We start from the raw sequence: 45,527 nt of genomic DNA on the forward strand, positions 1-45,527 counted from the left end.
CGCGGCGCCGGCTTCGAGTTCGTCGACGAAGTCAAGGGCGGCACCATCCCCGGCCAGTTCCTGCCGGCGGTGGAGAAAGGCGTGCGCCAGGTGCTGCACCAGGGCGCGCTGGCCGGCTATCCGATGCAGGACGTGCGCGTGATCGTCTACGACGGCAAGCACCACCCGGTCGACAGCAAGGAGGTCGCGTTCGTGGCCGCCGGCAAGAAGGCCTTCCTGGATGCGATCGGCAAGGCCCGGCCGCAGGTGCTGGAACCGATCGTCGACCTGGAGGTCAACGCGCCCGAACAGCACATGGGCGACATCAGCGGCGGCCTGGCCAGCAAGCGCGCGCGCATCAACGGCACCGACGCCGCGCGCGGCCACGAGATCGTGGTCAAGGCGCAGGTGCCCTTGTCGGAGCTGGAAGGCTATGCGGCCGAGCTGAAATCGGTGACCGCCGGGCGCGGGCGCTATTCCCTGGATTTCAGTCACTACGAACCGGTGCCGGCCAACGTGCAGCAGAAGCTGGTCGAGGCCTTCAAGCCCAGGGCCGAGGAGGACTGAGCGCGCGTTCGCGAGCGCTCCCGCGCGCTGGCGCGGGAGCCTGGCGATGCCCACAATCGCGGCAGGTTCCGCGGCTGCGTCGTCGGCGCCTTTCCAATTCCCTGCGAGCCCGTGCATGAAGCCAGACAACGCCGTTCCGGCCGTCGATCCGCAATTCGAAAAGACCCTGGACACGGCCACGTCGCTTAGCGCGCACCCGCTCGAGGCCCTGGTCACGCTGGGGCTGGTGCTGGCCGCGCTGGGCCTGGCCCACTACCTGAAGCGACGACTGCGCCCGCGTCTGAGCACAAGGCCGCGCCTGCGCATCGTGTTCGACTATCTGTTCGCGCCGACGCTGGCGCTGTTGTTGCTGCTCCTGCCCGGCCCCTTGGGCATCGTCAACGAGTTCGGCCGGGCGGCGCTGTCGGTGGTGCTGCTGGCTCTGGCCCTGTTCGTGCTGCTGCGCATTCCCGGCGCCCTGGTCGAGCTGCTGTTCCGGCCGACGCCCCTGCTCAAGGTGATGATGCGGCTGGCGACCGTGCTGGCCTGGGCCATGACCGTGCTGGCGGTGTTCGGCCAACGCTACCCGCTGATCGGCAAGCTGTTCGCGGCCAAGCTCTCCATCGGCAACATCACCCTCAGCACCGAGGACACGGTCGGCGGCCTGGTGATCGGCGTGGTGATCGTGATCGTTTCCTACTGGGCCACGCGCGCGCTGGACAAGGCGATCCAGCGCAGCCCGCACCTGGCGCCGAACCACATCCTGGCGCTGTCGCGCATCGCCGGCGTGCTGGTGTGGCTGCTCGCGCTGATCCTGATCTTCAGCGTCAGCGGCATCAACCTGGCCGCGCTGGCCGCGTTCGGCGGCGCGCTCGGCATCGGCCTGGGCCTGGGCTTGCAAAGGCTGGCGGCCAGCTACGTCAGCGGCCTGATCGTGCTGTTCGAACAATCGGTGCGGGTCGGCGACAACGTCTCGGTGGGCGGCGTGCTGGGCAAGGTCACGCGCATGACGGTGCGCTACACCGTGATCCGCACCCGCGAGGGCCTGGAGGCGATCGTCCCCAACGACACCCTGACCAGCAACACCATCCTCAACCAGTCCTGGTCGGACCGTAACGTGCGCCTGACCTCCAGCTTGATCGTCAAGGGCAACACCGACACCGTGGCCGCGCGCACCATCTTCCTGCGCGCGGTCAATGCCCAGCCGCGCGTGCTGCGCACGCCCGAGTCGGGCGTCTACGTCAGCACCATCACCGACAAGGGCATCGTGCTGGAGGCGCAGCTGTGGATCGCCGACGCCGAGAACGGCCAACACGCCCTGCTGTCGGACATCTACGACGCCACCCTGGCCGAGTTCCGCGTCCAGGGCATCGAACTGGCCGTGCCCTAGCCGCTGGCGCGCGGGCCCGGTCCGCGGAGTAGGATGGCCGCGTGAGCGACACCGCCATCCCGCGCTTCTTCTGGACCTTCCCGATGCGGTTGGTGCGTGAAGCGCGGCTGGACGAGGTCCTGGCCGAAGACGGCCGCCTGCGGATCCTGTTCCTGTGGGGCAAGGACTGCCCGAACTGCGACGTCGCCAAGGGCCAGATCCTGCTCGCCCCGGAACGCTTCCGCTGGCCCGAAGTCGAGTGGCTGCACGACAACGTCTACGAAGACCCGCAGATGGGCACCCGCTTCGGCCTGCACGGCATTCCGGCCTTCCTGGTGTTCCGCGGCGCGCGCAAGCTCGGCCGTATCAGCCAATGGCCGGGCAGCGACGCCTTCGTCGAGGCGATCGAAAAGCAGCGCGCGGCGATAGCCGACGCCGCCGGCGACACGGCGGGCGCAACGCTGAATCCCGCGTCCTAGCGCCGCGCGCACTTGGCGCGCGCGGGCGCGCGGCGCAGACTGCGGTTCCGCCCCCCGCGCCTGCGCCGCCATGTTCGATACCGCCACCCTCGCCGCCTTCCTGGTCGCCGCCGCCGTGCTGGTGCTGATTCCGGGCCCGGGCACGGCCTGGATCGTGACCCAGGCGGCGACCGGCGGCACCGCGCGCGGGATACGCGCCGCGTTCGGCCTGGAAACCGCGACCCTGATCCACGCCCTGGCGGCGGGCCTGGGCTTGTCGGCGCTGCTGGCGACCTCGGCGACGGCCTTCGAGGTGCTCAAGTACGTCGGCGCCGCCTATCTGATCTGGCTGGGCATCAAGACCTGGCGCAGCGAGGACGAGCCCGCGCCGGCCGACGGCGCGGCCGCCCCGTCCGCCGCCGCGCCCAATATCTACCTGCGCTCGGTGGTCACCGGCGTGCTCAATCCCAAGGTGGCGCTGTTCTTCCTGGCCTTTCTGCCGCAATTCGTGCACCCCGAGCGCGGCTATGTCTGGCTGCAGTTCCTGGTGCTGGGCGCGCTGCTGTCGCTGATCGGTTTCAGTTACAGCCTGGCGTTGAGCTTCGCGGTGGGCCGCTTCGGCCGGCGCGTCTCGCTGGGCGCCGGGCGCTGGAAGCAGCGCGTGACCGGCGGCGTGTTCATCGCCCTGGGCCTGCGCCTGGCGGTGCAGCAGCGCGGCTGAGGTGAACCGCACTGCGCCGGCCGCCGCCGGCGCGCTTGAAGCCCGTCCCCCGCGCCCTCAGGTCGTGGATTCACGACCTCATCCACGGAGTTGCGCGCATGAAGACCCAGGGCTTACTCGATCAGTTGCTGAAGACCGCCCAGAGCAGCCTCGGCGGCGGCGGACTCGAGAGCCTGCTGGGCGGCGGCAACACGCCTGCGCGCTACGAAGGCAAGAAAGAGGAAAAGCGCGGGCTGTTGAACGCCGACTTCGGCAAGGGCGCCCTGGCCGGCGGCGCGCTCGGCCTGCTGCTGGGCAACAAGAAGATGCGCAAGATGGGCGGCAAGCTCGCCCTGTACGGCGGCGTGGCCGCGGTCGGCGTGCTGGCCTACAAGGCCTACGGCGAGTATCGCAAGCAGCAGGACGGCAACGCCGCCGAACCGCAGACGGTCGACCGCCTGCCGCCGCCGCAGGCCGAACTGCACAGCCAGGCCATCCTCAAGGCCCTGGTCGCGGCGGCCAAGGCCGACGGCCACATCGACGCGCGCGAGCGCGAAGTGATCGAAGGCGAGTTCACCCGCATCGACAACGACCCCGGCCTGCGCCAGTGGCTGCACGCCGAACTCGAGAAGCCGTTGGACCCGGCCGAGGTCGCGCGCGCCGCCAGCACCCCGGAGATGGCATCGGAGATGTACCTGGCCAGCCTGCTCGCGGCCGACGAACAGAGCTTCATGGAACGCGCTTATCTGGACGAGCTGGCGCGCCAGCTCAAGATCGACGACGCCCTCAAGGCGCGCCTGGAGGCGCAACTGCGCGAGGCCGGCGAGGGCTGAGCCCTGCGCACCCGCTTCGGGGTAGGAGCGGCGTAAGCCGCGACCACGAACCCGCGCCGCCAGCGCAAGCCTGGCGGCCTGGGCGGCTGACGGTCGCGGCTTACGCCGCTCCTACCCCACAGCCAAGCTCGTGCCTGTGTCGCCGTTCACGCGGTCCGGGTATCGTGCGCGAATCGCCCACGGAACCCGCCGATGTCCGCCCGACCGCGCCTACGCTCCACCCTGCTGCGCTCCCTGCTGCTGGCCGCCGCCCTGCTGACGCTGGCTGCCTGCTCCACGCTCAATGCGGTCAGCGCCTACCTCGGCAATGAAGTCGCGTTTACCGCGCCGCAGTTGCAGCAGTCGCTGAACCGCAACTTCCCCAAGCGCTACGAAAAGCTCGGCGGGCTGGTGGCGGTGACCCTGATGAACCCGCGCCTGTCGATTCCCGACGACGGCGACCGCCTGCGCCTGGATTTCGACATCGGCCTGGCCGCGCTCGGCAGCGGTTCCTCGCAGCGCCCGTCCGGACGCTTCACCCTGACCAGCGCACTGCGCTACGACGCCGCCACCCAGGGCCTGCACCTGCGCGATCCGCGCATCGACTACGTCGACGTGCCGCAGCTCGGCGGCGTGATGACCGGCGCCTCGCGCGAACTGCTCAACGCCTGGCTCGGCGATTACGCGCGCCAGGAACCCGTCTACCGCTTCGACAACAGCCTGCTCGACAAACTGGGTTCACGCCGCATCGGCAGCACCCAGATCGAACACGGCCGGGTCGTCGTCCACCTCGACCGCTGACATGCGCGCATTCCGCTTCCGTCGCCCGCTCGCCGCCTGCCTGCTCGCGCTGGCGCTGGCGGCCTGCGGCAAGAACGAAGATCCGCAGGCCGGCACCGCCAACGGCGAAGCCGGCGAACTGCTGCCGGCGCCGCAGGGCGCCAGCGGCGGCGTCACCGGCATGCCCTCGGCGCCGGGCCCGGGCCAGGTCGGCCCGCCCAGCACCGGCATCGTGCAGGAACCGGTGCTGGACGAGAACGGCAACCCGATCCTGCCGGCCACGCCGGAGGACGGCACCTGGCCGATCGCCGACGACGGCACCCCGCTCGTCGAGGACGGCACCGCCGTGCCCGGCGACGAGCCCACCCCGCAAGACGCGGTCGCCGTGGTGCGCGACTACTACGCCGCGATCAACGCGCGCAGCTACGCCCGCGCGTACGCGCTGTGGTCCGACGGCGGTCGCGCCAGCGGCCAGTCGCCGCAGCAATTCGCCGACGGTTTCGCCGATACCACCGGCGTCTCGGTCGAGATCCTGCCGCCGGGCCGCGTCGATGCGGCCGCCGGCTCGCGCTACCTGGAAGTGCCGGTGGCGCTGACCGCCAGCCAGCGCGACGGCAGCCAGCGCAAATTCGTCGGTGCCTACGTGCTGCGCCGCGCTGTGGTCGACGGCGCGACCGCGGAACAGCGCGCCTGGCGCATCGGCAGCGCCGACCTGAGGGAAGTGAAGCCATGAACCTGCGCGCCTTGCTGTTCTCGTCCCTATTGCTCGCGGGGCTGAGCGCCTGCGAGCGCGCCGCGCCGGCCGCCGACGCGCCTGCAACGGACGCGCCCGCGAAGGCGGCCGCGACCAAGCCGGCGCCGGCCGATGCGGCGGCCGCGCCCGCCGACCCGGCCCCGGCCGTCGCCAGCTTCGTGCTGCCCGGCGATTTCGCGCCCGACACCAGCCCCGACGAGCTGCGCAAACGCTACGGCGCCGCCAACGTGCGCCTGGGCAAGGTGCCGGGCGCCGAGGGCGAACAATTGCCCGGCGTGATCCTGTTCCCCGACGAGCCCGGCCGGCGCGCCTACCTGTATTTCCAGGACGAACACAAACTCCAAGGCCTGTCGCTGGTGCGCATCCTCGACCGCGAATCCCAATGGAGTCTGGACAACGGCCTGCGCATGGGCATGCCGCTGTCGGAGCTGGTCGCCCTCAACGGCAAGCCGATTTCCTTCTACGGCCTGGAATGGGATTACGGCGGCACCGTCGTCGACTACCACGGCGGCAAGCTCGACGCGCGCAAGGACGAACAGGTCGGGCGCAGCGCCGGCCTGGGCCTGCGCGACAACGGCGAGCAGGGCGTGCCCGACGGCAAGACGCCGGTCGGCGAAGGCACCTACTCCAGCGACGATCCCAAATATCCCGAGCAGGGCCGCTGGATCGTGATCGCCGAACTGTCGGCCTCGTTCCCGGGCGAAGACGATCTGTAAGCGGTGGCGGGCGCGATGACGACGCCGCGACCGCGGCTGGTGCTGGACACCAACGTCTGGCTGGACCTGTTCGTGTTCCGCGATCCGCACGCGGCCGCGCTCGCCGAGGCGCTCGCCAGCGGCCGGATCGAGGCAGTCAGCGACGCCGACTGCCGCGACGAATGGCAGCGCGTGCTCGCCTACCCGCAGTTGGGCCTGGACGCGCAGGCGCAGGCGGACGCGCTGCGCGCCTACGACGCCGTGGTGCGGGTGGTGGCGGAAGCCGAACGCCGCCCGCCGCCGGCGATCCCGCTGCCGCGCTGCGCCGATCCGGACGACCAGAAATTCCTCGAACTGGCGCATGCCGCCGATGCCAGCTGCCTGCTCAGCCGCGACCACGCCCTCACCGTGCTGGGCCGGCGCAATGCGCGCGCCGGCCTGTTCGAGATCATGACGCCGCAGGCCTGGGCCGGCGTGGACGCGTTCCGCAACGCACGCACCTAGCCGGCCAGCCCCGCGCCGCATGCGATACTCGGCGCATGCAAGGCGTACCCGAGCAATTCGTCCACGCCCACGACGCCGCCGAATTCCGGCAGCCCGCGCATCGCCGCGGCATCGAGCTTTACCGCGCCCACATCGTCCGCCACGCCTTCGAACCGCATACCCACGAGGCCTACGGCCTGGGCGCGATCGAATCGGGCGTGGAGCGTTTCCGCTACCGCGGCAGCGATCATCTGGCGCCGCCGGATTCGCTGGTGATGATGAATCCCGACGTGCTGCACACCGGCCGCGCCGAAACCGAGGGCGGCTGGCGCTACCGCATGGCCTACGTCGATCCCGACCTGGCCGCGGAAGTGACCGGCGAGAGCGGCTGGTGGTTCGAGCAGGCGGTGAGCCACGATCCGCAGCGCGCGCGCCGCATCAGCGCGCGCCTGGACGCGCTGTGGCAGGCACGCGAGCCGCTGGCCTTCGACAGCCAGCTCGCGGCCCTGCTGGACGAGTTCCGCGTGCACGCGCGCGTGCCTCAGGCCGCGCGCGCCGAAGCCGCGCCGCGCTTCGCCCGGGTGCTGGACTACCTGCGCGCCCATCTGGCCGAACGCCTGAGCCTGGAACGCCTGGCCGCCGTAGCCGGCCTCAGCCCCTTCCATTTCCTGCGCCGCTTCCGCGACCACTACCACGTCACCCCGCAGCAGATGCTGATGGCGCTGCGCCTGCACCAGGCCAAGCGCCGCCTCGCCGAGGGCATGGCGCCGGCCCAGGTCGCGGCCGAAACCGGGCTGGCCGACCAGGCCCACCTCACCCGCGCCTTCGCGCGCCGCTACGGCATCACCCCGGCACGCTACCGCAAGCAGTTGCGCGGCTGACCCCGGCCGCACCGGCGCCGCAATCTCGTACAAGAACCGCGGCCGCGTTTGCGGCAGCCTGCCGCCATGCTGATCGGAACCCTCTACGCGCTGTTGGCCGGCCTGATCTGGGGCCTGGTCTTCGTCGGCCCGCTGCTGCTGCCCGAATACCCGGCGGCGCTGCAGTCGGTCGCGCGCTACCTGGCCTTCGGCCTGATCGCCCTGCCGCTGGCCTGGCTGGACCGCGCCGCGTTGCGCCAGCTCACGCGCGCCGACTGGATCGAAGCGCTCAAGCTGTGCGCGATCGGCAACCTGCTCTATTACCTGTGCCTGGCCAGCGCGATCCAGCGCGCGGGCGGTCCGCTGCCGACCATGATCATCGGCACCTTGCCGGTGGTGATCGCGATCGCCGCCAACCGCCGCAACGCGCGGCGCGACGGACGCTTGCCGTGGCTGCTGCTGGCGCCGTCGCTGCTGTTGATCGGCGCCGGCATCGCCTGCGTCAACCAGGTCGAACTCGACGCCCTGCTCGACGACGACCGCGCCGACCTCGGCCGCTACCTCAGCGGTGGCCTGCTCGCGCTCGGCGCCCTCGCCTGCTGGACCTGGTACCCGCTGCGCAACGCCGACTGGCTGCGCGCCCACCCGGGCCGCAACCCGCGCACCTGGGCCACCGCCCAGGGCCTGGCGACGCTGCCGCTGGCGCTGTTGGGCTACGCCCTGTTCTGGGGCGGCAGCGCGGCCGCCGGCAGCGAGTTCCCGCTGCCGTTCGGTCCGCGCCCGGGCTTCTTCATCGGCCTGATGGTCGCGATCGGCCTGCTCGCGTCCTGGGTCGGCACCCTGTGCTGGAACGAAGCCAGCCAGCGTCTGCCGACCGCGCTGGCCGGGCAGCTGATCGTGTTCGAGACCTTGTTCGCGCTGGCCTATGCCTTCCTGCTGCGCGGCGCGATGCCGCGCCCGCTGACCTTGCTGGGCATCGCCCTGCTGATCGCCGGCGTGCTGTGGGCGTTGCGGGTGAAACCGGTGCCGGTCGCACCCGCGCCGTGAAACCGCGGAGTCAGATCTCGAAGCGGTAGGACAGCTTGACCAGCAGCTGCTCGCTGTCGCGCAGGTCGAAAGCATCGCGGAACTCGCGTCCGGCGCTGCCGTCCAGCTGCGAGCCTTCCTCGAACAGGTCGCCGCCGCGCACATAGGCGATGTACAGGTGCGACAGCGGCGCGAGCTCGTAGCGGTAGCGGATCTGGAAACCGAGGTTGCGCAGGTTGAAGTCCGGAATCGACTCGTTGACCTTCAGCGGCCGGCCGTCGGCCGCCACGCGATAGGCCTGGCGGCTGTGCGCGTCCAGGCCGATGGCCTCCAGGCGCACGCGCAGCTCCTGCTTGTCGTCGATCAGCCAGACCGAGCCGGCGTTGATCGAAATCATGTCGGAGCGGAAGCTGCCCAGCAGATTGCCGCCGCGCCACAGCAGCCAGTCCGGGTTGTGCGAGACCTCCACGCCGCTGAAGAAGCTCAGGCGATCGTTGAGGTGGTAGCGCGGCTCCAGGTACAGCCGCGACTTGCCCTCGTCCATGCCGCCCAGGCCTTCGGCCGCGTACTGGGCCTCGCCGTAGAAGGCCCAGCGGCCGTCGTTCTGACGCGGGCGGAAGCGCTCGTAATACAGGTACAGCTTGGACGGCACGTCGACCACGCCGTTGCCGCGCGTGATCAGGTCGTCGTGGCCGGAACTCCAGGCCGCGATATCGACGAATTCGTTGCCGCCGTCGCGCAGGTCGCTGCGGCGGTTGATCGCGGCCGCGTCGGCGATGTGCACGCCCTGGTCGTTGTAGCGGCGCGAGATCGCGTAATGGAAATCCTTGCCGGCGTAGGCCGAGTCGGCCGGCAGGCCGGTCACGCGATGGCCGAGGTCGTAGCGCAGGTAGTTGAAGTTGTTGCGTTCGAGGTAGCCGAAATCGTTGAGCTGCAGATCGCGCCCCAGGTGCAGCAGGTACAGCTGGTGGCGCCAGCTATTGCCCATGTCGTAGTCCATGCGCAGCTGGGCACCGCTGTCGCGGCTGCCGCGGCCGGCCTGGTCGACATCGGAGCCGACCAGGGTGCTGCGGATCGACCATTGCGAATTCGGGGTCCAGCGGTGGTCGAACTCGTACACCGTGGCCTCGCGGTCCAGGAAGGGCCGGTTCACGCGGGTGACCATCGCGCCCACGCCCTGCGCGGCGAAGTCGCGGGTCGCGCGGACGGCGTAGAAGTCGCGGCCGAGCTCGTCGGCTTCGGTGGCCGCGAACAGGCCGTAGTTGAAGCCGGCGGCGCTGCCGTTGACCTTGATCGCGGCGGTGACATCGCCGGAACCGACGCCGTCGTCGTTCCTGCCGCCGACGCGGCGGGTGTAGATCAGGCGGCTGTTGTTGTTGAGCGCGCCGAAGGGCACGTCGAAGAAGCCCTGGTTCTCGGTGAAGAACGGGCGCTTGTCGCTGAAGAAGGTCTCGGTGGCGCTGAAATTGACGGTGAGCTCGTCGCTCTCGACCTGGCCGAAGTCCGGATTGACCGTGGCGCTGAGCTGGAAGCGGCCGTTGGGCTTCCAGAACAGGTCGACGCCGCCGTCGAAGTCGTTGTCGCGCCCGACCGCGTCGTAGATGCCCGAAACGTAGGGCGTGATGGCCAGCAGCGATTGGCTGTAGGCCGGCACCTGGATGCGCTCGAGCGCGGTCAGGAAGCGGCTTTCGTTGAAGCTCACCGCCGGCCACGAGGCGCGCTCGCCGGTGGCGCCGATCACCCGGTCCAGCGACAGTCCCAGGGTGCGCTTGCCGTCGACGCTGGCCTCGCGCATCGGCGCGATATGCCAGGGAATCAGCATTTCGACGTACCAGCCGCTGTCGTCCTCGCTGGTGGCGTGGCGCCAGTCGCCGTCCCAGTCGTCGTTGAACTGGTTCTCGTTGCTGATCGTGGTGTCGTTGATGCTGTTGGACAGCAGCACGGTGAAGTTGTAGCCGTTGCGGCCGTCGCCGTCGAAATCGACGTACAGATTGACCCGGTCCATCGGCCCGCCCTCGTCGCGCTGGGCGAACTGGCGCCTGCGCGGGATGCTGTTGGGCTGGGTATTGCGGAAGCCGATCGCCAGGCCCTCGGGCGTGGCCAGCACCAGCGCCTCGGTCGGTTGCGGCGCCGGCGCGCGCGACAAGGGCTGGGTCAGGCGGAAGTCGGTGATGCGCTGCGCGCCTTCCCATTCGGCCGGATCGATGCGGCCGTCGATTTCGACCGCCTGCGCGAGCGGAACGGCGCCGGCGAGCGCGGCGAGGATGGCCAGGGTCAGGGGTGCGCGCATTGCGGGGCCTCGGTACTGATGGAGTTGGCCGCCACGAGCCGCAGCGCGGGCGATCGGCACCGATGGGCGCCGACACCTGCGGGAAGGTTGCGTGGTACGGGCCCCGGCGGTCGCGGCGCCCGAGCGTGGCGAAGCCTAGTCCCCGCGCGTCCGCTTACCGAATGGCAAAAGTCATGGCAACCAATTGCACGGCTCGCGCATCCGCCGCCGGCGCGGCCTGCGTCCGCGCGTCTGCGCGCAGGCGTGGCCGGGAAATACGCGGCGTTGCGTTGAGGGGCGGGCTTCATCGCGGAGCGCAGCCGACGCTGCACTCCGGCCTGCCAAGGCAGGTCGGAGCCCTGCGTACCAAGCCCCTCTCCCGCTTGCGGCGCCCGAAGGGTGTGCAAGGCTGAGAGGGGGTTGGGGCGAGGGCACGGCGCGAGCGCGTGGCTCCCATCTCATCCCGGCCCCTCATCCGCCCGCCGCCTGTCCTGAGCCTGGCGAAGGTGGCGGCTTCCCCATAAGAAGGGAGATCACAAGCCCTACGTATTAGCCCCTCTTCGACCAGGAGCTGGAAGAATCAACCGCCGGCCACTTCCGCAGTCGCGTCGTGCGCGACGAAAGCCACTTCGCCGGTCGGCAGCTCCAGCCACTCCGGATGCGCCAAGGCGCGCGCGATGTCGGCCTGGCCGGACAGCCAATGCTCGCGCATCGCGACCCGGCCGAACTGGTAGTCCTTGAAATGGCCGATCCTGGCGCGCTCGCGGTAGATCAGGTGGATCACGCTGTAACGGCGGTCGCAGGCCAGCTGGGCCGCGTACTGCGCCCAGGGATTGCTGCGGCGCACGTCCTCGGGGATTTCCTCAAGCAGTTCGCGCAGCAGCCGGCGGTAATGCTGCTGCGCGCGCTGGGTGTCGGTGATCAGGCGGGTACGGCTGGAGTACTGGATCTCCTTCTGCCGCTCGGCCACGTCCAGCAAGGTTTGCGGCAGCTCGCCCTGCGCGCTCCACAGATCGACCTGGAACACCAGGGTGTCGCGGCGCGGCTCGCTGGCCAGCACCTGCGACAGCGGCGTGTTCGAGACCAGGCCGCCGTCCCAGTAGTACTCGCCGTCGATCTCCACTGCCGGGAACGCCGGCGGCAGCGCGCCGGAGGCGAGGATATGGCGCGCGCCCAGGCGCATCTGGCTGTTGTCGAAGTATTCGAGATTGCCGGTGCGCACGTTGACGGCGCCCACCGAGACCCGGATGCCGCCGTCGTTGAGGCGGTCGAAGTCGACCATGCGCTCCAGCGTCGCGATCATCGGCGTGGTGTCGTACCAGCTGGCCTCGGCCGGACCGGGCGCGGCCAGCGGATCCCAGCCGCGCGGCCGATAGAAACCGCGCTGCCCTTCGATCAGCGCGCGCCAGGCTTCCCAGGTGTCCAGCCAGGCGCGCAGGTCGTCGCCCAGGCCGGCGTAGCGCGCCTCCTGGCCCAGCGTGGTCGCCGGCAGCAGGGTCGGCTGCGAGATCGTGTCCCAGAACTCGCGCAGGGCCTCTACCCGGCGTCCGGGCGGATTGCCGGCCACGATCGCGGTGTTGAAGGCGCCGATCGAAATGCCGGCCAGCCAGTCCGGCGCGATCCCGGCTTCGTCCAGGCCCTGGTAGACGCCGGCCTGGTACGCGCCCAGCGCGCCGCCGCCCTGCAGCACCAGGGCGGTGCGCTCGGGGCGGCGCTGCGGCGGCGGGATCGCGGCTTTGTTCGAAGGCGTGGTTTTCTTCGCCGCCACGCGCTTGCTTGGCGCCGCCTTGGAAGGCGCCGGCTTGCGTGTCGCGGACGGGGAACGCTTACCGGGGGTGCTCGCCATGGAGCGACCTTACTGCATGTACCAGCCGTGGCTGACGACGATGCTCTGGCCGGTCAGGGCCGCGCTCGGGAACTCGGACAGGAAACGCACGGTCTTGGCCACGTCCTCGACGGTGGTGAACACGCCGTCGACGGTGTTGCCCAGCATCACCTTGCGGATCACCTCGTCCTCGCTGATGCCCAGCTCCTGGGCCTGCTCCGGGATCTGCTTGTCGACCAGCGGCGTGCGCACGAAACCCGGGCAGACCACATGGCTGCGCACGCCGTGCTTGGCGCCTTCCTTGGCCAACACTCGCGACAGGCCCAGCAGGCCGTGCTTGGCGGTGACGTAGGCCGACTTCAGCGGCGAAGCCTCGTGCGAATGCACCGAACCCATGTAGATCACGGTGCCGCCCTTGTTGTCCTTGTACATGTGCGGCAAGGCCGCCTTGGTGGTCAGGAAGGCGCCGTCGAGATGGATCGCCAGCATCTTCTTCCAATCGCCGAAGGCGTAGTTCTCGATCGGGTTGACGATCTGGATGCCGGCGTTGGAGACCAGGATGTCGATGCCGCCCAGCTCGGCCGCCACGCGCGCGATCCCGGCTTCGACCGCGGCCTCGTCGGTGACGTCCATGGCCACGCCGATCGCGCGGCCGCCGGCGGCGACGATCTCGTCGGCCACGGCCTGGGCGCCGGCCTGGTTGAGGTCGGCGATCGCGATCGCGGCGCCGGCGCGGGCCAGCTCATGGGCGATTTCCTTGCCGATGCCGCTGGCGGCTCCGGTGACGACGGCGACCTGGCCTTGGATCGAACTCATGACGACTCCTGGGAATGCGGAAGGGGCGCGGCGGCTGGCGCGAGAACGGCCATTGTCGCCGCCCTGCGTTATCGCAGCGTTGCGGCGCGGGACCGCAGTGTCCCGCGAGCGCCGCCGCGCCGGCCATCGGCCATTGGTACCAGCCGGCCACGCGGCAAGGGCATTCCGGCGCAAGAGCCACGCCCGCGGCCTGTAGGTGCGGCGCAAGCCGCGACCACGCAACCGCACATGCGCCGAAGGCTCGGGGCACGGCCGCGGCTCACGCCGCTCCTACCCCAAGGCCCGGCGATTTCAGGCCGGACGGCCGGGATGCGCGCCCGCGCTCGCGCGGACGCCTGGCCTCAATCCTTCTTGGACTTCTTCTTGTCCTTCTTTTTCTTCTTGTCCTTGTCCTTCTTCTTTTTCTTCTTCTCTTTCTTGTCTTTCTTGTCCTTCTTCGGCTGCAGCATCGTGCCGGTGCAGTTCTCGGCGCCGCAGCGGCATTCCCAGATCTGCTTCAGGCGCTTGGTATGCTTTTCGGCCAGGGTGATGCCGTAGTTGTAGGACAGCTCCTCGCCGGGCTCGATCGCGCGGATGGCCTCGATGAAGACCCGGTCCTGGCGGCGGTCGTCGCCCTCGTCCTCGTCCAGCACGGCTTCGCAGTTGGGCGCGCAGCTGTGGTTGATCCAGCGCGCGCTGTTGCCTTCGAAGTTGGCGTCGATCACGTACTCGTCGTTGAGCGTGAACAGAAAGGTGTGGCCGGAGTCGGTGTCGCCGGAATCGCCCGCGTCGACCTCCTCATGGGTACGGCGGCGGCCTTTGTATTCGATTACGCGTTCGCCCTTGGCGATCGGGGTGACGGCGAATACGCCGTTGCCGTGGATGGCGGAACGACGGGCGGCGATCTTGCGCGGCATGCGGTAATCCAGAAGAGACGTGCCCGCATTTTGACCGCAAACGCGCGTCCGCGGCCATCGTGCGTCGCGGACCCGTGCGCGGGCGCGATCGGAGTCGAGCTTCGTCGCCCCACGCGGCGCGGCGGCACCTGCCTTCTTCGCGGGGCTTCGACGCTCGCGCACCGGGCCGACTCGACGGCGACGGCAAAAACGGGATCGGACCACACGCCGCCGCCCCCCTGCGACGCGGGCCGGTCCGCGCTCGAAGCCCGCGGCGGACGTCCCCCCTTCGCGCGGAACGGCCCCACCCGCCTTCGTGAACTCCCGCCCCGGTGGCCGTGCCGCAGGCCCGGCCCTCGATGCGCCGGCCCCAGCCGAGCGCCTGAACCGCCTGAATGCGGGCGCTGGCTCCGCCGGCCCGGAAACCGTACAATTCCGGTACGGATTAAACCGACCCCTACGCCGATGCTCCGCGTCACCAAACTCACCGACTACGCGACGGTCGTCCTGACCGTGCTCGCCGCTCATTTGGACGGCGTGCCCGATGCCGTGCTCAGCGCTTCCGAGCTGGCCGAGCGCGCCGGTCTGGAGACGCCGACCGTCAGCAAGCTGCTCAAGCCGCTGGCCCAGGCCGGCCTGGTCGAAGGCTTCCGCGGCGCCAACGGCGGCTACCGCCTGGCGCGCCCGGCCGACCGGATCGGCCTGATCGAGATCGTCGAGGCCATGGAAGGCCCGCTCGGCATGACCGAGTGCAGCGTCCACGCCGGCAACTGCGGCATCGAACAGCAGTGCGGCGTACGCGCCAACTGGCGTCGCATCAACGACGTCGTGGTCGAGGCCCTGCGCAACGTGACCCTGGCGCAGATGCTGACGCCGCCCCCGCCCGAACCCGACACCAGGCGCATCGCTCTGCGCCTGGCCAACGCATAGACAGTAGGCAGCCCCATGGCCACCGACATCATCGAAAAGACCGCCACCGCGCCCGCCGCGGATCTCGCCAACCGCGAGATCCACGAACAGCTGGGCCGCCGCTACGAGGCCGGCTTCGTCACCGACATCGAATCCGACAGCCTGCCGCCGGGTTTGAACGAGGACATCATCCGCGCGCTTTCGGCCAAGAAGGACGAACCGGAGTGGATGACCGAGTGGCGCCTGGCCGCGTACCGGCATTGGCTGACCATGCCGATGCCGCACTGGGCCAAGCTCAACATCGCCCCGATCGACTTCCAGGGCGTGAGCTACTACTCCGCGCCCAAGGCCAAGTACGCCTCGCTGGACGAAGTGCCGCAGGAGCTGATCGATACCTACGACAAGCTCGGCGTGCCGCTGCACGAACGCGCCAAGTTGGCCGGCGTGGCGGTGGACGCGGTGTTCGACTCGGTCTCGGTCGGCACCACCTACCGCAAGGAGCTGGCCGACAAGGGCATCGTGTTCTGCTCGATGTCCGAGGCCATCCGCGAACACCCGGACCTGGTGCGCAAGTACCTGGGCAGCGTGGTCCCGACCCACGACAACTATTTCGCCGCGCTCAACTCGGCGGTGTTCTCCGACGGCAGCTTCGTGTTCATCCCCAAGGGCGTGCGCTGCCCGATGGAGCTGAGCACCTACTTCCGCATCAACGCCATGGGCACCGGCCAGTTCGAGCGCACCCTGATCGTGGCCGAGGACAAGAGCTACGTCAGCTACCTGGAAGGCTGCACCGCGCCGATGCGCGACGAGAACCAGCTGCACGCTGCGGTGGTCGAGCTGGTCGCGCTGGAGGACGCCGAGATCAAGTACTCCACGGTGCAAAACTGGTACCCGGGCGACGAGAACGGCGTCGGCGGCATCTACAATTTCGTCACCAAGCGCGGCGAATGCCGTGGCGCGCGCAGCAAGATCAGCTGGACCCAGGTCGAGACCGGCTCGGCGATCACCTGGAAGTACCCGTCCTGCGTGCTGCTGGGCGACGACTCCAGCGGCGAGTTCTATTCGGTCGCGCTGACCCACCACCGCCAGCAGGCCGACACCGGCACCAAGATGATCCACGTCGGCAAGCGCACCAAGTCCAAGATCGTCAGCAAGGGCATCAGCGCCGGCCGCGGCCAGAACACCTACCGCGGCCTGGTCAAGGTCGAGCGCTCGGCCGCCGGCGCGCGCAACCACACCCAGTGCGACAGCCTGCTGATCGGCAAGAAGTGCGGCGCCCACACCTTCCCCTACATCGAAGTGCGCCACCCCAACGCCACCGTCGAGCACGAGGCCACCACCTCCAAGATCAGCGACGACCAGCTGTTCTATTGCCGCAGCCGCGGCATCGGCGAGGAAGACGCGGTCTCGATGATCGTCGACGGCTTCTGCAAGTCGGTGTTCAAGGAGCTGCCGATGGAGTTCGCGGTGGAGGCGAAGAAGCTGTTGGAAGTCAGCCTGGAAGGCTCGGTCGGCTAAGGATGCTGCGTTTTTGCCCTACTCCCGCGGACGGGAGAAGGTGCCCTAAGGGCGGATGAGGGTGCGCAGACCGCCGCGGCCCTCACCCCAACCCCTCTCCCGCACGCGGGAGAGGGGCTAAAAAACCACTGGATGCGAATAAAGATGCTCAAGATCGAAAACCTCCACGTCCGTGTCGCCGGCAAGGACATCCTCAAGGGCCTCTCGCTGGAACTGCAGCCGGGCCAGGTGCATGCGGTCATGGGGCCCAACGGCGCCGGCAAGTCGACCCTGGGCAACGTCATCGCCGGGCGCGAGGGCTACGAGGTGATCGAGGGCTCGGTGACCTTCCAGGGCCGCGACCTGCTCGCGCTGGAGCCGGAAGAGCGCGCCGCCGCGGGCGTGTTCCTGGCCTTCCAGTACCCGGTCGAGATCGCCGGCGTCAACAACACCTATTTCCTGCGCGCCGCGCTCAACGCCCAGCGCAAGGCGCGCGGCCAGGCCGAACTGGACTCGATGCAGTTCCTCAAGCTGGTGCGCGAGAAGCTGGCCGTGCTGCACCTGAAGGACGAACTGCTCAACCGCGGCGTCAACGAAGGCTTCAGCGGCGGTGAGAAGAAGCGCAACGAGATCTTCCAGATGGCCGTGCTGGAACCCCAGCTGGCCATCCTCGACGAGACCGACTCCGGCCTGGACATCGACGCGCTCAAGAACGTGGCCGAAGGCGTCAACGCCCTGCGCGCGCCCGACCGCGCCTTCCTGGTGATCACCCACTACCAGCGTCTGCTCGACTACATCAAGCCCGACGTGGTGCACGTGCTCGCCGACGGCCGCATCGTCGAGAGCGGCGGGCCGGAGCTGGCGCTGGAACTGGAAGCGCACGGCTATGCCTGGCTCAAGGACCGCATCGCGCCCAACGCGGTGGCCTGACATGAGCGCCTTGCTCGATTCCTTCTCCGACGCCCTGACGCCGCTGCTGCAACGCCAGCAGCACCACGGATTGCGCCGCACGCAGGCGATGGATGCGGCCCTGCAGGCCGGCCTGCCGCATGCGCGCAGCGAAGCCTGGAAGTACACCCCGCTGCGCAACCTGGAGCGCCGCCGCTACGCCGCGCCGCAAGCCGGCCGCTACGACGCCGCCCTGCTGGCGGCGATCCCGGCGCCGCGCCTGGTGTTCAACAACGGCCGTTACGACGCCGCCCTGTCCGACCTGAGCGGCCTCGCCGCCGGCGTCTCGCTGCAGCCGCTGTCGCAACTGCTCGCCGGCGAGGACGCGCGCGCCTGCAACTTCCTCGAACGCCGCTACGAACGCCCGGAAGAAGTCTTCGCCCGCGTCAACGCCGCCCTGGCCGAAGACGGCGCGGTGCTGAAGGTCGAAGCCGGCGCGCGGGGCGGCACGGTGCAGCTGGTGTTCGTGGGAGCGCCCGCGGAGGATCTTCAGCCGGATGCGCAGGATGCCGCGAAAACCCCGCATGAGATGGCCTGGCATCTGCGCAACCTGATCGAGCTGCAGGCCGGCGCGTCGCTGACCGTGATCGAGCACCAGCTCGGCGGCGGCGAGCACAGCCACTTCGGCAACAGTCTCAGCCATGTGCACCTGGCGCCGAACGCGACGCTGGCGCATGCGCGCGTGCAGGACGAGGCCGCCGGCGCCGTGTCGATCGCGCGCACCGACGCCGTGCTGTCGCGCGAGGCCGTCTATCGCCGCCTCGACCTGGAACTGGGCGCGGCGCTGTCGCGCCATGAGCTCAACGTCGCCCTGCACGGCGAAGCCGCGCAGTTGCAGGCCAACGGCGTGCTGCTGGCGACCGGCAAGCGCCACCTCGACACCCGCCTGGGCATCGACCACGTCGGCCGCGACAGCCGCTGTGACCTGGTCTGGCGCGGCATGGGCGCCGGCCGTTCGCGCGCCGCCTTCCACGGCGGCATCCTGATCCGCGAAGGCGCCGACGGCACCGCCGCGATGCTGTCCAACAAGAACCTGCTGCTGTCCGAAGGCGCCGAGATCGACACCCAGCCGGTGCTGGAGATCCACGCCGACGAGGTCCAGGCCGCGCACGGCGCGACCGTCGGCCAACTCGACGCCAACGCCCTGTTCTACCTGCGTTCGCGCGGCGTGCCCGCCGAGCAGGCGCGCGCCCTGCTGACCGCCGCGTTCTGCCGCGAGACCCTGTCGGTGTTCGAGGACCCGCAACTACGCGCGAGCCTGGAAGCCCGCCTGGACACCGCGCTGGCGGCCCTGGAAGAGGTCGCAGGCGCATGAACGCTCCCGCCACGACCATCGACTGGGCCGCCGTGCGCGCCGACTTCCCGCTGCTCACGCGCGAAGTCCACGGCAAGCCGCTGATCTATTTCGATTCGGCCAACACCGGCCAGAAGCCCGAAGCGGTGATCGCCGCGGTCGACGACTTCTACCGACGCCACAACGCCAACGTCAGCCGCGCCGTGCACGCGCTGGGCACCGAGGCCACCGAGGCCTACGAGGGCGCGCGCAACAAGCTCGCCAAGTTCCTCAACGTGCGCGCCGACGAACTGGTGCTGTGCAGCGGCACCACCTTCGCCCTGAACCTGGTCGCCTACTCCTGGGCGCTGCCGCGGCTACGCCCAGGCGACGCGATCGTGCTCACGCGCATGGAGCACCACGCCAACATCGTGCCCTGGCAGCTGGTCGCCCAGCGCACCGGCGCCGTCATCAAGGTGGCCGAGCTCGACGAACTGGGCCAGCTCGACCTGCCCCAGCTGTACTCGCTGTTGACCCCGGATGTGAAGCTGCTGGCCCTGACCCACGTTTCCAACGTGCTGGGCACGGTCAATCCGGTGCGCGAGATCTGCCGCGAGGCGCGCAAGCGCGGCATCGTCAGCGTGGTCGACGGCTCGCAGGCCGCGCCGCACCGCGCGCTCGACATCGCCGCGATCGGCTGCGACTTCTACGCCATCACCGGCCACAAGATGAACGGCCCCACCGGCACCGGCGCGCTGTGGGCGCGCCGCGAGCATTTGGCCGAGATGCCGCCGTTCCTGGGCGGCGGCGAGATGATCAAGGAAGTGCGCTTCGAGGGCACGGTGTTCAACGAAGCCCCGCACAAGTTCGAGGCCGGCACGCCCAACATCGCCGGCTTCGTCGGCCTGGGCGCGGCGGTGGACTATCTGTCGGCGCTGGGCATGCACCAGGTCGAAGCGCGCGAACAGGCCCTGCTCGAATACGCCACCGACGCGCTGTCGCGGGTGCCCGGCCTGCGCATCTTCGGCCGGGCCCGCGAGAAGGCGGCGGTGATCAGCTTCCTGGTCGAGGGCGCGCACGCCCACGACCTGGCCACCCTGCTCGATCTGGAAGGCGTGGCGATCCGCTCCGGCCACCACTGCGCGCACCCGCTGATGCATCATTTCGGCGTACCCGCGACCTGCCGCGCCTCGCTCGCCTACTACAACACCTTCGACGAGGTCGATGCCTTCGTCGCCGCTCTCACCAAGGTCCGCACGCTGCTCGCATGAACGACACGCCCCTGAGTTTCCGCCCCGCCGCCCACGACGACATCGACGCCCTGGTGGCGCTGGTCGAATCGGCCTACCGCGGCGACAGCAGCCGGGTCGGCTGGACCACCGAGGCCGATCTGCTCGGCGGCCGCCGCACCGGCGCCGACGACATCGTCGCCTGCATCGAGCGCCCGCAGAGCGTGCTGCTGATCGCCGAGCGCGCCGGGCCCGACGGCCAACCGGAACTGCTGGCCTGCGCGCATGTCGCGGTCGAGGACGGCGCCGGCTATTTCGGCCTGTTCTCGGTGCGCCCGGCCCTGCAGGGCGGCGGCATCGGCAAGGTCCTCATCAACGAGGCCGAGCGCATCGCGCGCGAGGACTGGAAGCTGCCGGCCATGCGCATGACCGTGATCGACGTGCGCGAGGAACTGATCGCCTACTACGAGCGCCGCGGCTACCGTCGCACCGGCATCGTCAAGCCCTTCCCGTACGGCGACGCGCGCTTCGGCGACCCCAAGCGCGACGACCTGCGCTTCGAGGTCCTGGAAAAATTGTTTTAAGAGCCGGGATTGGGGATTGGGGATTCGAGATTCGCAGAAGCCTCTTTTCCAATCCCTAATCCCTAACCCCTAATCTCGGATTCAACATGGGCGACTGGGTTTTCGTTTGCGCCACCTCGCAGCTGCTGCCGGGCGAGTCCACCGTGGCCTGGGACGGCGATACGCCGATCCTGGTGTGCAACTACGACGGCGACTACTACGCGCTGGAGGACAAGTGCTCGCACGAGGACTTCGAACTCTCGGCCGGCAACTACGACGGCGAGGAGGCCACGGTCGAGTGCGTGCTGCACGGGGCCAAGTTCGACGTTCGCGACGGCCGCCCGCTGTGCGCGCCGGCCTACAGCCCGGTGGCCAAGTTCCCGGTCAAGGTCGAGAACGACGGGGTCTGGACCCGCGACGACCGCGCCTGAGCGGCGGGTGCCGCCGGCGCCTCGCGCCTGAACTCGCGGATGGCGAACCGATCGGGCTGCGCCTGCGACGGATCATCCAAACCGATCCGAAGAACTTGTTGCGGCCACTGCGGGCAGGCTCCCCTTGGCCCGGCCGCGGGCGACTCGCACGCCGGCCCCATCCGATTTTGCGAAGCTCGCGTTCACTTTTCGTTGCAAATGCGAATCGCTCTCATTAATATTCCCGGTTGACGCGGCCCCTGCCGGCCGCACCCCTCCGTTCACGGAACTCCCCATGTCGACCACGAAGTTCGTCGTGTCGCCGCTTGCCGGCGCACTTGCTCTCGCCCTCAGCCTGCCCGCCGCCGCGGCGCCGGCGCCCGATCCCCAGGCCAAGGACCTCGACGGCGTCAAAGTCCACGGCGTGAAGATCCAGAAGGCCAGCTCGGGCAAGTACACCGCGCCGCTGCGCGACACCCCGCAGACGATCACCGTGATCGACCGCAGCACCATCGACGGCCAGAACCTGCTCTCGCTGCAGGACATCCTCTCCACCCTGCCCGGTATCACCTTCGGCGCCGGCGAGGGCGGCGGCGGCTTCGGCGACAAGATCAACCTGCGCGGCTTCGACGCCAGCAACGACATCACCGTCGACGGCGTGCGCGACAGCGGCCTGTACAGCCGCACCGATCCGTTCAACCTGGAATCGGTGGAAGTCATCAACGGCGCCAACTCGGTGTACTCGGGCGCCGGCTCGGTCGCCGGCACCATCAACCTGGTCAGCAAGTCCGCGGGCGCCACCGAATTCAACCGCGCCAGCATCGCCGCCGGCACCGACAGCTACGGCCGCGTCACCGCCGACAGCAACTTCCTGATCGGCGAGAGCAGCGCGTTCCGCATCAACGTGATGGCGCACCAAGACGACGTCCCGGGCCGCGACGTCGAGAACAACCAGCGCTGGGGCATCGCGCCGTCGCTGAGCTTCGGCCTGGGCAGCGACACCACCTGGACCCTGAACTACGTCCACCAGGAAGACGACAACGTTCCCGAGTACGGCGTGCCCTTCTTCAACGGCGCTCCGCTGCCGGGCGTGGATCCGTCGACCTACTACGGCTACAAGAACATCGACGACCAGGAAATCGAGTACGACTCGCTGACCTCGATCCTGGAGCACCGTTTCAGCGACACCATGAAGGTGCGCAACCTGACGCGCTGGCAGCAGGTCGACCAGTTCTCTCTGGTGGACGCGGTGCAGGGCACCTGGTGCATGCCCAACGGCCTCACCCCGCTCGGCGTCGCCTGCCCGGCCGGCGTGGCCCCGGGCCGTTACCTGCCCAGCGGCCCGCGCGGTTTCGGCCGCGACACCCGCAATACCACCCTCTACACCCAGACCGACCTGACCACCGAGTTCAACACCGGTCCGGTGCAGCACACCCTGGTCGCGGGCTTCTCGGCGATGCACGAGAGCTTCGACCTCGACACCACCAGCGATTTCCGCAACGCCAACGGCACCAACCCGTACATCGCCGGCTTGCCGACGATGGACATGTTCAATCCGGACAACGTCTACCGCGGCCCGGTCAACCGCACCCTGACCGGCCGCACCGAAGGCGAGCTGGACAACCAGGCCGTCTACGTCTTCGACACCATCAAGTTCAGCGAGCAGTGGCTGCTGAGCCTGGGCGCGCGCTACGAGCACAACGAAGGCAAGACCAACACCGCCACCGTGGTGCTGGCGCCGACCACCGTGGGCGCGCCGCTGCCGGCGCTGCCGATCGGCACCGTCACCGGCTACGGCGTGCCGGCCAAGAACACCGACGACCTGTTCTCCTACCGCGCCGGCCTGGTCTACAAGCCGGTCGAGAACGTCAGCGTCTACGCCGCCTACGGCAACTCCAAGACCCCGTCCAAGGCCTCGGTCAACGGCTCCTGCACCCTGACCAGCACCACCGGCACCGCCAACTGCACGGTCGACCCGGAAACCGCGGTCAACTACGAAATCGGCGCCAAGTGGGACCTGTTCGAGGGCCGTCTGGCGCTGACCGGCTCGCTGTTCCGCAACGACCGCGAGAACTACAAGGTCTCCGACCCGGGCAACCCGAACAACCCGACCGGCGCGCAGCAGCTCGACGGCCGTGCGCGCGTCGATGGCGCGATGCTGGGCGTGTCCGGCCTGATCACCGACCAGTGGGCGGTTTACGCCAACTACGCCTACCTGGACAGCGAAGTGCTGCAGGGCGTGTCCGACCGTCAGGCCGGCCTGGGCCTGGACTACACCAAGGGCGATCGCCTGCTGAACGTGCCGGAGCACTCCTTCAGCCTGTGGACCACCTACGACCTCTCGCCCAAGTGGCAGATCGGCTACGGCACGACCTACCAGGGCAAGATCTGGCTGAGCCAGCACAGCGCCACCAATCCCAACGGCCCGCTGACCACCTACGGCAGCTACTGGACCCACCGCGCGATGGTCAACTACAAGATCAACCGCCACGCCGCCCTGCAGCTCAACGTCAGCAACCTGGCCGACGAGGAGTACTACACCCGCATCCGCAACAACGGCTGGGCGACCCCGGGCGAGGCGCGCCAGGTGGTATTGAGCGCCAACTTCACGTTCTAATCCGGGCTTCCACCGTCCGCGCGCGCCGCCCGGGACCTCCCGGGCGGCCGCATTGAGGAAAACCATGCTGCTGCACGTGCCCAAAGTCCTCAGCGTCGAACAGGTCGCGCATTGCCGCGAGCGGCTGGCGCAGGCCGGCTGGGCCGACGGCCGCATCACCGCGGGTTACCAGTCGGCCAAGGCCAAGGACAACGCGCAGCTGCCCGAGAACGACCCGGTCGCGCGCGAATTGGGCGCGATGATCCTCGACGCCCTGGCCAAGAATCCGACCTTCTTCTCCGCGGCACTGCCGCAGCGGGTGTTCCCGCCGCTGTTCAACCGCTACGAGGGCGGCCAGGCCTTCGGCTTCCACGTCGACAACGCGATCCGCTACGACCGCAGCCGCGGCGGCATGGACACGGTGCGCACCGATCTGTCGGCGACGCTGTTCCTGAGCGCGCCGGAGGATTACGACGGCGGCGAGCTGGTCATCGAAGACACCTACGGCAGCCACAGCATCAAGCTGGCCGCCGGCGATCTGGTGCTGTACCCCGGCACCAGCCTGCACAAGGTCACTCCGGTCACGCGCGGCGCGCGCCTGGCCTCTTTTTTCTGGATCCAGAGCCTGCTGCGCGAGGACGCGCAACGCCGGCTGATGTTCGAACTCGACGTCTCGATCCGCCGCCTCACCGCCGACGTGCCCGAGCATCCGGCATTGGTGCAGCTGACCGGCGTGTACCACAACCTGCTGCGGCGCTGGAGCGAGCCTTGAGCGCCAGCGACGCCGCCGCACGCGCGCGCGAATCGGCCGCCCAGGCCGGCCGGCGCGCGTACTGGCTCAAGACCCTGCACCGCTGGCATTGGATCAGCGCCGCGCTGAGCCTGTTCGCCCTGCTGGTGTTCGCCGCCACCGGCATCACCCTCAACCACGCCGCCCAGATCGAAGCCGAGCCGCAGGTGGTCACGGTCAAGGACACCCTGCCCGCGAGCGCCTTGCGCAGCCTGCAGGGCACGCGCGCGGCCGACGCGCCGCTGCCGGCTGGCGCGCGCGACTGGCTCAAGGCGCAGTTGGACGTGAACACCGAAGGCCGCAACGTGGAATGGTCGGACGGCGAGGTCTACGTCTCGCTGCCGCGTCCCGGTGGCGACGCCTGGCTCAGCATCGACCGCGAAAGCGGTGCGGTCGAATACGAAGTCACCCGCCGCGGCTGGATCGCCTGGTTGAACGACCTGCACAAGGGCCGCAATACCGGCGCGGTCTGGCGCTGGTTCATCGATCTGTTCGCGGTTGCCTGCCTGCTGTTCGCCTGCACCGGTCTGTGGCTGCTGCAGCTGCACGCGCGCCAGCGCGGCAAGACCTGGCCGCTGGTCGCGGCGGGCCTGGCGATACCGGCGCTGCTGATCGTCCTTTTCATGCATTGACCCCCTGGAGACCGCGATGAAGTTGTTGCCCCGCACCGCACTGATCGTCGCCCTGGCGATGCCGGTGTCGGCGATCGCCGCCGACCTCGACCTCAGCATCGAGATCCCGCGCCTGAAAGTCGCCGAGTACCACCGCCCCTACGTCGCGGCCTGGATCGAGCGCCCCGACAACAGCGTCGCCGCCAACCTCGCGGTCTGGTACGACGTCGACATGAAGAACGGCGAAGGCACGAAATGGCTGAAGGACATGCGCCAGTGGTGGCGGCGCAGCGGCCGCAGCCTGAAGATGCCGGTCGACGGCGTCAGCGGCGCGACCCGCGCGGTCGGTCAGCACAGTTTGAACTTCAAGGGCGGCAGCAAGCCGCTGGCCGGCCTGGCGCCGGGCCAGTACACCCTGGTGGTGGAGGCCGCGCGCGAAGTCGGCGGCCGCGAACTGCTCAGCATCCCGTTCCAGTGGCCGGCCAAGGGCGGCGCGCAGAACCTGTCGGCGCAGGGCAAGACCGAACTGGGCGCGGTGCGCCTGGCTGTCAAGCCTTGAGATTCGGGATTCGAGATTCGGGATTCGTGTAAGCGCCAAGCCCCGCGCTCCCGGTTTCGACCCGCATTCCACGCCATCGCTGTTACGAATCCCGAATCCCCAATCTCCAATCCCGGATTTCAACCATGAAAATCAAGCTCATCGCCGCCGCCGCGATCGCCGCGCTCGGCTTCGCCACTTCGGCGCAGGCGCACAAGGCCTGGCTGCAGCCCTCGCAGACCGTGTTCTCCGACAAGGGCGCCTGGCTCACGGTCGATGCGGCCGTGTCCAACGACCTGTTCTATTTCAACCACGTGCCGCTGCCACTGGAACGCCTGCGCATCACCGCGCCGGACGGCAGCGCGGTGCAGGCGCAGAACGCGTCCACCGGCAAGCTGCGCAGCGTGTTCGACGTCGAGCTGGCGCAGGAAGGCACCTACAAGATCGCGATGGTCAACGAAGGCATGTTCGCCAGCTACAAGCTCGGCGGCGAAGCCAAGCGCTGGCGCGGCAAGGCCGAGGACTACAAGGCCGGCATCCCGGCCGGCGCGACCGAGATCAGCGCTTCGGAAAGCCTGGGCCGGGTGGAGACCTTCGCCACCGTCGGTTCGCCGACCACCACCGTGTTCAAGACCAGCGGCAAGGGCATCGAGCTGGTGCCGGTCACGCACCCGAACGATCTGTTCGCCGGCGAGAAGGCGACCTTCCAGTTGCTGATCGACGGCAAGCCGGCCGCCGGCCTGAAGATCGAGGTGGTGCCGGGCGCGACCCGCTACCGCGATCAGCAGAACGACATGCAGCTCACCAGCGGCGCCGACGGCAAGTTCGAAGTGACCTGGCCGCAGGCCGGCATGTACTGGCTGGAGACCGCCAGCGAGGACGCCAAGACCACGCTGCCGGACGCCAAGCAGCGCCGCCTGAGCTACGTCGCCGTGTTCGAAGTGCTGTCGCAGTAAACCGCCCGCCGTGCAGACGCCTCCGATCCGCATGAGCTGGAGCGGCGCGAGCTGGGGCGGCGCCCCGGCCGCGCACGCGGTGCACGCGCTCGCGGGTCGCAGCATGGGCACGCAATGGTCGGTGAAGCTGGTCGCCGACGCTGCCGCGCTGCCGGAACTGCAGCGCGGCATCCAGGCCCGCCTGGACGAGGTCGTCGCCCAGATGAGCACCTGGGAAGCGGACTCCGACCTCAGCCGCTACAACCGCGCCGAGGCCGGCACCGTGCAGGCGCTGCCCGACGGTTTCCACGCCGTACTGGACGCGGCCTTGAAACTGGCCGCCGACAGCGGCGGCGCCTACGACCCCACGGTCGGGCCGCTGGTCAATCTGTGGGGCTTCGGCCCCGACGGCGCGCGCGAGGCGGCGCCGTCGGAAGCCGAGATCGCCCTGGCGCAGGCGCGGGTCGGTTGGCAGCGGGTCGGTTTCGATCCGCTCGCGCGCACCGCCACGCAGGCCGGCGGCACCTATTTGGATTTTTCCTCGATCGCCAAGGGCTATGGTGTGGACCGGGTGGCGCAGTGGCTGGGCGAACGCGGCATCGGCGCCTTCCTGGTCGAAGTCGGCGGCGAGCTCTATGGCCGCGGCCGCAAGCCCGACGGCAGCGTCTGGCGGATCGCGGTCGAACGGCCCTTGGCCGACGCCGGCGTGGACGACGGCAGCACGGCGCTGGCGCTGGACGGTTTCGCGATCGCGACCTCGGGCGACTACCGGCGCTATTTCGATCACGACGGCCGCCGTTATTCGCATACGGTGGATCCGCGCAGCGGACGCCCGGTCGCGCATGCCCTGGCCTCGGTGAGCGTGCTGCATCCGCAATGCATGCAGGCCGACGGCCTGGCCACGGTGCTGGCGGTGCTGGGCCCGCAGGCCGGCATGGCCTACGCCAACCGCCGCCAACTCGCGGCGATGTTCGTGCTGCACGACGGCGGAGGTTTCCTGACCCGGATGACGCCGGCCTTCATCGCGCGCCAACGCGCGGCCTGAGCAGGCGCAAGAGCGCAGATGCAAGTATCCGAATCCTCTTCTGTTTCGCGGCGCATCGACGCCGGCACCCTCGGCAACGCGCTGGTGCTGCTGGCGCTGATCGCGCTGGCCTATCTGCTGCTGCGCTGGCAGGCCGAACCGGTGCGTTGGCTCGCCCCGGACCGCAGCCGCCTGCTATGGGCGGCGGCACTGGCGAGCGCCTACGCCGGCTTCGTCGGCGGCGTGGCCTGGGCGCGCGCGCGCCGCGCGCGTGCGCAGGCGCTGCCGCGCGCGGCGACGGGCGTGGCCAACGATTGGCTGGTCGCATTCGCCAGCCAGACCGGTCACGCCGAATTCCTCGCACGCCGCAGTTGGCAGACCCTGGCCGACAGCGGCATCGGCGCCGATATCCGCGTGCTGGGCGGGCTGGATGCGGCCGCGCTCGCGCGCTATCGCCAGGTGCTGTTCGTGGTCAGCACCACCGGCGAAGGCGATGCGCCGGACTCGGCCGCGCGTTTCGTGCGCCTCGTGCTGGGCGCGCAGGCGACCCTGCCCGGCCTGCGCTACGGCGTGCTGGCGCTGGGCGACCGTCAGTACGAACAGTTCTGCCGCTTCGGCCACCGCCTCGACCATTGGCTGCGCCACGCCGGCGCCGAGCCGATGTTCGATCTGGTCGAAGTAGACGACGGCGATGCCGGCGCGCTGCGCCACTGGCAGCATCACCTGGGCCTGATCGCCGGCCATACCGAACTGCCCGATTGGAGCGTGCCCTCGTATCGGCCGTGGCGGCTGAGCGAACGCGCGCGCCTCAACCCGGGCAGCGTCGGCGGCCCCGCTTTCCATATCGCGCTCGAGCCCGAAGACGCGCTCGACCTGCAATGGCAGGCCGGCGACATCGCCGAGATCGGCCCGCGCAACGGCGCCGCCGACGTGGCCGCGTGGCTGCTCGCGGCGCATCACGACGGCGAGGCGACGGTCGCCGTCGGCGGCGTACCGGACACGCTCGCCGCGCTGCTGCTGCGCTCGCGCCTGCCCAGCGCGGCGGCGATGCGCGCGCTGACGCCGCAGGCCGTCGCCGAGGCGCTGCAGCCCTTGCCGCATCGCGAATACTCGATCGCCTCGCTGCCCGCCGACGGCAGCCTGCAACTGCTGGTGCGGCAAATGCGCCAACCCGACGGGCGCCTGGGCAGCGGCAGCGGCTGGCTGACCGCGCATGCGCCGGAACAAGCGCGCATCGATCTGCGCATCCGCAGCAATCCCTCCTTCCATGCGCCCATCGACGCGCGGCCGATGATCCTGATCGGCAACGGCACCGGCATCGCGGGCCTGCGCGCCCTGCTGAAGGCCCGCATCGCCGCGGGGCACAGGCGCAACTGGCTGCTGTTCGGCGAGCGCAGCGCCGCCCGCGACTTCCACTATCGCGACGAGCTGGAAACCTGGCTGGGCGAAGGCCGCATCGAGCGCATCGATCTGGCGTTCTCGCGCGACGGTGCCGAACGCGTGTACGTGCAGCAGCGCCTGCGCGAGCAGCGCGTGCGCCTGCGCGAATGGCTGGACGCCGGCGCCGCGGTTTACGTCTGCGGCAGCCTGGAAGGCATGGCGCCCGCGGTCGATGCGGTGCTGCGCGAAACCGCGGGCTTGGAGGCGCTGGAGGCGATGGCGCTGGACGGGCGGTACCGGCGCGACGTGTACTGAGCCAATCGGCTGCCCCGCCCGATGGGAGTGCCGCGCTGGCTCCTGGCTGCCTGGCGGCGCGCGAGTCGCCGCTCATGGTTCTGCCCGCTCACCATGAACGATACGTGTGTTTACGCCGCAGCCGCTTGCTTGCGCTTTGCGGCGCAGGATTGAAGGGATTGCGCTTGCACGCGGCTAAAAGCAAATCCCCCCTCGCCCCCCTTTTTCAAAGGGGGGAATCGAAGCGTCCGGACGTTAGGGTCGCAGCCGGCGCGAAGCGCTGAAGCACCGGTCCTCTCCCTCCGGGTCTTCCCCCTTTGAATTCACCTTGCTGGTCTTCCCCCCCTTGAATTCTCCCTGCGGGTCTTCCCCCTTTGAAAAAGGGGGATTGAGGGGGATTTGCTCTTACCGCCGCGCAGGTCCGCCGCCCATGGCTCGATCAAGCCGCCATGAAGGCTCAGGGCAATCCAGCGGCTGAGCGCATCACGCGACAGCCCGCGCCACCCGCACCAACAACACCTCGCCGCCGCCTTCCAGCACCGCGCGCAGGCGCTGTCCGCCCGCGGCCAACACGGCGGTGTCGCCCGCGGCCAGCGGCGGCAGGCCGGTGTCGTCGGCGAAGCGGGCCTGGCCGGCGATCAGGTACACGGCCCAGGTCTGGCCGGGTTCGGCGAAGATCACCATCGGCCCGACCAGGGGGCGGTGCCAGAGCTGCGCCTGCACGCGCGCGCGGCGCCACATCAGGTTGAAGTCGTGGGTGGTGCCGTCGATCAGCTCGCCATGCACGACGCGTTCGCCGGCGAAGCGCAGCTTGTCGTGCGGCGGCAGCAGTTCGTGCAATTCGCCGTCGTCGAAGCGCAAGCGCAGGCCATTGCCGCTGAGCAGCACCAGCTCGCGGTCTATGCCCGGGAACGCCGAGAACGCGGCGTCGCGCTCGATCTCGGCGATCGACAGCCGCCAATCCCAGTCGTCGCCGTCCACCGGCCGCGCGGCGGCGTCCAGGCGCAGGATCTCGCGGGTCCAGCCGAGCTGGTTGCGCCAACGCTCGCGCCGGTACTCGTTGGCCGGTATCGCCCAACAACGGCCGCCCTGGGCGGCACCCGCTTCGTCTGTCATCGCCATCGCTGTGGTCCGTTCCGATGGCGCAGAGTCTAACCAGCGCGGCGGCCGCGCGCGGCTTCGGAAGCTCGGGACCCGGGGGCCGCGACGGCCATCGCGGAACCGGCGCTGCAAAAAAGCGCCGCCGCCCGCGGATCCTTCCGCGGACGGGCGGCTCACTTCCTTGTCCAGGGCTCTCCCCCTGCATTCGTCGGACGTCCCTGTCCGTGCGTTGTCGGCCACCGCATCCCTGCGGGACCGACGGTCTGTCAGCGGCGGTTGGCCGCGCGTTGGGCGCTGCCGCCGCCGACCGCGGGCGCGGCCGGCTTGCGCGCCGGTACGGCCTCGCCGATCACGATGCGGTCGCGGTTCTTTTCCACGGTCTTCAGGCCGATGCCGTCGACCAGGGCCAGCTGTTCGGGACTGCGGAAGGCGCCGTTGGCCTTGCGGTAGGCCACGATGGCCTCGGCCTTGGAGGCGCCGACATTGAGCAGGACACGGTCCAGGGTGGCGACGTCCGCGCTGTTGATATTGACCTTCTCGGCGGCCAGGGCACTGCCGGCGAACAGCAGCGACAACAGCAGCGCGCGGGCGGCGAGCGCGAGGACGTTCATCTTGTTCAGCTCCATGGAATGGATTCCGTTCCGATGCCGGCGGGCGTTGGGGGGATTCGCCGGGGGATTCGGTCTCCTCGACTCGATGGAGCCAGCGTAGCGCCGCGGCCTTGCGGAAAAAGCCAGCGGACGCCGCGTCGCAGGGTAGGAAAAGTCCTACACGGCCGGGAGGCGTAAACTTGCAGGTCTTACCCCCAGCTCGAGGCCCTTCGATGGACGCCAGCAAGGTCGACCGCTACGTCGGCGAAAAATGGGACGACGAAATCGTCCCGCAACTGGTTGAATACATTCGTATTCCCAACAAATCGCCGATGTTCGACGCCGACTGGGTCAAGCACGGCTACATGGACGACGCGGTCAAGCTGATGGAATCCTGGGCGCGCGCCCAGACCATCCCGGGCATGCAGGTCGAGGTGGTGCGCCTGGAAGGCCGCACCCCGCTGATCTTCATCGACATCCCGGCCGCGCACGGCGGCAGCGACGAGGACTGCGTGCTGCTGTACGGCCACCTCGACAAGCAGCCGGAGATGACCGGCTGGGATGCCGACCTCGGCCCCTGGACCCCGGTGATCAAGGGCGACCGCCTGTACGGCCGCGGCGGCGCCGACGACGGCTACGCGATCTTCGGCTCGCTGGCCGCGATCATGGCCCTGCAGGAACAGCAGCTGCCGCATGCGCGCTGCGTGATCCTGATCGAGGCCTGCGAGGAGTCCGGCAGCTACGATCTGCCCGCCTACGTCGATCACCTCGCCGATCGCATCGGCAAGCCCTCGCTGGTGGTCTGCCTTGACTCGGGCTGCGGCAACTACGAGCAATTGTGGTGCACCACTTCGCTGCGCGGCCTGGCCGGCGGCAACTTCACGGTCAAGGTGCTCAGCGAGGGCGTGCACTCCGGCGACGCCTCCGGCATCGTGCCCTCGAGCTTCCGCCTGCTGCGCCAGCTGCTGTCGCGGCTGGAGGACGAGACCAGCGGCAAGATCCTGGTCGAAGGCCTGTACGTGGACGTGCCCGAGGAGCGCCTGGAGCAGGCGCGCCAGGCCGCCAAGGTGCTGGGCGACGCGGTCTACGACAAGTTCCCGTTCCTGCCCGGCATGCAGCCGATGGCCAGCGACCTGTCCGAGCTGGTGCTCAACCGCACCTGGCGCCCGGCGCTGTCGGTGACCGGCGTGGACGGCATGCCGGCGCTGTCGTCGGCGGGCAACGTGCTGCGCCCGCACACCTCGGTCAAGCTCAGCCTGCGCCTGCCGCCGACCCTGGACGGCAAGCGCGCCGGCGAATTGCTGAAGGAAGTGCTGGAACGCGATCCGCCCAACGGAGCGCAGGTGACGATGGAGCTGGAGAAGGCCTCCACCGGTTGGAACGCGCCGGCGCAGTCGGCCTGGCTGACCCGCGCCATCGACGCCTCCAGCCGCGAGTTCTTCGGCCAGCCGGCGATGTACATGGGCGAAGGCGGCACGATTCCGTTCATGGGCATGCTCGGCGAGAAGTTCCCGGGCGCGCAGTTCATGATCACCGGCGTGCTCGGCCCGCACTCCAATGCGCACGGTCCCAACGAGTTCCTGCACATCCCGATGGGCAAGCGCGTGACCGCCTGCGTCGCGCGCGTGGTGGCCGAGCACCACGCCGCCAGCCAGCGCGGCGAAACCAGCGGCGTGGCCGCGGTCGCCGGCGGCGAACAGCACGGCGATCACGGCTGCTGCTGATCGCGAACGCGCCGATCGACACCCGATCGATCGGCGCGCCGCGGCGGCTCGGATCGCCATGATCCGGCCTCTGCGACGGGCCAACGCGCTGCATTGGGCGGCGGTTTCCCGCGCCCTCGCGGCCGGCGCCTGAGCCGGCTCCGGCCGCCCCTCAGCCCTGCTGCGCCGCGACACGGCGCTCACCTCCCTGACTGCTAGGATCGCCGGGCGTCACCACCACCCTGAGGAGGGGAACGCTATGGGCAGTATCGTGTATACGATCATCATCGGTGCGGTCATTGGTGTGTTGGCCCGTTTCTTCAAACCGGGCGCCGACCCGATGGGGTGGATCCTGACCATCCTGCTCGGCATCGCCGGCGCCTATGTCGGCAGCCTGCTGTACGCGGGCGGCGGCATGATCGGCTTCATCGTCTCGATCATCTGCGCCGTCGTGTTGCTGTTCCTCTACGAGATCATCCGCAGCAAGACCGCGAAACGCTGACGGCGGTTCGCGGCGATACGGCGCCCCGGCCTTGGTCGGGGCGTTCGCGTTTCGGGGGATCGTATTCGCGCCGCTGCAGGAGTGCTCCCTTCCTAAGCGCGGCCCAGATGCAGAACAGCCCTCAACCCAGCAACCGATCGATCACCCGCTGCGCCAAGGCCTCCGCATCCTGCTCCACCGTGCTCAGCACCAGCTCGGGCGCTTCCGGGGCCTCGTAAGGCGAATCGATGCCGGTGAAGTTGGGGATCTTGCCGGCGCGGGCCTTGGCGTACAGGCCCTTGACGTCGCGTCCCTCGGCCACGGCCAGCGGCGTGTCGACGTAGACTTCGACGAACTCGTCCGGCCCGAACAATTCGCGCGCCATGCGTCGCTCGGCGCGGAACGGCGAGATGAAGCTGACCAGCACGATCAGGCCGGCGTCGGTCATCAGGCGCGCGACCTCGGCGACGCGGCGGATGTTCTCGACCCGGTCCTCGTCGGTGAAGCCCAGGTCCTTGTTGAGGCCGTGGCGGACGTTGTCGCCGTCGAGGATGTAGGTGTGGTGGCCGAGCGCGTGCAGGCGTTTCTCGACCAGGTTGGCGATGGTCGATTTGCCCGAACCCGACAGGCCGGTGAACCACACGCAACGCGGCGTCTGCGCCTTGCTGCGCGCGCGCGCGGCCTTGTCGACGTCGACGTGCTGCCAATGGATGTTGCCGGCGCGGCGCAGGGCGAAGTCGAGGGTGCCCGCGGCGACGGTGGCGTTGTCTTCGCGATCGATCAGGATGAAGCCGCCGAGCGCACGGTTGTCGCGGTAGGCCTCGAACGCGACCGGCTGGTCGAGGTTGAGGTTGCAGTAGGCGACCTCGTTGAGTTCCAGGTGCTTGGCCGCGAGCTGGGCCTGGGTGTTGACGTCGATCTTGTGCTTGATCTCGGTGACCGTGGCGCTGACCGTGCGCGTGCCGATCTTGAGCCAGTACGGCCGCCCCGGCAGCAGCGGGCTCTCGCCCATCCACAGCAGGTGCGCGGCGAACTGGTCGGCGACCTGGGCCGGCGCGTCCGCCGAGGCGATCACGTCGCCGCGGCTGATGTCGAGCTCGTCGTCCAGGGTCAGGGTGACCGCCTGACCGACCCCGGCGACGGCCAGATCACCGTCGGCGGTGACGATGCGCGCGACCTTGGAGCGCCGCCCCGAGGGCAGCGCCGCGACCTCGTCGCCGGGGCGGATTTCGCCGGCGGCCACGGTGCCGGCGAAGCCGCGGAAATTCTGGTTCGGCCGATTGACCCATTGCACCGGCAGGCGGAAGCCGACCTCGACCTCGTCGCGCGCGACATCGACGGTTTCCAGATGCTCGAGCACGCTGACGCCGCGGTACCAGGGCATGGCCTGCGAGCGCTGCAGCAGGTTGTCGCCGCGCAGCGCCGACAGCGGAATCGCGGTGACTTGGGTAATACCGTGCTGCGCCGCCAGTTCGCGGTACTCGCCGGCGATGGTTTCGAACACGCCCTGGTCGTAGCCGACCAGGTCCATCTTGTTGACCGCGAGCAGGACGTGGCGGATGCCCAGCAAGGCGGCGATGTAGGTGTGGCGGCGGGTCTGGGTCAGCAGGCCCTTGCGCGCATCGACCAGGACCACGGCTAGGTCGGCGGTGGACGCGCCGGTGGCCATGTTGCGGGTGTACTGCTCGTGGCCCGGGCAGTCGGCGACGATGAACTTGCGCCGCTCGGTGCCGAAGTAACGGTAGGCGACATCGATGGTGATGCCCTGCTCGCGCTCGGCGGCCAGGCCGTCGACCAGCAGGGCGTAGTCGATCTCGCCGTTCTGGGTGCCGTGGCGGCGGCTGTCGGCGCTGAGCGCGGCCAGCTGATCGTCGAACAGCAGGCGGGTGTCGTGCAGCAGGCGCCCGATCAGCGTGCTCTTGCCGTCGTCGACGCTGCCGCAGGTGATGAAGCGCAGCAGGCCCTTGGATTCGTGCAGGCGCAGGTAGTCGGCGACTTTGTCGCCGACGGGATTGGGGATTGGGGATTGAGGATTCGCAACAGCGAACTCCGCGCCCGCGCCCTTTGCGGCCTTTCCGATTCCCGAATCCCGAATATCGAATCCCGGCTTCATCAGAAATAGCCCTCCTGCTTCTTCTTCTCCATCGACGCCGAGGGATCGTGATCGATCACCCGGCCCTGGCGCTCGGAGGTGGTCGCGACCAGCATCTCGGCGATGATCTTTTCCAGGCTGTCGGCCTCCGATTCGATCGCCCCGGTCAGCGGATAGCAGCCCAGGGTGCGGAAGCGCACCTTGCGCGACTGCGGCGTTTCGCCCGGGCGCAGCGGCAGGCGCTCGTCGTCGACCAGGATCAGGGCGCCGTCGCGCTCCACCACCGGACGTTCGGCGGCGAAGTACAGCGAGGGCACCGGGATGTTCTCGCGGTAGATATAGAGCCAGACGTCGAGCTCGGTCCAGTTCGAGATCGGGAACACGCGCACGCTCTCGCCGCTGCGGATGCGGGTGTTGTAGAGGTTCCACAGCTCGGGGCGCTGGTTCTTCGGGTCCCAGCGGTGCTGAGGGTTGCGGAACGAGAAGATCCGCTCCTTGGCGCGCGACTTCTCTTCGTCGCGGCGGGCGCCGCCGATCGCGGCGTCGTGACGCGCCGCGTCCAGGGCCTGCTTCAGGCCCTGGGTCTTCATCACGTCGGTGTGGACGCTGGCGCCGTGGCTGATCGGGCCGATGCCGCGGGCCAGGCCGTCGGGGTTGGTGTGTACGCGCAGGTCGACGCCGGTCTCGGCGGCGCGGCGGTCGCGGAAGGCGATCATCTCGCGGAACTTCCAGCCGGTGTCCACGTGCAGCAGCGGGATCGGCGGGCGCGCCGGATGGAAGGCCTTGAGCAGCAGATGCAGCAGCACCGAGCTGTCCTTGCCGACCGAATACAGCATCACCGGGTTGCGGAATTCGGCCGCGACTTCGCGAAGAATATGGATGCTTTCGGCTTCGAGGCGATCGAGATGATTCATCGCTTCGTTCCCCAGGCTTCTAGGTTCGGCCGTCCAGGCCTCGCCAAGAAGCCCGGCCCTACGCTCCTGCTCCGGGCGCATGGCTGCGCGCGAACTGACGATAGGTCAGTTCGCAAGCGCGCAGTCATGCCCTCGCGAAGAATATGGATGCTTTCGGCTTCCAGGCGGTCGAGGTGGCTCAGGTCCAAGGTCGGGCTCGTGGCTGCGGGGCGGTCGCCGCGCCGGGGCCCGGCGCGACCGGGACTATCTGACCACAGAAGGGAATCGGGAGACATGCCAGCGGCGACGCACCTGCGAACGGGCCGCCATTAGGCCGCCGCGGCCGCGCCCCTGGAAATGAGCGCAGGGCATGAACGCATAACGCAGCATCCTTTCCGCGCGCCTCGCGCGGGCCCTAGCCTGCAGGCTCCGAACCTCGCCGTTCCCTGCCCCGAGCCCGCCCTCCGCCATGCCAGCGCCCGCACTACTCGCCACTCCGCTGACCGAGGACCGGCTGTCCGCACTGCTGCGTCTGACCGACGAACTCGACCGCGACAGCCTGTGGTGGCTGTCCGGCTACGCCGCCGGGCTGGCCGCGCGCACCGCCGGCGGCGCCCCGGCGCCGGCCGCGCTGGCGCCGGAGGCGCGCAGCGGCGAGCGCCTGACCGTGGTCTACGGCAGCCAGACCGGCAACGCCAAGCGCCTGGCCGAGCAGTTGGCGGCGCAGGCCGAACAGGCCGGCCTGGCGGTGCGCCTGCTGCGCGCCGACGCCTACCCCACCCGCGAACTCAAGAACGAGCGCCATCTTTACCTGGTGATCAGCACCCAGGGCGACGGCGACCCGCCGGACGACGCCCGCGGCCTGGTCGAATTCATCGCCGGCAAGCGCGCGCCCGAGCTCAAGCAGCTGCACTACGCCGTGCTCGGCCTGGGCGACTCCAGCTACCCGCAGTTCTGCGCGATCGGGCTCAAGCTCGACCAGCGCCTGGCCGAACTCGGCGCCACCCGCCTGCTGGCGCGCGGCGATGCCGACCTGGATTTCGAAACCGTGGCCACGCCCTGGCTGCAGCAGGCCCTGAGCGCGGCCAAGGACGCCCTCAAGCCGAGCGCGCCGCTGGCGACGGTGACCCCGCTGCGTCCGCTGCCGGCCGCGCCGGCCTACACCCGCGAATCCCCCTTCGCGGCCGAACTGCTGGTCAACCAGCGCCTGACCGTCGGCGCCAGCGACAAGGACGTGCGCCACATCGAACTGTCGCTGGAAGGCTCCGGCCTGAGCTACGCGCCCGGCGATGCGCTGGGCCTGTGGCCGCGCAACCCGCCGGCCCTGGTCGAGGCGGTCCTGCAGGCGCTGGAGCTGGACGGCGACGGCGAGGTCGAACACGGCGGCCAGCGCTTGCCGCTGCGCCAGTGGCTGGGCGAGAAGCGCGAACTGACCAAACTGGCGCGGCCCTTCGTCGCCAGCCACGCCGCGCATGCGCGCAGCGACGAACTCAACCGCCTGCTGGCGCCGGACAACGCCGCCGCCTTCGCGCGCCTGCTCGCCGACACCCAGGTCATCGACCTGCTGCAGCGTTACGAGGGCCACTGGTCCGGCGAGGAACTGATCGCCGCGCTGCGCCCGCTGACGCCGCGGCTGTACTCGATCGCGTCCAGCCAGAAGCTGGTCGGCGACGAGGTTCACCTGACCGTGGCCCATGTCGAGTACGCCAGCGCCGGCGGCACCCGCTGGGGCGCGGCCTCGCACCTGCTCGCGCGCAGCGGGGAAGGCGCGCGCCTGCCGGTGTTCGTCGAGCACAACGAGCGCTTCCGCCTGCCGCGCGACGGCGCCCGCGACGTGATCATGATCGGCCCCGGCACCGGCGTGGCGCCGTTCCGCGGTTTCGTCCAGGAACGCGCCGCCGACGGCGCCGGCGGCCGCAACTGGCTGCTGTTCGGCAATCCGCATTTCCGCAGCGACTTCCTCTACCAGACCGAATGGCAGGCGGCGCTGAAGTCCGGCCAGCTGCACCGCCTGGACCTGGCGTTCTCGCGCGACCAGGCCCACAAGATCTACGTGCAGGACCGCCTGCGCCAGGCCGGCCGCGACCTCTACGATTGGCTCGAAAACGGCGCCCACCTGTACGTCTGCGGCGACGCCACCCGCATGGCCCGCGACGTGCACGCCGCGCTGCTGGCGGCGATCGCCGAGCACGGCGGCAAGAGCGCCGAAGACGCCGAGGACTACCTCAACGCCCTGCAGCAGCAAGGCCGCTACGCCCGGGACGTGTACTGATGGCCGCGTACGGCTTCAACGGGTTTGCCCCGGCGGATCGGATGCAGCGCGCGAATCGCCATGGACGCGCCGCAGAGCGCGCGATGGCGGCGACGGCGCGCGCTGCATTCGGCCTGCTTGCGGAGACGCGGGCATGAGCGCGCACTCGGTCGAAGACATCAAGCGCTCCAGCGCGCGCCTGCGCGGCAGCCTGCTCGACAGCCTGGCCGATCCGGTCACCGGTGCGCTGCGCGAGGACGATCAGACCCTGATCAAGTACCACGGCAGCTATCAGCAGGACGATCGCGACATCCGCGAGGAGCGTCGCCAAGCCAAGCTGGAACCCGCCTACAGCTTCATGATCCGCACCCGCACCCCGGGGGGTGTGGTCACGCCCGCGCAGTGGCTGAAGCTGGACGCCATCGCAACGACTTATGCCGAACGCGGCCTGCGCATCACCACCCGCCAGGCTTTCCAGTTCCACGGCGTGATCAAGACCGAACTCAAGCCGACCATGCAGGCGATCAACGCCGCGCTGATCGACACCCTGGCCGCCTGCGGCGACGTCAACCGCAACGTCGCGGTCGCCGCCAATCCGCAACACTCGCGCGCGCATGCGACCATCTACGCCCAGGCCGCGGCGCTGTCGGAGCATCTGCTGCCCAACACCCGCGCCTACTACGAGATCTGGCTGGACGAGGAGCGCGTGGCCGGCAGCGGCGGCGAGGAGGAGCCGATCTACGGCAACGCCTACCTGCCGCGCAAGTTCAAGATCGGCTTCGCGGTGCCGCCCTACAACGACGTCGACGTGTTCGCCCAGGACCTGGGCTACATCGCGGTGCTGGACGAGGCCGGCGAACTGCTGGGCTACAACGTCAGCGTCGGCGGCGGCATGGGCGCGACCCACGGCGATCCGGAAACCTATCCGCGCCTGGGCAACGTGATCGGCTTCGTCACGCCCGACCAGGTGATCGCGGTCGGCGAGGCGGTGGTCACCGCCCAGCGCGACCACGGCAACCGCGTGCTGCGCAAGCGCGCGCGCCTGAAGTACACCATCGACGACCATGGGCTGGACTGGTTCCAGGCCGAAGTCGAACGCCGCGCCGGGTTCTCTCTCCTCCCGGCGCGGCCGTTCGCCTTCGTCCACAACGGCGACCGCTTCGGCTGGGTCGAGGGCGAGGACGGGCGCGCGCACCTGACCCTGCGCATTCCCGCCGGCCGCATCGTCGACGGCGAGTCCGCCGACGGCGGCCAGGTGCGCCACCTCAGCGGCCTGCGCGAGCTCGCGCAGCTGCTGAGCACGCACGAAGACGGCGCGGGCGCGGAATTCCGCATGACGCCGAACCAGAACCTGACCGTGGCCGGGATCGCGCCGAAGCTGCGCGAGCGCGTCGATGCGCTGATCGCGCAGTACGCGCTCGACGGCTACCGCGAAGCCAGCCCGCTGCGCCGCAATGCCCTGGCCTGCGTCGCCCTGCCGACCTGCGGCCTGGCCATGGCCGAGGCCGAGCGCTACCTGCCCGAGTTGATCGGCAAGGTCGAAGGCCTGCTGCGCGACCACGGCATCGGCGATGCGCCGATCCATCTGCGCATCAGCGGCTGCCCGAACGGCTGCTCGCGCCCCTACCTGGGCGAGATCGCCCTGGTCGGCAAGGCGCCCGGCCGCTACAACCTGATGCTGGGCGCCGATCACCGCGGCCAGCGCCTCAACACCCTGTACCGCGAGAACATCGCCGAGCCCGAGATCCTGGCCGCGCTCGACCCGCTGTTCGCCGGCTACGCCGCGCAACGCCAGGCCGACGAAGGTTTCGGCGACTACCTGCTGCGCAGCGAAACCGTCGCGATTCCGCCCCACGCCATCCGACCGTCTATCCCCGTCACGGTCGTCGCCACCGAGGTCCGCGCATGAGCCCGCCCGATCCCATCACCGCCGCCGAATCGCCGCGCGCGCTGGCCGATCTCAACCGCTGGCTGGAACGCCTGAGCGCGCAGGACCGCGTGGCCTGGGCGCTGGAAAACACCGCCGGCGAACACGCGCTGTCGTCCAGCTTCGGCGCCCAGGCCGCGGTTTCGCTGCACATGGTCACGCGCCAGGCGCCGAAGATTCCGGTGATCCTGATCGACACCGGCTATCTGTTCCCGGAGACCTACCGTTTCGTCGACGAGATGAGCCACCGCCTGGACCTCAACCTCAAGGTCTACCGGCCGCAGATCGGCATCGCCTGGATGGAAGCGCGCATGGGCAGGATCTGGGAACAGGGCGTGGACGGGATCGAACGCTACAACCGCCTGCGCAAGGTCGAGCCGATGCAGCGCGCCTTGAACGAACTGGGCGTGCGCACCTGGATCGCCGGCCTGCGCCGCAGCCAGTCCAGCACCCGTGCCGGCCTCGACTTCCTCAGCCTGCGCGACGGCCGCTGGAAACTGCACCCGCTGGCGGACTGGAGCGACCGCGACGTCTGGCAATACCTGCAGGCGCACGACCTGCCCTATCACCCCTTGTGGCACGACGGCTACGTGTCGATCGGCGACATCCACACCACCCGCAAGCTGGAAGCGGGCATGCGCGAGGAAGACACCCGCTTCTTCGGCCTCAAGCGCGAATGCGGGCTGCATTTCGACGACGAAGGCGCGGCCGAACGGGCGGCTTGAGGCGCGCGGGCTGCATTTCGACGGCGAGACGGAAGTAGCCACCTGTGCCAAAAGCAAATCCCCCCTGCCCCCCTTTTTCAAAGGGGGGAACTCCTCTGGAGAATCGCAGCAGTTCTACGCTGCGCGCGCTCTGCTTCCCCCTTTTGAAAAAGGGGGATTGAGGGGGATTTGCTTTCGCTTCTGAGCGTGCGGGCTGCGTTTCGATGGCGAGATGGAAAGAGCGATCTGCGCGAAGAGCAAATCCCCCTGCCCCCCTTTTTCAAAGGGGGGGAACTCCTTTGGAGAATCGCTGCAGCTCTACGCTGCGCACGCTCTGCCTCCCCCTTTGAAAAAGGGGGATTGAGGGGGATTTGCTTTCGCTCCCCTTCGTCGTAAGCAACGAACGGAGCCGACACCCAATACCCGCGACCGTCCCGCGAGCCAGCCCTAAGGCCAGGCTCAGACCGCCGTCGTACGCATCAGCTCGTCCCAGCTCGGCGCCTGCGGCCACTGCGCCTCCAGATTGCCCTCCAGCACCCGCCGCAGATCGCGGCGATCGATATGCGGAGCCAGGCCGTGCAGCAGTTCCAACGCGTAGTCGCGTAGCACGCGCGCGCGCGGGATCACCGCCCAGGTGATGCATTCGGGCAGGGCGTCGGGCGCGGTCAGAGCCTTGAGGTCTTCGTCGCGGCCGGTCACCGCCATTTCGGCCAGCACGCCCACGCCCAGGCCGGCGCGCACATAGGTCTTGATCAGATCCGCGTCGCGCGCGGTCATCGCCAGTTGCGGCTCGACGCCGCCGGCGGCGAAGGCGCGGCGCAGCGAGGATTCCGGACGCGTCGAGGATTCGTAGCTGATCAACGGATGCGCGGCCAGCTCGGCCAGGGTCGGCGCGCGCTTGAGCGTGGCCAGCGCATGCGTGCGCGGCACCAGCACCACCCGGCGCCAGCGGAACAGCGGCACCGCCAGCCCGCCCTCGGGCGCGGCGCCGGCGGTGCTGATCACCGCCAGGTCGGCGTTGCCGTGCGACAGGTGCTCCAGCACCTCGCCGTCGGCGGCCGCCTGCAGATGCACGCTGACCTGCGGGAAGCCGCGCTTCACGTTTGCGATCACCGGCGGCAGCACGTAGCGCGCCTGGGTATGGGTGGTGGCCAGGACCAGGCGGCCGGCGTGCTGGCCGCGCTCGTTGGCGGCGTAGGCGCGGATGTTGCCGGCCTCGTCGAGGATGCGGCGCGCATGCGCCAGCACGCGTTCGCCGGCCGGCGCGATCGCTTCCAGGCTGCGGCCCTTGCGCACGAACAACTGGAAGCCCAGCTCGTCCTCCAGCTGCTTGAGCTGCTTGGACAGGCCGGGCTGGGTCGCGTGCACGCGTTCGGCGGCCAGGGTGATGTTGAGGCCGGAATCGGCGATCGCGACGAGGTAGCGCAGTTGGGTCAGGGTCATAACGGCGGAATCCGGAACAGGGAGACGAGGGCACGACGGCAGGCGACGGCGCGGCAACACCCGGGCATCCGGCACGACATCGCGTCCACGTTTATCTCTCTATTCGGATAGAAGGATTTATAGCCTAAGCCGGCCCGCGGCCGCTGTCCAGTAGTGTCCGCCCGCTGGCCGGCCCAGGCTCATGCCGTTAGGGCATGGGCACAGGCGGGGGCGTCATTTCCCCCGCCGGGCCGGGGTTTGTAGGTTCGCCCCATCGCCCCCGGGCCTGCCGTATCCCGCCCCTTGATCATGAGCACCGGTCTTTTCCCCCTGTTCGCCGCCCTGCGCGGCCGCGCCGTTCTCGTGGTGGGCGGCGGCGCGGTCGCGCAGCGCAAGGTCGAGGCCTTGCTGGAGGCCGGCGCCCAAGTCCGGGTCGGCGCGCCCGTCCTGCAGGCCTCGCTGGTCCAGTTGGCCGAACAGGGACGCATCCGGCATCTGCCCGGCGAGTTCGTCGATAGCTGGCTGGACGAGGTCTGGCTGGCGATCGCGGCCACCGACGATGTCCAGGTCAACCGTGCCGTCGCCGCGGCCGGCGAAGCGCGCCGGGTCTGGGTCAACGTGGTCGACGACGCCGAGGCCTCGAGCTTCCACGTGCCCGCGCGCATCGAACGCGGGCCGCTGCAGATCGCGATTTCCAGCGGCGGCGGCGCGCCGATGCTGGCGCGCCACCTGCGCGAACGCCTGGAAACCCAACTCGATCCCTCGCTGGGCGAACTGGCCGCACTGCTGGGCCGCGAGCGCCTGCGCATCCGCGCCCACTACCCCGAGTTGGGCGCGCGGCGGCGCTTCTTCGACCGCCTGCTCGACGGGCCGCTGCCGGCGCTGCTGCGCCAGCGTCGCCATCGCGCCGCCGAACGCGCGTTCGCGCAGGCCTTGGAAACGCGCGAACCGCGCACGCCGCGCGGTTCGGTGGTGCTGGTCGGCGCGGGGCCCGGCGACCCGGGCCTGCTGACCTTGCGCGGCCTGCGCGCGCTCAACGAAGCCGACGTGGTCCTGCACGACCGCCTGGTCAGCGCCGAGGTGCTGCGACTGGCGCGGCGCGACGCCGAACGCATCGAAGTCGGCAAGCAGGCCGGCGATCACCACACCACCCAGGACCGCATCCACGAGCTGATGCTCGAACATGCGCGCGCCGGCAAGCGCGTGGTCCGGCTCAAGGGCGGCGACCCCTTCGTGTTCGGGCGCGGCGGCGAGGAAATCGAAGTGCTGCGCGCGCACGGCATCGCCTACGAGGTGGTGCCCGGCATCACCGCCGCGCTGGCCTGCGCCGCCTATGCCGGCGTGCCGCTCACCCATCGCGAGCACGCGCAGGCGGTGCGCCTGGTCACCGCGCACTGCAAGGACTCCGACGACATGCTCGATTGGAGGGCCCTGGCGCAGGAACGGCAGACCCTCGCGGTCTACATGGGCGTGGCCGGCTTGGACAAGTTGCGCGATCGCCTGATCGCCCACGGCCGCGCGCCGGACACACCGTTCGCCTTGATCGAGAACGGCTCGCGCGCGAACCAGCGCACCGTCGTCGGCACCCTGGCCGAACTGCCCGACGCCGCGCTCGCGCACGGCGTGCGCTCGCCGGCGCTGTTGATCCTGGGCGAAGTCGCGGGCCTGGCCGAGCGCCTGCATTGGCACGGCGCATCGCCGTTGCGCTACGCGCCGGCGCTGGCCGCCGCGGCCTGAAGCCCACGGCGTTCCCACTTCTCTCCTAATTCTTTCCGGATCGCCCACCATGGCCCTTTACGACAGCATCCTCGACACCATCGGCAATACGCCCATCGTCAAACTGCACCGGATCGCTCCGGCGCACGTATCGCTGTACGCCAAGGTCGAATCCTTCAACCCGGGTGGCTCGGTCAAGGATCGGCTGGCGCTGGCGATCGTGCTGGACGCCGAACGCAGCGGCGCGCTCAAGCCCGGCCAGACCATCGTCGAAGCGACCTCGGGCAACACCGGCATCGCCCTGGCCATGGTCGCGGCCGCGCGCGGTTATCCCTTCGTGGCGGTGATGACCGAAACCTTCTCGGTCGAACGCCGCAAGCTGATGCGCGCCTACGGCGCCAAGGTGATCCTGACCCCCGCCGCCGAACGCGGCAGCGGCATGGTGCGCAAGGCCGCGGAACTCGCAGCCCGGCACGGCTGGTTCCTGGCGCGCCAGTTCGAGAACCCCGCCAATCCGGCCTATCACCGCAGCACCACCGGCCCGGAAATCCTGCGCGACTTCGCCGGCAAGCGCCTGGACTACTTCGTCACCGGCTGGGGCACCGGCGGCACGCTCAGCGGCGCCGGCCAGGTGCTCAAGCTGGCGCGCCCCGACCTGAAGATCATCGCCTCCGAGCCCGCCGGCGCCTCGCTGCTGAGCGGCAAGGATTGGCAACCGCACAAGATCCAGGGCTGGACCCCGGACTTCGTGCCGGCCGTGCTCGACCGCGGCGTGGCCGACGAAATACGGCCGGTCGACGATGTGCTCGCGCGCGACACCGCGCGCCGTCTCGCCGCCGAGGAAGGCGTGTTCGTCGGCATCTCCGCCGGCGCCACCGTCGCCGCGGCCCTACAGGTCGCCGAACAGGCCGCGGCCGGCACGGTGCTGCTGGCGATGCTGCCCGACACCGGCGAGCGCTACCTGTCGACTTTCCTGTTCGAGGGCGTCGCCGACGGCTCGGACGACGAGTGGCTGGCGGCGCTGGAACAGGAAGCCGTCGAGGCCTGATGCCGATGCGCGGTGGACGACGGCGCGTCGATGCGGCGCGCTTGTCCGTTTGCGCCTTCGTCCGGTCGGCGCGAGTACCACGCTGAAGTTACCGGATCCCCGCCTTCGCGGGGATGACGATGTGGGGGCATGCGCCGGCGTGGAGATGCGCGCCGATGCGGTTCGCCTTCGGCTCACCACATCCTACGAGTGGCGATTGCGATTGCCGTTGCCGTTGCCGTTGCCGTTGCCGTTGCCGTTGCCGTTGCCGTTGTATTGGAATCCATAGCACCGCACCTACGCGAGCAAACGTAGACCCGAAGGGCGGCGCGCAGGACGCGCGCCGTTTTTCGAATGGACAAGGATGTCCATTCGA

Annotated in this window: 40 protein-coding genes and 1 pseudogene (1 of these 41 running past the window's edge); 32 read left to right on the forward strand and 9 right to left on the reverse strand. The window is 69.6% G+C overall.

Annotated features, from left to right (window positions below; genetic code table 11):
- From fusA to V1318_RS08705, 11 genes are all read left to right on the forward strand, one after another.
- On the forward strand, positions 1-546 hold the end of the coding sequence (fusA, locus tag V1318_RS08655) for an elongation factor G (protein ID WP_332939245.1). It extends 1,530 nt beyond the left edge of the window; 546 of the gene's 2,076 nt are visible here — the last part of the coding sequence; its start codon lies off the left edge, out of view; its stop codon occupies positions 544-546.
- Between the two features lie 115 nt (positions 547-661).
- A complete protein-coding gene (locus V1318_RS08660; RefSeq protein ID WP_332939246.1) occupies positions 662-1,915 on the forward strand; it encodes a mechanosensitive ion channel domain-containing protein in 1,254 nt (417 codons plus the stop codon).
- 41 nt (positions 1,916-1,956) lie between these two features.
- Complete coding sequence (locus tag V1318_RS08665; protein WP_332939247.1) at positions 1,957-2,373, forward strand: thioredoxin family protein; 417 nt, start codon at positions 1,957-1,959, stop codon at positions 2,371-2,373.
- A 70-nt stretch (positions 2,374-2,443) separates the two neighbouring features.
- On the forward strand, positions 2,444-3,073 hold the full coding sequence (locus tag V1318_RS08670) for a LysE family translocator (protein WP_332939248.1): 630 nt from the start codon (positions 2,444-2,446) through the stop codon (positions 3,071-3,073).
- Positions 3,074-3,171: 98 nt separating this feature from the next.
- Positions 3,172-3,885, forward strand: coding sequence for a tellurite resistance TerB family protein (locus tag V1318_RS08675; RefSeq protein WP_332939249.1), 714 nt, complete (start codon positions 3,172-3,174; stop codon positions 3,883-3,885).
- Between the two features lie 192 nt (positions 3,886-4,077).
- Positions 4,078-4,665: a DUF1439 domain-containing protein gene (locus V1318_RS08680; RefSeq protein WP_332939250.1), complete on the forward strand. Its 588-nt coding sequence runs from the start codon at positions 4,078-4,080 to the stop codon at positions 4,663-4,665.
- A 1-nt stretch (position 4,666) separates the two neighbouring features.
- On the forward strand, positions 4,667-5,377 hold the full coding sequence (locus V1318_RS08685; RefSeq protein WP_332939251.1) for a hypothetical protein: 711 nt from the start codon (positions 4,667-4,669) through the stop codon (positions 5,375-5,377).
- A complete protein-coding gene (locus V1318_RS08690) occupies positions 5,374-6,114 on the forward strand; it encodes a hypothetical protein (RefSeq protein WP_332939252.1) in 741 nt (246 codons plus the stop codon). The genes V1318_RS08685 and V1318_RS08690 overlap by 4 nt, the downstream gene beginning before the upstream one ends.
- 15 nt (positions 6,115-6,129) lie before the next feature.
- Positions 6,130-6,597, forward strand: coding sequence for a putative toxin-antitoxin system toxin component, PIN family (locus V1318_RS08695; RefSeq protein ID WP_332939253.1), 468 nt, complete (start codon positions 6,130-6,132; stop codon positions 6,595-6,597).
- A gap of 35 nt (positions 6,598-6,632) precedes the next feature.
- Positions 6,633-7,457, forward strand: coding sequence for an AraC family transcriptional regulator (locus V1318_RS08700; RefSeq protein ID WP_332939254.1), 825 nt, complete (start codon positions 6,633-6,635; stop codon positions 7,455-7,457).
- A 66-nt stretch (positions 7,458-7,523) separates the two neighbouring features.
- The gene (locus tag V1318_RS08705; protein ID WP_332939255.1) at positions 7,524-8,483 is read left to right on the forward strand and encodes a DMT family transporter; all 960 of its coding nucleotides are present in this window, start codon (positions 7,524-7,526) and stop codon (positions 8,481-8,483) included.
- Positions 8,484-8,493: 10 nt separating this feature from the next.
- Here the strand turns inward: V1318_RS08705 and V1318_RS08710 are convergent, their stop codons facing one another.
- The 4 genes and pseudogenes from V1318_RS08710 to V1318_RS08725 form a co-directional block, all read right to left on the reverse strand.
- Positions 8,494-10,752 carry a DUF5916 domain-containing protein gene (locus tag V1318_RS08710; RefSeq protein ID WP_332939256.1) on the reverse strand — a complete coding sequence of 753 codons (2,259 nt, stop codon included), beginning with the start codon at positions 10,750-10,752 and terminating at the stop codon, positions 8,494-8,496.
- A 559-nt stretch (positions 10,753-11,311) separates the two neighbouring features.
- Entirely contained in the window at positions 11,312-12,499 is a 1,188-nt protein-coding gene (locus V1318_RS08715; RefSeq protein ID WP_332939257.1) for a patatin-like phospholipase family protein, read from the reverse strand.
- Positions 12,500-12,586: 87 nt separating this feature from the next.
- Positions 12,587-13,372: a 3-hydroxybutyrate dehydrogenase gene (locus V1318_RS08720; RefSeq protein ID WP_332939258.1), complete on the reverse strand. Its 786-nt coding sequence runs from the start codon at positions 13,370-13,372 to the stop codon at positions 12,587-12,589.
- Positions 13,373-13,803: 431 nt separating this feature from the next.
- Positions 13,804-14,268: pseudogene (locus V1318_RS08725) on the reverse strand (SET domain-containing protein-lysine N-methyltransferase); the annotation flags it as partial.
- Between the two features lie 444 nt (positions 14,269-14,712).
- On the opposite strand from V1318_RS08725, the gene V1318_RS08730 reads away from it, so the two are divergent.
- From V1318_RS08730 to V1318_RS08795, 14 genes are all read left to right on the forward strand, one after another.
- Positions 14,713-15,177 (forward strand): SUF system Fe-S cluster assembly regulator, encoded by a 465-nt coding sequence (locus V1318_RS08730; RefSeq protein ID WP_332939260.1) that lies wholly within the window; start codon positions 14,713-14,715, stop codon positions 15,175-15,177.
- 15 nt (positions 15,178-15,192) lie between these two features.
- Positions 15,193-16,674, forward strand: a complete 1,482-nt coding sequence (gene sufB / locus V1318_RS08735) for a Fe-S cluster assembly protein SufB (protein WP_332939262.1) — start codon at positions 15,193-15,195, stop codon at positions 16,672-16,674.
- A 144-nt stretch (positions 16,675-16,818) separates the two neighbouring features.
- Positions 16,819-17,583: a Fe-S cluster assembly ATPase SufC gene (sufC, locus tag V1318_RS08740; protein WP_332939263.1), complete on the forward strand. Its 765-nt coding sequence runs from the start codon at positions 16,819-16,821 to the stop codon at positions 17,581-17,583.
- A gap of 88 nt (positions 17,584-17,671) precedes the next feature.
- Positions 17,672-18,916, forward strand: a complete 1,245-nt coding sequence (sufD, locus tag V1318_RS08745) for a Fe-S cluster assembly protein SufD (protein ID WP_332939300.1) — start codon at positions 17,672-17,674, stop codon at positions 18,914-18,916.
- Complete coding sequence (locus tag V1318_RS08750; RefSeq protein WP_332939264.1) at positions 18,913-20,145, forward strand: cysteine desulfurase; 1,233 nt, start codon at positions 18,913-18,915, stop codon at positions 20,143-20,145. The genes sufD and V1318_RS08750 overlap by 4 nt, the downstream gene beginning before the upstream one ends.
- Positions 20,142-20,687 carry a GNAT family N-acetyltransferase gene (locus V1318_RS08755; RefSeq protein ID WP_332939265.1) on the forward strand — a complete coding sequence of 182 codons (546 nt, stop codon included), beginning with the start codon at positions 20,142-20,144 and terminating at the stop codon, positions 20,685-20,687. Before V1318_RS08750 ends, V1318_RS08755 begins: the two co-directional genes overlap by 4 nt.
- A gap of 86 nt (positions 20,688-20,773) precedes the next feature.
- Entirely contained in the window at positions 20,774-21,097 is a 324-nt protein-coding gene (locus V1318_RS08760) for a non-heme iron oxygenase ferredoxin subunit (protein WP_332939266.1), read from the forward strand.
- Between the two features lie 274 nt (positions 21,098-21,371).
- Positions 21,372-23,693, forward strand: coding sequence for a TonB-dependent siderophore receptor (locus V1318_RS08765; protein ID WP_332939267.1), 2,322 nt, complete (start codon positions 21,372-21,374; stop codon positions 23,691-23,693).
- Positions 23,694-23,757: 64 nt separating this feature from the next.
- Entirely contained in the window at positions 23,758-24,444 is a 687-nt protein-coding gene (locus V1318_RS08770) for a Fe2+-dependent dioxygenase (protein WP_332939268.1), read from the forward strand.
- The gene (locus tag V1318_RS08775) at positions 24,441-25,094 is read left to right on the forward strand and encodes a PepSY-associated TM helix domain-containing protein (RefSeq protein ID WP_332939269.1); all 654 of its coding nucleotides are present in this window, start codon (positions 24,441-24,443) and stop codon (positions 25,092-25,094) included. Before V1318_RS08770 ends, V1318_RS08775 begins: the two co-directional genes overlap by 4 nt.
- Before the next feature lie 16 nt (positions 25,095-25,110).
- Positions 25,111-25,632: a DUF2271 domain-containing protein gene (locus V1318_RS08780; RefSeq protein WP_332939270.1), complete on the forward strand. Its 522-nt coding sequence runs from the start codon at positions 25,111-25,113 to the stop codon at positions 25,630-25,632.
- A gap of 125 nt (positions 25,633-25,757) precedes the next feature.
- Positions 25,758-26,567: a DUF4198 domain-containing protein gene (locus V1318_RS08785; RefSeq protein ID WP_332939271.1), complete on the forward strand. Its 810-nt coding sequence runs from the start codon at positions 25,758-25,760 to the stop codon at positions 26,565-26,567.
- 10 nt (positions 26,568-26,577) lie between these two features.
- Complete coding sequence (locus V1318_RS08790) at positions 26,578-27,591, forward strand: FAD:protein FMN transferase (protein WP_332939272.1); 1,014 nt, start codon at positions 26,578-26,580, stop codon at positions 27,589-27,591.
- Between the two features lie 18 nt (positions 27,592-27,609).
- The gene (locus V1318_RS08795; protein WP_332939273.1) at positions 27,610-29,265 is read left to right on the forward strand and encodes a sulfite reductase subunit alpha; all 1,656 of its coding nucleotides are present in this window, start codon (positions 27,610-27,612) and stop codon (positions 29,263-29,265) included.
- Positions 29,266-29,727: 462 nt separating this feature from the next.
- Here V1318_RS08795 and V1318_RS08800 read toward each other — a convergent pair whose 3' ends face one another.
- Both V1318_RS08800 and V1318_RS08805 read right to left on the reverse strand, forming a co-directional pair.
- Entirely contained in the window at positions 29,728-30,360 is a 633-nt protein-coding gene (locus tag V1318_RS08800) for a HutD family protein (RefSeq protein WP_332939301.1), read from the reverse strand.
- Positions 30,361-30,611: 251 nt separating this feature from the next.
- A complete protein-coding gene (locus tag V1318_RS08805) occupies positions 30,612-30,971 on the reverse strand; it encodes a helix-hairpin-helix domain-containing protein (RefSeq protein WP_332939274.1) in 360 nt (119 codons plus the stop codon).
- 197 nt (positions 30,972-31,168) lie between these two features.
- Here V1318_RS08805 and V1318_RS08810 point away from each other — a divergent pair, with 197 nt between their 5' ends.
- Both V1318_RS08810 and V1318_RS08815 read left to right on the forward strand, forming a co-directional pair.
- Positions 31,169-32,659: a M20 family metallopeptidase gene (locus V1318_RS08810; protein WP_332939275.1), complete on the forward strand. Its 1,491-nt coding sequence runs from the start codon at positions 31,169-31,171 to the stop codon at positions 32,657-32,659.
- A gap of 250 nt (positions 32,660-32,909) precedes the next feature.
- A complete protein-coding gene (locus tag V1318_RS08815) occupies positions 32,910-33,140 on the forward strand; it encodes a GlsB/YeaQ/YmgE family stress response membrane protein (protein ID WP_332939276.1) in 231 nt (76 codons plus the stop codon).
- Between the two features lie 121 nt (positions 33,141-33,261).
- On the opposite strand, the gene cysN is transcribed toward V1318_RS08815, so the two are convergent.
- Positions 33,262-35,232 (reverse strand): sulfate adenylyltransferase subunit CysN, encoded by a 1,971-nt coding sequence (cysN, locus tag V1318_RS08820; RefSeq protein WP_332939277.1) that lies wholly within the window; start codon positions 35,230-35,232, stop codon positions 33,262-33,264.
- Positions 35,232-36,125 carry a sulfate adenylyltransferase subunit CysD gene (gene cysD, locus V1318_RS08825; RefSeq protein ID WP_332939278.1) on the reverse strand — a complete coding sequence of 298 codons (894 nt, stop codon included), beginning with the start codon at positions 36,123-36,125 and terminating at the stop codon, positions 35,232-35,234. Before cysD ends, cysN begins: the two co-directional genes overlap by 1 nt.
- 448 nt (positions 36,126-36,573) lie before the next feature.
- Between cysD and V1318_RS08830 the strand changes: the two genes are divergently transcribed.
- The 3 genes from V1318_RS08830 to V1318_RS08840 all read left to right on the forward strand — a co-directional run bounded on the left by V1318_RS08830 (position 36,574) and on the right by V1318_RS08840 (position 41,007).
- Positions 36,574-38,376 (forward strand): assimilatory sulfite reductase (NADPH) flavoprotein subunit, encoded by a 1,803-nt coding sequence (locus V1318_RS08830; RefSeq protein WP_332939279.1) that lies wholly within the window; start codon positions 36,574-36,576, stop codon positions 38,374-38,376.
- Between the two features lie 133 nt (positions 38,377-38,509).
- Positions 38,510-40,264 (forward strand): assimilatory sulfite reductase (NADPH) hemoprotein subunit, encoded by a 1,755-nt coding sequence (gene cysI / locus V1318_RS08835; protein ID WP_332939280.1) that lies wholly within the window; start codon positions 38,510-38,512, stop codon positions 40,262-40,264.
- Positions 40,261-41,007, forward strand: coding sequence for a phosphoadenylyl-sulfate reductase (locus V1318_RS08840; RefSeq protein WP_332939281.1), 747 nt, complete (start codon positions 40,261-40,263; stop codon positions 41,005-41,007). The genes cysI and V1318_RS08840 overlap by 4 nt, the downstream gene beginning before the upstream one ends.
- A 438-nt stretch (positions 41,008-41,445) precedes the next feature.
- Here the strand turns inward: V1318_RS08840 and V1318_RS08845 are convergent, their stop codons facing one another.
- A complete protein-coding gene (locus V1318_RS08845; protein WP_332939282.1) occupies positions 41,446-42,429 on the reverse strand; it encodes a LysR family transcriptional regulator in 984 nt (327 codons plus the stop codon).
- Between the two features lie 285 nt (positions 42,430-42,714).
- Here V1318_RS08845 and cysG point away from each other — a divergent pair, with 285 nt between their 5' ends.
- Both cysG and cysK read left to right on the forward strand, forming a co-directional pair.
- The gene (cysG, locus tag V1318_RS08850) at positions 42,715-44,145 is read left to right on the forward strand and encodes a siroheme synthase CysG (protein WP_332939302.1); all 1,431 of its coding nucleotides are present in this window, start codon (positions 42,715-42,717) and stop codon (positions 44,143-44,145) included.
- 49 nt (positions 44,146-44,194) lie between these two features.
- The gene (cysK, locus tag V1318_RS08855) at positions 44,195-45,172 is read left to right on the forward strand and encodes a cysteine synthase A (RefSeq protein ID WP_332939283.1); all 978 of its coding nucleotides are present in this window, start codon (positions 44,195-44,197) and stop codon (positions 45,170-45,172) included.
- Positions 45,173-45,527 lie beyond the last annotated feature (355 nt).

The sequence above is a fragment of the Lysobacter sp. CCNWLW3 genome, assembly GCF_036697405.1.
Lineage (GTDB): Bacteria > Pseudomonadota > Gammaproteobacteria > Xanthomonadales > Xanthomonadaceae > Lysobacter.

Bases quoted from the DNA above. Each gene is read 5' to 3' on its own strand.
- V1318_RS08660 (WP_332939246.1), top strand. From the start codon at position 662: ATGAAGCCAGACAACGCCGTTCCGGCCGTCGATCCGCAATTCGAAAAG.
- V1318_RS08670 (WP_332939248.1), top strand. From the start codon at position 2,444: ATGTTCGATACCGCCACCCTCGCCGCCTTCCTGGTCGCCGCCGCCGTG.
- V1318_RS08675 (WP_332939249.1), top strand. From the start codon at position 3,172: ATGAAGACCCAGGGCTTACTCGATCAGTTGCTGAAGACCGCCCAGAGC.
- V1318_RS08680 (WP_332939250.1), top strand. From the start codon at position 4,078: ATGTCCGCCCGACCGCGCCTACGCTCCACCCTGCTGCGCTCCCTGCTG.
- V1318_RS08685 (WP_332939251.1), top strand. From the start codon at position 4,667: ATGCGCGCATTCCGCTTCCGTCGCCCGCTCGCCGCCTGCCTGCTCGCG.
- V1318_RS08690 (WP_332939252.1), top strand. From the start codon at position 5,374: ATGAACCTGCGCGCCTTGCTGTTCTCGTCCCTATTGCTCGCGGGGCTG.
- V1318_RS08695 (WP_332939253.1), top strand. From the start codon at position 6,130: ATGACGACGCCGCGACCGCGGCTGGTGCTGGACACCAACGTCTGGCTG.
- V1318_RS08700 (WP_332939254.1), top strand. From the start codon at position 6,633: ATGCAAGGCGTACCCGAGCAATTCGTCCACGCCCACGACGCCGCCGAA.
- V1318_RS08705 (WP_332939255.1), top strand. From the start codon at position 7,524: ATGCTGATCGGAACCCTCTACGCGCTGTTGGCCGGCCTGATCTGGGGC.
- V1318_RS08710 (WP_332939256.1), bottom strand. From the start codon at position 10,752: ATGCGCGCACCCCTGACCCTGGCCATCCTCGCCGCGCTCGCCGGCGCC.
- V1318_RS08720 (WP_332939258.1), bottom strand. From the start codon at position 13,372: ATGAGTTCGATCCAAGGCCAGGTCGCCGTCGTCACCGGAGCCGCCAGC.
- V1318_RS08730 (WP_332939260.1), top strand. From the start codon at position 14,713: ATGCTCCGCGTCACCAAACTCACCGACTACGCGACGGTCGTCCTGACC.
- sufB (WP_332939262.1), top strand. From the start codon at position 15,193: ATGGCCACCGACATCATCGAAAAGACCGCCACCGCGCCCGCCGCGGAT.
- sufC (WP_332939263.1), top strand. From the start codon at position 16,819: ATGCTCAAGATCGAAAACCTCCACGTCCGTGTCGCCGGCAAGGACATC.
- sufD (WP_332939300.1), top strand. From the start codon at position 17,672: ATGGATGCGGCCCTGCAGGCCGGCCTGCCGCATGCGCGCAGCGAAGCC.
- V1318_RS08750 (WP_332939264.1), top strand. From the start codon at position 18,913: ATGAACGCTCCCGCCACGACCATCGACTGGGCCGCCGTGCGCGCCGAC.
- V1318_RS08755 (WP_332939265.1), top strand. From the start codon at position 20,142: ATGAACGACACGCCCCTGAGTTTCCGCCCCGCCGCCCACGACGACATC.
- V1318_RS08760 (WP_332939266.1), top strand. From the start codon at position 20,774: ATGGGCGACTGGGTTTTCGTTTGCGCCACCTCGCAGCTGCTGCCGGGC.
- V1318_RS08765 (WP_332939267.1), top strand. From the start codon at position 21,372: ATGTCGACCACGAAGTTCGTCGTGTCGCCGCTTGCCGGCGCACTTGCT.
- V1318_RS08770 (WP_332939268.1), top strand. From the start codon at position 23,758: ATGCTGCTGCACGTGCCCAAAGTCCTCAGCGTCGAACAGGTCGCGCAT.
- V1318_RS08780 (WP_332939270.1), top strand. From the start codon at position 25,111: ATGAAGTTGTTGCCCCGCACCGCACTGATCGTCGCCCTGGCGATGCCG.
- V1318_RS08785 (WP_332939271.1), top strand. From the start codon at position 25,758: ATGAAAATCAAGCTCATCGCCGCCGCCGCGATCGCCGCGCTCGGCTTC.
- V1318_RS08795 (WP_332939273.1), top strand. From the start codon at position 27,610: ATGCAAGTATCCGAATCCTCTTCTGTTTCGCGGCGCATCGACGCCGGC.
- V1318_RS08800 (WP_332939301.1), bottom strand. From the start codon at position 30,360: ATGACAGACGAAGCGGGTGCCGCCCAGGGCGGCCGTTGTTGGGCGATA.
- V1318_RS08805 (WP_332939274.1), bottom strand. From the start codon at position 30,971: ATGGAGCTGAACAAGATGAACGTCCTCGCGCTCGCCGCCCGCGCGCTG.
- V1318_RS08810 (WP_332939275.1), top strand. From the start codon at position 31,169: ATGGACGCCAGCAAGGTCGACCGCTACGTCGGCGAAAAATGGGACGAC.
- cysN (WP_332939277.1), bottom strand. From the start codon at position 35,232: ATGAAGCCGGGATTCGATATTCGGGATTCGGGAATCGGAAAGGCCGCA.
- cysD (WP_332939278.1), bottom strand. From the start codon at position 36,125: ATGAATCATCTCGATCGCCTCGAAGCCGAAAGCATCCATATTCTTCGC.
- V1318_RS08830 (WP_332939279.1), top strand. From the start codon at position 36,574: ATGCCAGCGCCCGCACTACTCGCCACTCCGCTGACCGAGGACCGGCTG.
- cysI (WP_332939280.1), top strand. From the start codon at position 38,510: ATGAGCGCGCACTCGGTCGAAGACATCAAGCGCTCCAGCGCGCGCCTG.
- V1318_RS08840 (WP_332939281.1), top strand. From the start codon at position 40,261: ATGAGCCCGCCCGATCCCATCACCGCCGCCGAATCGCCGCGCGCGCTG.
- V1318_RS08845 (WP_332939282.1), bottom strand. From the start codon at position 42,429: ATGACCCTGACCCAACTGCGCTACCTCGTCGCGATCGCCGATTCCGGC.
- cysK (WP_332939283.1), top strand. From the start codon at position 44,195: ATGGCCCTTTACGACAGCATCCTCGACACCATCGGCAATACGCCCATC.